Source organism: Photorhabdus australis DSM 17609 (assembly GCF_000711895.1).
GTDB lineage: Bacteria > Pseudomonadota > Gammaproteobacteria > Enterobacterales > Enterobacteriaceae > Photorhabdus > Photorhabdus australis.
Genome location: NZ_JONO01000031.1, coordinates 1 through 57,671, shown reverse-complemented (window position 1 = coordinate 57,671; position 57,671 = coordinate 1). Strand labels below are relative to the sequence as shown.

Sequence of the window (57,671 nt, the reverse complement as noted above, 5' to 3'; positions counted from 1 at the left end):
AAATTAATGAGCCGATGACGGTACCTGCAATCAAGCCCGCCATGGCACTGGAATGCCCGATGGTGTCCCCTACCCGCGCCGCTTCTGGCATCGTGTCCCCTCCCTAGAACTGGAAACTTTTCAGGCAGTCATCCAGCCACTGCCGCTGAACATCGGTAAATGACTGCCGGGATGATAACGTGAAAATCAGCGCTTTTTTCTCATCCAACAGAAATACCGCCTGATATTGATAGACTTGCTGCCCTTTTTGGGGACGATAACGGGAGAACAATGCTATACCTTGTAACAGGTTATCACCCAGAGTCGCGGGTTGTTCTGCCAGTAATTGCCAGTCACGCAGACCCTTTTTCAGCAGACCTTTCTGACGGGTGAGGTAACTGGCGAGATCTTCGCCTTCGGTCAACGAATCGCGCGAGATGTTAAGTGCGGGAGCATCCGGTGCGGTGATGATGTTTACGGTCTGTTCCTGATAGCCTGCCGGCAACATAATGCTGCCTTCAGTGAACCGACAACGTGGGTGATTATCCATATATGTCTTTTTGTCTTATTTTATTCAATCATTCAGTCATATCAATCAGGTAGAATTAACAGCAATACTGAATTAATAACTAAAGTTGAATATATTTAAGGGGGCATCTTCATAGTTATCAATAAAGATACACAATCAGTCATGCTATCCATTTAATATTCAGGCAAAAAGATATAACAAAAAGTCTGCGCTGTCTTGATTGTCAGACAAATTCATACCCCATTAATCTAATAAAATGTGATGAAAATCACGGAATAAGCGACAATTTCGCTGAAAATCCCTTTTAATTAAATTAAATAGCAAAAATCTGAATTAAGTACATTCGTCTTCTCCGGTTTATAGATCTTGTATTATTCACCAGATAAGATTAACTCTGTATTTTATCTAATATTTATAACATTGAACAAAATAAGAAATCATAGAACATCTCATCGTTTAAAAGTGGCCAGTTTAGAGGTACACAAGATTCAGACTCATTTTTAGGTTGGAATGTCTGGCAATCAATCCCGCTTAACTCTCTTGTTAAGAGAAACTCAGGTTAACTTAATTTTGATAATGGCCCCTCTTAAGGGACATCCCCAGCAGTTTTCATGATTCGATACATATTATCCACCAGTAAAAATGGTTTTGAACATCGTTGAAGCAGCTTACAGTCATAAAGTGACTATTTAAGTGGTAAATAAATATCTGTCAGCAATTCATGTACAGCGACTTCATGCACAAAGTTAAGGTAGTGAAAGTATAGTGGAAAATCGCGCAGCTCTTCCCCACTGGCGGGTAGCCAGTCACGATACAAATATCGCGCACTCTCCAGCAAAGAATCATGTGAACCATGATGACGCACAACAGCACAGCGCCCACCTGGTATAGTGCCGTTCCTCACCCCGAATAAATTATCCTCTTGAATTGGTGCTTCTACTGTTCCGCAAATGTCAAAGCGGAAATCTTCTGCCTTTGTCGTTGCCGGATCATGCGGAGCAATACCGTAGGTTTGACTGGTAGCAACAGGCGACAAGCCTGTGGTTTTGCGCCATTCGATAAAACGTGCAGCCGTCACATTGAGCAGTTCAGAGTTTGGAAAATACAGAAGCTGGCGGTCGTAGCACTCGTTACGTTATTAATCACAAAGGTTGAATCTTAGTAAATGTAGGGAAAAAGAGACATATCAAAAGCAATAAACAAGGATTAATTAGAAATCAGGAGTACCCCTTTTACCGCTCAGGGGTCATCCTTTAATTCAGACACAAAATCAATAGCGAACCATTACTGATTTCAATTCAGTATAGTGCTCAATAAAGGCGCTACCGAATTCACGGCCAATACCTGACGATTTCATGCCGCCGAATGGTAATGCGGGATCAAGGAAAGTATGCATATTGACCCAAACCATCCCCGCTTCGATACGCGGGATCATACGCATCGCTTTGCTCAGATCATTGGTCCACAAACTCGCCGCTAAACCAAATGGGGTGCTGTTCATCAATCCAATCAATTCTTCCTCCTCGTTATAACTGAGGAAAGTTCCTACCGGGCCAAATGTCTCTTCCTTCATCAATGAATCTTCAGCGCTGTTAGCACGAATAACCGTTGGCGCCACAAAGAAACCCGCTCCAGCCAAAGCATGCCCCCCATACACAATCTCATTACCTTCCTGACGAGCTTGCTCAAATAGGGATAAGATCTTGTTATAGTGCTCTTTATTAGCCAAAGGCCCCATTTCTGTTGATTCATCCAGCGGGGAACCCATTTTCATTGCTGCAAGTCTTTCAGACAACAATTTCAACACTTCATCCATATGACAGGCAGGAATGTAAAAACGCTCAGCCGCAGCACAAATCTGCCCCTGATTAAGATAACCAGCTTCCAGAACCCCATCGACTATCTTTTCAACAGACATATCCGCCAAAAACGCCGCACCGTTCTTACCTCCCAATTCCAGCGTGGTACGAGTTAACCCCTGTTCCATCGCTGACTTACCAACTGCAATGCCTGTTGGCACAGATCCGGTGAACGTCACTTTGGCACATAATGGATGGCCTATCAGTGCAGGACCAAGCACCGAGCCTGAACCATTAACCACATTAATGACACCATCAGGAATGCCCGCTTCTTTGGCTAATTCAGCCACTCTGAGCATCGTTAGTGGGGTGTATTCGCTGGGTTTCAGCACAATGGTACAGCCGCAAGTCAGTGCTGCCGCCATTTTCCAGATGGCAACCATGATAGAGAAATTCCACGGAATAATACCCACCACAACACCAACTGGCTCACGCCGGGTAAACCCCGTGTATTGCTCCCCCTTAAAAGAAGGCAAAGAAACATTCAGGGTTTCACCACTGATCTTACTTGACCATCCGGCAAAATAACGCAGGAATTGAGCAGAGGAATCAATTTCCAGCATACGGGACAATTGAATCGTTTTACCGGAACAGAGGCTTTCCAATTGCGCCAATTCTTCCCGATGTGCCAGTAACAGATCAGCCAGACGATTCAGGCAATGACCGCGCTCCATAGGTGAAGTCTGCGTCCATACACCATGAAAGGCAGTATGTGCCGCTTGCATAGCGGCATTCACTTCTGCTTCACCGCCTTGATTAACGGTTGCAACGACTTCATCAATCGCGGGGTTCACCACAGAAAACGTTTGATTCTCCCGACCACGTACTAACTGGCCATTAATATAATGGCCATGATTGCGTTGCAGAAAGGTCGTAACTTGTTGTAACAGGGTGATATCACTCATCATTTACCTCTGGTCAGACGGATGCTTTTTAACCTTTAATGCAAGACAGATAATGCTTCACAAAACGGTCGGAGGTCACTTCCCACATCACTTCAGTTCCCTTCGCAGCGAACCAAGAATCCCCCGGATGATATTCGACAGTTTCACCACTCTTCACATCAGTCAGTTTCACCGAACCTTCCGAAACAGTTGCATGCTCATCAAACGGATACACCATACTGAACTTGCCACGAGTACAGGCGAAAACTCCGCAAGTCAGGTTATCCGTCGGTTCGCCAAATACCATCGCAACACTTGCCTGTGGATCGCCTTCCAGCACAGTAGAACCCAAATTGCTTACGCTACCAATGTTCAACAGTTCAGGCAGGGGTTTATTCAGTAAAAGTGATTTAATCATGATGTTCTCGTTTCAAATAAAATAGTTTATCAATTGTTCAATGAATAATATTAATATCAATAAGTTAACGACGACCTTTCCAGTATCCTGACGTTTGATGCCAAATCTTGCCGGCAGACACCATCAAATGCCGCAACTTATCTTTGCCGAAAATATTCACATGAGGAATTGAACTCATCAGATCATAACGCTCTGATCCTTCGGCCATCCCTTCAGCCAGTACCTTACAAACGATATGGCTTGGCGTTACCCCAAAACCGGAATACCCCTGAACATAGAACACATTATTGTGCTGAGGCAGAGAACCAATTTGTGGGAACAAGTTTGCGCTGCAACACAACGGCCCTCCCCATGCCAGTTCAACCTTTACATCTTGCAGATAAGGGAAAACTTTCAGCATTAAATGGCGGTTCCAGGCTTTCAAATCAGATGGAATATGTTCAATGAAAGGAGTTGCACTACCGAACAAGAGACGGTTTTCCTTCGTCACACGGAAGTAATCAATCACCGGACGAATATCACTGTATGCACCGCGAATCGGACTGATTCTTTCAACCAAATCATCCGGCAATTTTTCTGTCATTAACTGGAAGGCATAAGTGTTAACCACCTTTTTATAAATATACGGCTCAAGGCCACTATTCAAAAAGGCGTTACAAGCCCACAGCATTTTACCAGCCCGAACAGATCCCATCGCGGTACGAACCGTTACTCTGGAACCATATTCAATATCCATTACCTGGCTATTCTCAAAGATTTTTACGCCAAAATCTGTCGCAGCTTTTGCCTCACCTAGTAACAGGTTCAGAGAGTGAACATGCCCGGCTCCCATATGTTTCAGTGCACAAGTATAAACATCAGAACCGATCACCTTTTTCACATCAGAGCCGGTGTAAAGCTCAATATCTTCATCAGGAGAAACTGCCTTAAAATCTTTCAGCCAGCTACGTAACGTCTTTTCCTGCCTATTATTCATGCCAAGATAGCTGTAACCACGGCATAGATCAGCATCAATATTATATTTAGCAATACGATCACGAATGATTCCTGCACCCAGGTTGCTGATCTGGAAGATCGTTTCCAACCCTTTCTCACCAATATGACGCTTGATTACTTCCAGATCGTGACCGATACCCGCCATAACCTGACCACCATTACGACCTGTACTTCCATAGCCAAGATAACGACCTTCCAGGATCGCAATATTAGTGATACCTTTTTCTGCCAGCTCCAGCGCAGTATTAATACCAGAAAACCCACCACCGATAATGACGACATCTACATCCAGATCTTCTCTTAATGTCGGAAAACGAAGATCATATTTCTTAGTCGCAGCGTAATAAGTTAATGAATCAACAGCATTGTTCATACGATACTCCAATTAGCATCTGACATAATCACCGGATTATCTGTAGCGTACAGCCATATCACCATGTCCCTTTAGGGACATTCGCAACACAGTATTAACATTTGTGACTCAGGCAAAATAACGGGTGGTCGGTGTCATGAACAGGTTAAAAAGCTCTGCTTGTGATCTAATTTGCAGTTTTTGATAAATATTTTTCCGATGATTTTTCACAGTCCCCGTACTGATAAAAAGTTTCTCAGCAATCTGCGGAGAACCTTTACCTTGCAATATCAATTCCACAATCTCACTCTCTCTCGGCGTCAAGGCATAACGAATCTGAGTATCCAGACAAACCATTTCAGCCGCAGGAGATTGCAGCATCATTTCATTATGTAATCGCGCCACACTGCGGATAATTTCCAACGCCATTCGCAAGCTTTTCTTATGCTGTTTTTGTATTAAAAGCAGCCGATTTTCATTACCAAAAAATAGACCGAGCTGTCTTTGAGGAGAGAGCTTCAGCAAAACGCCTGCTTCATCCTGCCAGCCAGTCTTGCTATAAAAATTAAGATAGTAATCAGTATGATAGAATCCTACTGATGCGAGTTCTCGCAGGGTAAACAGCTCCGTTTCGGCGCCATTTGTCAAGGCTTGATAGAAAGGATCTTGCAGATAAGCTCCCTGTTGATAAAGCTGGTTCACCACATCGCTGTTTTTCTTCTCAGCTTTAGTCAAACAACGCGGAGGGACACCCTGCTCGAAGGCATAGATAATGGCGTTATCAAAGGCAATAAACTGTTTCAACCAGGTAAGTAAATTAGGATAAAATTCACAGCTCGCCACTGATTCAATCACTGCCGATAATCTATCCACATGAATATCCATTCCAGCCCTCGCAATTATTAAGAGATCAACAATAAATCCGAAGCAGATACTGCCCGCCTATTCCATAGCAAAGTTATAAGAATCACACTCAAGTTGGATGTACAACTCAATTGTTGTTTATATGTTAATAAAATCACAATTATCAGACATTTTATTAAACATTTATGGGAGCGCTAACCCAAATTTAAGATTTCATCACGGAATAGATGTTTTAACTGAATTATGCTGATTTTTCGTATGGTTTTCTCTGCAAGGAGCGAAAATGACCACTAAAAAGATTATTCTTGATTGCGATCCGGGACATGACGACGCCATTGCTATTTTACTGGCGCATGGCAATCCTGATATTGAACTATTAGCAATCACAACGGTTGTCGGTAATCAGACACTGGATAAAGTCTCGCGTAATGCACTGGCGATAGCCCACATTGCTGGTATCACTGGTGTTCCCGTTGCCGCAGGCTGTCATCGCCCATTAGTACGTGACATTCAAACTGCACCGGATATTCACGGTGACTCCGGTCTGGATGGTCCAAAACTCCCGAAACATTCCCGGACTCTTGATCCTCGCCATGCGACAGATCTGATCATTGATACCATCATGTCCCATCCTCCCAAAACAGTGACACTGGTTCCTACCGGCGGTCTGACCAATATTGCCCTCGCTGTCCGCAAAGCACCGCAGATCGTTGAACGAGTAAAAGAAGTCGTCTTAATGGGAGGTGGATATCACACCGGTAACCGAAGTGCGGTTGCAGAATTCAATATCAAAATTGATCCAGAAGCAGCGCACATTGTTTTCAATGAGAAATGGCCGCTCACCATGGTTGGGCTGGATCTGACACATCAAGCGCAGGCTACACCAGAAGTTACAGAAGCAATTTCACGTATCAATAGCAAAATCTCTCGGTTTGTTATGGAAATGCTGGATGCCTATGGCGAAAACTATCGGAAAAAACGCAATTTCAACTATCCGCCAGTACATGATCCTTGTGCTGTCGCCTATGTGATTGACCCCACAGTAATGACAACGCAGAAAGTGCCAATCAATATTGAATTGAACGGTACTTTAACCGTCGGTATGACAGTTGCGGATTTCCGTTATCCACCACCAGAAGATTGTCACACTCAAGTTGCGGTAAAACTCAACCACCAGAGATTCTGGCAACTGGTTATAGATGCGTTGAAAAACATCCGTGATACCTGTAATTAAAGTGGAAAATTATCGCAAGTCAGTCCCCTAATTAAAAAGCCGTTACTTTTAATATTAAACGGCTTTCAGTGCTGCCCTAAGCCGCGGATATCGGCGAGCCAAGCGCCAACGTAATCTAAATCCACGGGCATTTTTCCAAATCATTGACCAAATACCGCGCTCAAACAATTCATAAACAATTTGCTGCTTGATAGCAGAAGATTCTATTTCATTAATTGTATGCAAAATTCCCAGTCCTTCTTTCGCTATCTGCCAATGACACGCCGGCACCCGTTTGACTTGCTGTGGATAACGCTGATTAATATTATTCAGCATTTCCAGGATTTTCATATAGTGGTGTGCGGTTCTTACCTTAATACGATCATCGGCGGGAGTATGAGATACCGAGGAGGAATGAATCAGATAGTCATAAAAGGATTCATCAATATATTGCACACGGTTTGCTGTCAACAGAAGTTCTGTCGTCCACGGAATATCCTGATGATGCAACCCCGGTTCAAACTGATAATGATGTTTTGTCAGAAAAGCCCGTTTATAAACATTCAACCAAGTGACATGTAGGAATTTGCGTGAATTCAGCGCTTGTTGCAACCATTCAGGCCCACTCAGCACCGCAGTAGAAGACAGACGATCAGAAGGAAAAATTTTTCGGGCTGGTCGACCGTCCTCATAAATATAATGACCATTGCAAGTGGCAATATCCAGATCATTATTTTTAGCAATCTCTAACAGTCGGTTATACATGCCCGGATAAATGACATCATCAATATCAGGGAAAGCGACATAATCCCCCCTTGCTCTCGCTAAACCGGTGTTACGGGCGATAGAAACTCCTTGATTATTCTGTGTGATAATTTCTGTTTCTGGAAATTTCTCAGCATATTTCATCAGAATCTGGTTACTATTATCCGTAGAACCATCATCAACTAAAACTAATTCAAAATCAGTCAGCTTTTGTCGTGATAAATTGGCAAAAAACTGTGGTAAGAATCGTTCTCCATTATAGACAGATACGATAATGCTGAGTTTTAGTGATATAGACATAAAATCAATATATTCCTTTAACACAAAGGTGTTATTTTCTTATATTAAAATCATCCTGATATTTACCAGGAAAATAATTTCCACATATAAAAATCAAATAACGATTTATTAACATCACATTACGCCTGTTACTAAAATAGTAATAATTTATCGTGGCTTTTATTTCAAATCGGTATCTTTAATCCACACTATATAACCAGATTTATCTGATCAATTGATCTTTTAATGCTACATATATTTCAATTAATTATCAAACCAATATAACTATTAATTATTTCTATCGTTCAATTTTATCGATAGCAGTCATTTGCGCCATCATCGCAGCGTAAATCCACAGTACTGTTGTCATGGCTAAACATGACTGACAAAATTTCATGTCAATCAATACAATTGTGTGATTGTTTATCTTTGGTTTTATTCAAACGTGGATAATAGTACTCTAAATACAACTAACCTGTACTGGTGACACATTCTATTCCGCGTGGTACCGCTACGCTATTTATTTCGAGTGCATCATGTATTGGGTATCCACACGACAAAAAAGGAATCTAATCTTATGAAAAAACAGGGAAAAATAACTTGCCGGGCATTTATCTCAGCAAGTCTGCTGACACTGATAGCAGGTTGTAGTCACATGGAAAAAACCCTTATGACCGAAGAAAACAAGCCGGTACTTTCTACCAAACTGAATATCCATCAACCTACAGCACTCATTGTTCCTGTCACTATCTCCGGGAAAAAATATCAATTCTGGTTGGATACTGGTGCCAGTTACACTGTCATTGATAATAAGCTGGCCAAAACGCTGACACAAATCACGCCAGAGTCAAAAATACCGGTTACATTCCATCGTATGTTGTCCGATGGAGTGACGACTACCAGCGGAACATTACACAAAGCTGACTTAACATTATGGCAACCCCTGGCTATTACTATCGGTAATTATACCGTGCCTGACTCCGATCCCTGGATTGGTCTTGATATGAATCTCTTCAGTCAATCCATTGGTCAAAAGATAGATGGCATCCTTGGAATCGACACTTTCCGTCAGTTAAGCTGGGAGATCAATAACCTGAATCATACTCTGACAGTATGGCGACATGCACCTTCAATACTAAACTATCAACAATGTGAACCTTACAGTGACAGTTACAATAGATCTCCTGCAATCCAGGTTTCCAATGTCACTTTTAATATAGATACCGGAGCCAGTCATAGCTATGCTTCTCAGGAATTTATTGAATATCTGAAAAAAGAGTATAAAGATAAGATTTCTGAAGGAATTAACGTCAAATATGCATCCGCCAGCGGGATTGATAGTAGTAAAGAATACCTGATTGATGGTTTTTATTTACAACAACTGCCGGTGGGTCGTCTGCGAGTCAGTGAAAATAAACAGGATCTATATAGCCTTGGACTGAATTTCTTCTCACGTTTTGACAACTATTTGTTTATTCCAAATAAAATGTTGCTCTGTTTTAACGCTAAAAATTTTACTCGTTATGATAATAAACTATTTCGAACTATTATGGTTCGCTATTTTAATAATAAAATAGAAGTCTTTTATAACGAACCAAAAGATATTGAGAAATTTGGCTTGAAAAATGGTGATATTGTGTTAGAAGTTAATAGTCAGAAAATCCTTCCTAAAGATATAACTTACGTTCGTAATCAGCTGTCAGAAACCCCAGCGGGTAAACTGACAATAAAAATTGAACGGAATGGTACACAGCAAATCATCAATATCTAACAGCATCATTCAGAGGGAGAAATTCATTCTCCCTCTAAGAGTTATTACAAATTCTACCAATTTAAACTTACATCCTATTTTATGTTTTCTTTAACTCTTCAGTTCAATCCTTAATACCAATAAACAATTCAAATCTGCTATCTGGTATGGTTTTTACTTTGTTTATAAGAGAGATACGTTTTAGGTAAATTTTTTTCTTTTAGTTCCTGCCAATCATGGCTAACCCATTTGCTCGATCTCATTAAGAGTTAACACCGCTATTCGCTCTAACAACAAGATCATAATTTCCCACGCTTGAGCACAAAGCTGCTGTAGCGCCAAACTCTCCTCATGAGAAATATGTTGATAAAGCTCACTGCCTAATGCTGAATGACCGTGGTCTAAAGTGGAATGTGCTGCTATATATTCTCCTGGCTCACTAATCTGTGAGCTGGCTAACAAGTGGAACATATCCGCGCATTTTTCCAAAACCAAATGGACAATAATCAACTTCTCTAAGTTATCTAGCTGAAACATTTTCAATACGAACCAATTACCATAGGAATCAATTTGTGCATCCCAACCCCATTTAGGCGGTAATAATTCATCGTGACCTAATTCATCCTTAAAATGTCCCAGAAATAAAGGATGGTATCGACCATCAACAACCATGGACTGGCGCGCATACATAATATATTGGAAAATTTCCGACCATTGCCGTAACTGACTCTTAAATATATTCAAATTACTCTCTTCCTTCATCCGACCATCCTTGAACATCTGGAAAAATAGTGTCTGTTCCGCTTTTATACTGCACTGCTCATTAAAGTTTAATAATGCCTGCTGCGGTGTTTCTGATGCAGAAAAATTAATATTAGCGTGCTTTTCACTAAAGAGTCCATCAGCGTCATATTGAATCGATAATGCATCCAGCTTTTCCCCTCTATCACAGCGAAACCCATGCTTGTTACCTGCTGGAATACATATTACATCCCCTTTTTCGACTAAAGCGGTCGTGTCGCCAATAAGTGTTGCTTTACCTGAAGTGATGATCACCATGCTGGCAACATTGTGCTGGTGCGGGTTATGCACCTCACCCGGAGCTAGCTCTGCGAAACTGATACTCAATGGTTGCTGATTTTTTACAAAATCCTGATATTGAGGATGCTGAGCCAATGGCTGTACCGCCCCAATCATATGCTCCACACCATCTTTAAATACCGAATTAATTATTGGTATAGAAGCACGCTTTATAATATTGATCATCTTTTTACCCTCAGAGAATTATTTCATAACTGGAACAACGAGCTAGCAAAGAAAGCATAAGTTTGGATCACACCATTTTTGCACCAGACCCAATGAAAAGCATGGGTTCGTGACGGTAGATAAATTGAATACTCAATTGTCAACCCACAAGTTGAGTCAACTGTTGTACCAATTTCTCAAAAATATCAATAAAACCATGTGGTTGAATTGCCACATTTGAGATCGCCGGAACACACAGAGTAGCAAACTTAAACCCCATTAAATAATCATGGAATATTTCCGTAATCCCCGCCATTAGCTGTGTGTGAAATAAATCAGATACCTTCGGAGAATATAATATCAAAAGGGTAATTTTTACTTTTCCCTAATATTAATAACCAATTAATTGAATGACCTGTCTATATTTCTAAAATCATCCAATCCCTAATTTGCAATCACGATTAAAATTCATTTCCATCATGATATTGCTACAGAAAATTTGGGAACAGAGGTAGCGGTGCGAAATGTTCACTCAAAAAGGAGAATAAAAAATTGCTGAAAGGTAATGAGTTTTAATTTTTTGATTCTGTACTGAAATCAAACAGATCCGTCAGCTCGATCTGTAAACCACTTGCAATAATATTAATGATTTCAAGCGTCGGATTTCTGATCCCTCGCTCAATTCCACTGATATATGTACGGTCAATTCCACATTTATCGGCAAAAACTTCCTGAGACATCCCAGACGATTGTCTAAGATGCCTAACTCTTTGTCCAAAAAGGGATTTTATAGAATTTGGCTTTTTCATCTAATAAGTATCGAATTATGTTACTTATCAGACCACGGACTATGAGTCACTTTTTACTGTAAGTTATGTTATTATATGTGACTTATAGTCTACTATGTAACGATTTATCTTTTCATATCAAAGTTATCCGTAACGTGGAGGAATAAGATGAAAAATCAGGACTGGCACCCAGCAGACATTATAGCCGAGCTGAAAAAACGGGGAACATCGTTAGCAGCCGTTTCAAGGAAGGCCGGGTTAGCATCATCAACCCTTGCCAACACCCTGCAACGTCGTTGGCCTAAAGGCCAACAACTTATTGCTGATGCTTTAGATCGCGATCCTGCCGAGATATGGCCTTCAAGGTATATATAAGGTAAGTGGCTATACATTATTGAAACAGCACATCACCAGGATGAGCTGTTTCAGTTTTATGCGATTCGGTAAGAAAGCGATTGCTTTGGTAGAAGAATCACATCTTCTGGAGGGAGCTAAAATCGAACAGATCTTTCAGTTCGATTTGTAAACCACTTGCGATCACATTGATAACTTCAAGTGTGGGATTCCTAACTCCACGTTCAATGCCGCTGATATAAGTACGATCAAGCCCACATCTATCAGCGAAAGCTTCCTGAGACAGACCAGCTGCCATTCTGATATATCTAACTCTTTGTCCAAAAAGGGATTTTATATTATTAGGCTTTTTCATCCGATAAGTATCGAACTATGTTACTTATCAAACCACGGACTATAAGTCACGTTTTCCTGTAAATCAGGTCACTAATATGAACTACAGCCTGTAATATCATGAACTATCTTTTAATAACGAAAAAATCTGCCACTTAGGGAAGCAGACCCAGCACAAGTAAGATGCCCGAAACACGTTTTTTGCACTCAGTGCGACTAATCCTCTGGCGAATTGATCACCAAATTCACAACATTTATACCTAATAGATTTCAAGATGCATCGCGACGGCAAGGGAGCGAATCCCCGGGAGCATGGATAACTCTGTGACCGGGGTGGGTGAGAGTGGCCAACAAAGAAGCAACTTGAAAGACAACAGGTATACATTCATTGCGCTTCAATTTGGCCCCTTGATAGATTTAATTAAAGTCGATTAAGATACTTTATTATTTTTATATTTTTTAATTTTTTTAAGCGCCATTTGCCTTTTCAGTGGTGACAAATAATCAATAAAAATTTTGCCATGCAAGTGATCAATTTCATGTTGCATCACAATAGCCAGGAAATCTTCACTTTCTACCGTTATTGCTTCTCCATGCCGGTTCAACGCTTCAACTTTTATCTTTTCGAATCGCTCTACATCAGCATAATAGCCTGGGACAGATAAACATCCTTCTTGCCCGATAACACTGCGCTCTTTTTCAACAATTTTAGGATTTACCAGAATTAGGGGTTCATCCCGAGTCGCTGAAATGTCAATGATCACAACCGCTTCTTTTCGTCCAACTTGTGGTGCGGCCAAACCGATCCCATTATCAGTGCTATACATGGTCTCGAGCATGTCATCAATAAGGCCCTGGATCGCCTCAACATTTTTAACCTCGACACATTTCTGTCTCAGTCTTTCATCCGGAATAGTCAATATTTCTAATGTTGCCATGACAAATGATTCTCTCTCTTCGGGCAGCTTGTCGTCGCTTTCAGTCGGTTTTAAACCACACTAATAGCGCTACTATCCAAGTTGCTTTGTTTTTAAATTCATGTAGTTAATCCGGTTTTCCGTACCAAATTTAGCAGTCACTATACCTTCTGCAATAGGTTTTCCATGATAGAAATTAACCGATATCATATCATCCAATACACCTTTAAAATGGCTAAATAGCACTAACGGCATATCGCTCGAATAAAGATCCTGGCTGAATTCTATTATTAACACTAATTCATTATCAAATAATGTCGCTGTGAAAACAGTATCGAATCGATAAATAACCGATTCTATCCAGCACCGCAAAATAAGACGCCTGATTCTGCATGGCTATCATTTTTAGTTGTTCAACATACGTTATGGACAGGCTGAAACGGCTCTGAATGACTAAATAGAACTGGATATTTGATCAACATCCAGAGCGGGAGAAAATACCCTGACATACGGAATGGTATAAAGAGCCTCATATTCAGCTAGTTCATGAGAAAAAAGTAAATTCAATTGTGACTCTATAACAACAAAAATAAGGGGTTACATTTTGGTACAAAAATACACTTATGTTATTATAATGTTATAAATCGTATAAAGCACATTAATATTAGTCATTTAATAACCATAATTAATTATTTCAAATTGATTTCACTTTTTTATTTTATTTTGTGATTAAAATGGCATTTTTGTCTTAATTACAGAAAAAAGTTACTTTAAAGATTAATATTTAATTTAAATCGATATTAATTGTCATACTTTACCATATAATGCCGTGGATTATTTTGAGCAAAGTGTACGCTGGGTAAGCAATATTATTGCAGGTTGAGAGATAGCCGTCAGGTAGAAGAAATTGCTCTCTACAATTGCAGAGTCTTCATAAATAGAATCAACAAATCGTTACCATGTTTCTGCAATAAATATCTATTTAACCCTTATCTCGACTACACATACGCAGGAGTGCAATCTATGGCGACACAGAAAGCCATTAATTTTGTGAAGGTTCGACGCTCATCATTAATCGCGGCCATTTTCCTGATGGCAACATCCGCAATTGGTCCCGGATTTATTACTCAGACAGCAACATTCACTGCAACTATGGGCGCATCCTTTGCGTTTGGCATTCTGGCATCTATCGTGATTGATTTTTTTGTACAACAGAACATCTGGCGTATCGTAACTTTAACCCGGATGCGGGCTGCGGATATTGCCAACACGGCCGTACCCGGTAGCGGCTATCTGCTAGCGCTCTTAGTGATATTTGGTGGCTTAGTTTTTAACATCGGCAATATCGCCGGTTCCGGCTTGGGGCTAAATGCCTTAATTGGGCTGGAACCTAAGTGGGGAGGGTTATTAAGCGCGATCATGGCTATTCTTATCTTCTCATCCCAACGTGCAGGTATTGCCATCGATCGCATCATCATTGTTCTGGGAATCGCTATGATCACCCTCACACTGTTTGTCGCTTATGTCTCCAACCCTCCGCTTGGAGAAGCATTACGGCAAACTGTTTTACCTGACAACATTAATTTTGCCACTATCACCACAATTGTTGGTGGCACAGTTGGCGGTTATATCTGCTATGCCGGGGCGCACCGTCTATTGGATAAAGGTGTTTCTGGAACTGAAAATATTCAGGCTGTTTCCCGTGCTGCAACCAACGGTATTCTAGTAGTTGGCCTGATGCGCTACATTCTTTTTCTTGCCATTCTTGGTGTAGTCGCTAGTGGCGTGGTAATCGACATCTCCAGCAAAGATGCAAATCCCGCATCACAAGCATTTCAGGCCGCAGCCGGGCAATTTGGTTTACGTATTTTCGGCTTGATCCTTTGGGCAGCAGCAATCACCAGTGTGATCGGTGCCGCTTACACTTCCATTTCCTTTATTACCGTATTTAGTCAGAAATTCACTGAACGTAAACGCAATATTGCAACCATCATATTCATTGCCATTTCTCTCCTGGTCTATCTTATATTAGGGACACCTCCCGCCGCTCTGTTGGTTTTTGCCGGTGGCTTTAATGGGCTGATCCTCCCTATCGGGCTAACCATTTTTATTTATGTCGGCTGGTGTCGAGCAGACCTGATGCAAGGCTATCACTACCCGCGTTGGTTGTTATGGCTGGGAGCAATGACCTGCGTACTGACCTGGTTCATGGGTTTTATGTCTATAGAACCTATCTTTTCATTTCTGAAAACAGCTTGAGGAAGATAACCATAATGAAAACCATCGATTTAAATAGCGATCTTGGTGAAGGCTTTGGTCAATGGAAGATGGGTGACGATAATGCGATGCTGAGTATTGTCACCAGTGCCAATGTGGCGTGTGGATTTCATGCGGGTGATCCCGCTGAAATTCTTCAAACCCTAAAAGCGGCCCATAAAAATCAGGTCGTTATTGGTGCTCATGTATCCTATCCCGATCTTGTCGGATTTGGCCGCCGTAATATGGATATTGCCAGCGATGAGCTAATCGCCGATGTCATCTATCAGATCGGCGCTCTCAAAGGACTGGCAGCCGCTGCCGGAACCCGCGTCAGTTACGTTAAACCTCATGGCGCCCTGTACAACACCATTGCTAATGATGAATATCAGGCACTTGCAGTTATTACCGCGATTCGTGAAGTGGATGACAACTTAGCACTGGTTGGACTAGCAGGAGCAAAAGTATTAGATCTGGCAAGAGAAAAAGGTTTACGTACTGTTGCTGAAGCTTTTGCCGATAGAGCTTATACCCCACAAGGCACACTGGTTTCCCGGCGAGAAAAAGGCGCAGTACTACATGACGCCAGTGTGGTCGCTCAGCGTATGTTGCAATTGGTGACTAAAGGCGGTGTTGAAGCAATTGATGGTAGCTTTGTACGTATTAAAGCCGAATCCATCTGTGTACACGGTGACAGCCCCGGTGCAGTAGAAATGGCCCGTCAGGTGAAAATGACGCTGCAACAAGCCGGAATCACCATACAGTCGTTTATTCAAACGTGTAAATAATTTGCATGGCATCACTCACCGTTTTACATACTCATTATCAACGCTGATGCATATCCAGGAGTATTCCGTGCGTTTTCTACCCGTTAATTTGAATGCCATTATTGTTGAACTTTGCAATCTGGATGAAACACTGGCTTTGTTTGATTCACTTAACGCAAGCTCAATTTCAGGAGTAGAAGAAATTATCCCGGCAGCCAAAACATTGCTGATTCGGTTTCGTCCCAATGTTATTGCCGCCAGCCAACTTGCCCGAGAAATCAACAGTCGCAACCTGAATACACGCGATAGAACAACAGGCAAACTCGTTGAAATCCCTGTGTATTACACTGGCGAAGATCTGGCTGAAGTGGCGGATCTCCTTGGGATAACCATTAAAGAAGTCATTAAACGACATACAGAAAATGAATACACCGTTGCTTTTACGGGTTTCGCTCCCGGATTTGCTTATCTAGCGGCAAATTCTGATGTTTTGCGAGTGCCTCGCCGCATGACCCCTCGAGCTCGTCTCCCTGCGGGATCAGTAGGGTTAGCAGGAGAGTTTAGTGGTATATATCCTCAGGCCAGTCCTGGCGGGTGGCAAATCATTGGCATCACACCAGAACGCATGTGGGATCTTTCTCGTAACCCACCTGCCCTGTTACAACCGGGCTTTCGGGTACGTTTCAGAAATCAGGGTAAAGGTACAACAATCACTATTACCAAGCCTGAAAGCCTGATTGCTCCCACAATAGACGTCATCTCTTCACAAGTTGATAAACGCCCATCTCTGGCAATCTTATCAACCGGGATACAAACGACTTTTCAGGATTTGGGCCGTTCCGGACAGGCTGGTTTAGGCATTTCTGCAGCTGGTGCGCTAGATAAAACAGCGCTGCGAAGTGCAAATCGTATCGTCGGTAACCCGTCTGATAGTGCATGTCTGGAGATTGTGGAAGGTGGATTAAGCTTCATCTCCCATGGCAACGTTATTATTTCGATCACTGGGGCTGATTGTCCTATTGTTATCCAAACGGCATCTGGCCAGACGTTTCAAGCAAATAGCTATCAACCTGTTGATCTAAGTGAGGGAGATCAAGTGACATTAGGAACGCCCAAAGCAGGAGTGCGTTCTTATCTGGCAGTACGTGGAGGTTTTGCCCAACAACCTATTCTTTCCAGCCGATCTTACGATACGCTGGCACACATTGGCCCCAAGCCAGTTGCTACAGGTGATCTGTTGAATATTCTTTCCGTCACGCGCAGTTCCGCGGTATCCATGGATGAAAGCCCGGCTTTTAATATGCCTTCCCCTGACGATATCGTCACACTGGATATTATTCTGGGACCTCGGACTGATTGGTTCACAGAAGAAGCGCTATTTCTGTTACAAAACCAGCTTTGGCAAGTAACACCACAATCTAATCGGGTTGGAATTCGCCTGAACGGAGACACACCATTATCACGTTTCAACCTTGAAGAGTTACCCAGTGAAGGAACTGCCGTCGGAGCCATTCAAGTTCCTGCCAATGGACAACCGGTTCTATTTCTGGCAGATCACCCCTTAACCGGCGGTTATCCTGTCATTGGCTCAGTTGCCAACTACCATCTTGATCTTGCCGGACAAATTCCTATCAATGCCCATATTCGCTTCAATCCAATTAATGAATTTCACGAAATACAGGAAGCGTTGACTGCTTATGAATCATAAGGATAACTCAATGAAGAAAGTTCTGATCGCTAACCGCGGTGAAATTGCTGTCCGTATCATCCGTGCTTGTCGGGATTATGGCTTACAATCCATTGCCGTTTATGCTGACTCGGATATCAATGCACAACATGTACAGTTGGCTGATGAAGCTTATGGTCTGGGGGGAAACAGCCCCGCTGAAACTTATCTTAATATTCCCCGACTACTGGATATTGCTAAACGTTCAGGCGCCAATATGGTGCACCCAGGATATGGATTTCTGTCCGAACGGGCTGAATTTGCTCGGGCAGTCATTGATGCAGGGTTAATCTGGATTGGTCCTGAACCCGAGACAATTGATATTCTTGGTGACAAAGTTAAAGCGCGTAAAATCGCCCAACGTGTAGGCGCACCACTGGTTTCAGGTACAGAAGAGCCGGTGAAAAACGCAGAGGAAGCCCTGACATTTGCTGAAAAGTATGGTCTGCCAATCGCGATCAAAGCGGCATATGGTGGTGGTGGGCGTGGCTTGAAAATAGCATGGCGTCTGGATGAAGTGACCGAACTCTACAATTCAGCCGTTCGTGAAGCAACCGCAGCCTTTGGCCGTGGAGAATGTTTTATTGAACAGTTTCTAGATAAACCACGCCACATTGAAGCACAAATTCTGGCTGATAAGCATGGCAATATTATTGTACTTGGCACACGTGATTGCTCGCTACAACGACGTAATCAAAAGCTGGTGGAAGAAGCACCAGCCCCATTTCTGACCGATCATCAGCGCCAGCGTATCCATCAGGCAGCACAAGATATTTGTACCTCAGCCCGCTATACCGGAGCAGGAACAGTAGAATTTCTGCTCAGTGTGGACGGGACTCTTTCCTTTTTGGAAGTCAATACTCGTTTACAAGTTGAACACCCTATCACCGAAGAAACAACGGGTATCGACATTGTGATTGAGCAATTGCGGATTGCCGAAGGTAAGCCTTTATCATTAACAACAACGCCAGTTCCTTCAGGACACTCTTTTGAATTTCGTATTAATGCAGAGGATGCGGGTAAAGGATTTTTACCCACACCAGGAACAGTGACTCTATTTTCTCCACCTTCTGGTCCCGGAATAAGATTGGATTCTGGTGTTGTAAAGGGTTCCGTGATCCCAGGCACCTTTGATTCTCTGATGGCTAAGTTGATCGTCACCGGAAAAACTCGCCAACAAGCCATTGCCCGAGCTCAGCGCGCATTACAGGAATTTAACATTGAAGGCGTCGCCTCAGTACTACCTTTTCATCAAACAATCATGCAGCACCCTGATTTTATTTCTGATGATAGATTCAAAGTGCATACACGTTGGATTGAAACTGACTTTATCAACCAGGTAAAAATATCTCCGCGTCAGGAAAATCCTTATCCAGAAAAAGTAACCCGCACTTTTATCGAAATTGATGGCCGTCGTCATCAATTGGGACTCCCCACTGAATTATTGCAAGAACTTTCATTGTCCAATCTTGGACAGCGTTTGATGACTAAAAACGCCAATAGCGCCACTGAAGAAACAATCACTACGCCTAATCAGGTCTCTGCTCCAATATCCGGCATTTTACAATCCTGGTATGTACAGGAAGGTGATGAAGTTAAACAAGGTGATGTCATTGCTGTGATGGAAGCCATGAAGATGGAAACACAACTAACCGCACATCGCTCTGGAAAAATTATTATCCATGCAAAAGAAGGATCTTATCAACAAGCAGGAAATGCGTTGGCCAGTATTAACGGGGATTAAATTCAAGAATATTAAATAAGGTTGAAATTAAAAAAACAAAAGTATTGACCTTCACACCGATGTCAAAAGTTAGGTTGATACATTTCAGGCAGGTACCCGCCATATAATGATTTTACCTGCCACAATTAATTTACTAAATTAACTTTATCTATTTGTGCACTTTATTGTATGATGCCATTTTTTATTACAATAGATATTCTTCCAAACAAAAAAAAATAAAAACCATTCAGACTATCTATTTTCCAATTTTTTATTTACCTATACCCAATAGATTTCAAGATGCATCGCGACGGCAAGGGGGAGAATCCCCGGGAGCATGGATAACTATGTGACCAGGGTGAGTAAATGCCGTCAACAAAGAGGCAACCTGAAAGATAACAGGTATATTTCAATTAAGAATTAATCAACTGATAAATATAATAATCATCAAAAGAAAACCAATAAAATTTTAACAAACACATGACACATCTTTATTATTTGCAATAAAAAATCAAACCATAACGTACCAACAAATAATTTTAAAAATATTATCCACCTAATTTAATAACATAGACACATAATATTTCAATAATATCATTGTATAAAAATCATTTATTAATTTTATAATCACTCATTAAATCAAAAAATCATTTATATATTCACAATGATTTTCCACAATAATTTTTATATAGATTGATATCACAATTTCAATATTATTCAATAAAACAACCCGGCTAAAAAATTGCAATATTTACCAAATACCATAATATTGCAGCGATAAAAATTGCTCTTTATACGCCTGGTTTGATTTTCTATGAGAAAATAACCCCAGAGGAGTGGATTAAAAAAGGGAAAAATACTAATCACTCTAAATTATGGTAATAATAGCGGGCAAAAACAAGGAGAGAAACGTGAAAACAAACGATTACGAGCTGATTACTGAGTCAAACAGCGTACCAATAAAAATCTGGACTCATGGCTTGAATACAGCAAAAATTCCTTTAATATTCAGTTTCTTGTTAATAATGCCTGATGTCCATCTCGGCAATTGAAGCGGTAATGGCCGCTCAGTCTTCACTGGTAGAAATCGTTCACACCCTGCGTCAAGTGGTTTGCGTAATAAGGATAACAACATGAAAGAAAAATGTGGCGTCAGTGACACTATGAAACAACATATACTCCAAAAATTGGCGCAACTTGAAACAGAGCAACAAATACGAATACTTTATGCCTGTGAATCCGGTAGTCGTGGCTGGGGATTTGCGTCAACAAACAGTGATTACGATGTACGTTTTATTTATGTACATTCCCCGTCATGGTATTTACGCGTTGATCCACCGCGCGATGTGATCGAATTACCGATCAACGACGAACTGGATATCTCTGGTTGGGAACTGCGCAAAACGCTGGGGCTATTGAAACGGGCCAACCCAACATTGATGGAATGGGCAGATTCACCCGTAGTTTACCGCGAAGACGTGGAATTTATGACCGCACTACGTACCCTACTGCCGGACTACTTTTCCAACAACAGAGCACGATATCACTATCTATCTATGGCGAAGAAAAACTTTCGTGGTCACCTGCAAGGTAAGGAAATTCGGCTGAAAAAATATCTTTATGTACTGCGACCATTGCTGGCGGTGCGCTGGATAGAAGCAGGTAAAGGCACTCCCCCGATGAGCTTCGATGCTTTGCTAGCCGCAACTGTCGAGGATGCAGATCTGATGCAGGAAATACAAACTCTGCTTACTATCAAACGTAACGCCGGTGAAACGGATTACGGTCCACGTTTTAAGCACATCCACAAATTCATCTGCCATGAGCTGGATCATTCATCGACTCGATGCAAGTTAAAAGATGAAAGACTCCTTTCAGACACCAAATTGGATTTACTTCTGATGCACACAGTATTCAGCAATAACACGGGAGGTATATGTTAAGAAAACGACTGAAAAAACGGCAAAAGGGTACAGTATTTCAATGACAAAAGTTGAATGCTTATAAAAAACAGAAAAATCATTGTGTTATGCTATTGTTGACTTGATAGCCAGTAATCTTAAATAAATTACTGGCTAAATTACCAGATAAAACCTATTTCTATTCACTATCTTCTCTGAATCCAGCAAGAAATAATTTAAGGTAATTTAGCTGCCTGACAGTGTAAGCCGCTAAATATTGACTTACTGATATCTAATGGGCAATTTTCCGGTATAAGTTCTTGTACTTCTTAAATAACTTTATCCTGACTTAATTTACGCTTTTTACGCTCATTACGCAGAATATGCGCTAACATTCTTGCAGATGTAATACTCATATTATCCCTTTAGAAGGATAATATAGGGTTCATCTGCTTTAGAAGATAAAATCCCATTATGATCACAACAATAAGCAAAAGGCATTATAAACTCATACAAATATCAAAATAATGATATTATTCTGTTGCATTGGTAAAGCACACCTTACCAGATGTGCTTTATACTTCAGACTATAATCTGATAGATAATTCAATATCTTTAGCAAAGGGGACAGAAACATAATTATCACTAATACGAACATAATGGCAATATTCTGGAGCCCACTCTGCATTATCGGCCACGATCAATGTTCCCGTGTGCATACGATCTTCTAGCATCATTAAAATAGGGTGATAAAGAGTTTTTGCGCCGTCTAATAGAATAAAATCAATTTTTTCTGGTAAATTCTGCCCTAATGTCTCGATAGCATCTCCCTCCCGAATTTCAACTAAATGTTCGACACCTGCCTTTTCCATATTTATACGCGCTTGTACCACCTTTTTATGTTCAAACTCGGTACTAATTACCTTTCCACCGCCATTATCTTTAACGGCTGCGGCCAAATGTAGAGTAGATATTCCAAATGAAGTACCAAATTCAATTACCGACCTGGAACTATTAGCTCGACAAAGTATATACAGTAAATTGCCTGTATCCCTTGATATTGACATATAATGATCTTTAGCTCGAGTATAAAATATTTTATAGTTCTCGCCACCCGCTTCTTTCATCAACGCTTGCTGCTCGGTTTCGGGTAGATAACCCAATGTTTGAAAAAGCCGGGCTTGAGAATTGTCAGATTCGGAGAAGAGTTTTTCTAATATTGTGCTCAATGGATGAGTGGTTAATGTATTCATCATATTTCCTCTATGTATAAATAGTTCCGCTAACTATTGAGTGATAGAATACGAGTAATTATTCACATTTAATATTCGCATATCAGGAAAAGAATTATGCAAAAGAAAAATTCCCCTGTTATTTCAATTAGAAAGGCACCTAAACAGACACGCTCTATGCATTTAGTTGCGAATATTCTGGAGGCCGCTACTCGCATTTTACTCCAGGAAGGAGTCCACTGTTTTACGACAAGTCGAATAGCAGAAAAAGCGGGCGTCAGTATTGGATCGTTATATCAGTATTTTCCCAATAAGCAGGCTATTCTTTTTTCACTGCAAGAAAACGAATGGAAACAAACACAGCAAGACCTAGCCAATATTCTATTTGATTTCACTATTCCACCACTGCAACGTCTACGTTTGGCAATAAAAAAATTTTTTCATACCGAATGTGAAGAAGCAGTATTACGCACAGCATTATCCGACGCAGCACCTTTTTTTCGTGATTCATATGAAACAACACAGCAAGAAAAAGAGACCATGTTACTTGTCCTAAGATTCATTAATGAAACTATTCCTAATATAGCCGATGAGCATCGATATTTTATCTCTAAGTTACTTTTAGAAACGATGTTATCAATAGGAGAACGACTTGCCAGTCATACAAATTCGTTTGAAGAAGTAGATAAATGGGCTGAAGCTGTAAGTGATATGTTATGTTATTATATTGAAAATAATATACTTAAGGACTCTAATAATAAATTAAGGTGAGAGTCTCTTTCTACCAGGAGAGAACTTCATCATCATTTAATCTATACTAATTTACCTACTAAGATATCCATAAGACACCATTATCAAGTCAATAAAAAATACATTAATAAATATGCTATTTAAAATAGCTTTAACAATACCCTCAGCTCATATGGTCTATGACTGGAAATATAGATAGTAAAATGACATAATATTTACACGTTATATGTAAGATAGGTTTAAAAATGGCAGCTATCGGTAGTTTTCAAATTATTTCTCCTGAAGAATGGCTTTTCCCTCTGCATGGTGATGTTATTGAAGGAAAAAGACGTGCAGATAACTGGTTTGAAACACATAGAACATACGAGGGAGCAGAGAAACATATCGAAGAGTTTGTTCGTCAATGGGCGTTAAGGCGTTTAATTGATGCTTACCAATACCCAAAAGAATGGATCGGCGAACGTATAGTTATCGAAGAATCAGTGAAAATGGGTTCGACAGAAAAACAAGCTGATATCTCAATAAAAAATACCAATCGCAGAACATTTTTGTATATTGAAGTAAAAAAAAGAGGTATTAGTGATGATGAATTTAAGGAAGCTGAACGTCAACTCGAAACATATCTTGCATCTACCCATACGGCAACAATAGGACTTGTCACAGATGGAGACAAAGTTAAAACTCTACGTAAAAAAATTGATCCCAATGATTTTGAATACATTACTGATTTACCCGCATATGGGTTAGATAGTAAAACCAAAACACAACTTATCAGAGAAATGCCGATTCAAACTAATGGGAGAAGCACTGGATTAAACGTATTAAGTAAAGACTATGAACGTGTACTTTTCGATTGTCATAGTTTTGCAAGGGACATTGATGGATTACATGCAGATGAAGCATTAGATGAGATCTGTAAGGTAATTTATACAAAAATTTATGATGAGCGTCAAACAACAAAACAACCGGTTGGCACTGCATTTAAATTCCAAACTTATGGAGCCAGTAACGCTTCAGAAGTTGCATCTAATATTCGAGTTCTATATGAAGAAGCTAAAAGGGCCGATATTGAAATTTATTCAAAAAGAATACCTGATTATGAAAGGTCACGAGGTGTCTTTAAAACACAAATAAAATTATCAGATACTGCTTTATTTAAAATAGCAGAAAAACTGCAAGAATTCTCTTTGATCGATAGTAACGCAGATATTAAAGGAAGAGCATTTCAAAAAGTACTTGGACCTGCGATCCGAGCCGGTATGGGGCAATATTTTACACCAGACCCAATAGTTGAACTCGCGGTAAGCATAATAAAACCAAAAGCCAATGAGCTTGTTCTTGATCCTTTTTGTGGGTCGGGGCATTTTTTAACCAAAACATTACAATATGTTATTCAGCATCAAGGTAAAACATTAACTTCGCATGACTTACATGAGTTTAAATTTTTCCATTTACATGGAATTGAAAAATCAGACCGCATGGTACGAATTGCGATGACAGACATGATGCTCAATGATGATGGACACACGAATATAAGAAACCAAGATGCACTATTAAGCTTTGATAACTATCCAGACATTATAGCATTGCGCGAGAACGGCTTAGAAGATCCAGCCGTATTCGATATTATACTTACTAACCCTCCATTCGGTAGCATCATGCGGCAAGAAACGATGGCTATGATGGGGCGTTTTTCACTTGGACATAAAAAAAAGTCTCTTCCTTTAGAAATATTAGGACTAGAAAGAAGCCTTCAATTTCTTCGACCTGGGGGACGGATGGCTATAGTTCTGCCAGAACATTTGATGAAAGGAAAGAGCGTCTTATTCGTTAGAGAATGGTTAGATAATGTAGCCAAGATTAAAGGTATTTTTTTCTTCCCTGAAGAAGCCTTTACCCCCTATGGAACGATGGTAAAAACATGCTTATGCATTATTCAACGATTAGGTAAAAATGAAAAACCGCTGAATAATGATAAGACCTTCCTGTGTGAGATTGAAAACCTGGGCTATGATGCTACAGGCCGTTCAAAACCAGGTTCAGAAGTACGTGATGCTATAAAACGTTTTCACGAAGAGGTAACTTGGTTGTGAATATTTTGATTAAAACTAGAGATGAATTAAAAAAAGCTAAAAGATGGGATATCGATTATCATATGCCGGCAAAGGGAATTAAATTATTCCCAAGTTCAATTATAAAAAAAGTGAGCGATGTTGCAGATATATCTAAAGACAAAGAGAGATCCTACAAAACAACCTGATAGTATTTTTCAATACTTAGATATATCAAGTATTGATGTGAGTATTGGAGCTGTAAGTACACCTCAATTGATGGAAGGGTCCGAAGCCCCCTCAAGAGCACGGAAAGTAGTAAGGGCATTCGATATTGGTATCAACGTGCAGACCAACAAGAGGTGCCATCGCTGTAGTGCCACTTGAGTTTCATGATCAAATCGCATCAACAGGTTTCTCTATAATAAGAGCACATAAAGATATTAATCCATTTTATCTACAGTATGCATTACGCTTACCAAGTACACTTGAACAATTCAGAAAATGGAGTACTGGTTCAAGTTATCCAGCTATATTGGATGAAGATGTTGCCAAAACTCTAATACCTGTTCCAGTCCGTTCTGAACAGGATAGAATTGCAACTTTAATTATAAAAGCGTTAGATGAACGTAGAAAAGAAATTCAAAAAGCTAACGAAAATTGGGAAAACACACTTAATGAAATAACTAACTATTTGAGTATAAAAAATATTTCAAAGAAAGAAGCAGAAGAATCTTTAGATAAAAATGACAATATAAAAAAACATCCTACTGTCACTGATGAATTGGAATTGTTACTCAACACATTACCACCATTAACCATAGATAATGAAAGTGGAAGAAGAAAACAAAAAGTTAACAATAAATATACCCAATAGATTTCAAGATGCATCGCGGCGGCAAGGGAGCGAATCCCCGGGAGCATAGATAACTATGTGACCAGGGTGAGTGAGTGCAGCCAACAAAGAGGTAACTTGAAAGATGACGGGTATAAATCAATTTAAAATTAGCCACATGTAACATTACATGTGGCGTCTTCTCTGATTAAATAAATATTTGTTCAGTTTGAAGTCAATCATAGATTAAAAAACAAACTCATCGGCCACAATAAAATATATTTCCATCGCACACAGCCCCACTTAAAAGAAATCATCCTGAATGGCCAGATCAATAGTCACCGCATAACGGCTAAAATGCGTCCGGGTTTCGCTGTCTTCCAGAACTAACGTATAACTATGTCGGCGGTCAAACTGTTTACCCGCCAGTTTCAACGTAACATCTCGCACACGCTGATCCATACCATGATTATCACTATCAAAATTCACCGTCTCTTTGGCTGAAACGACATGGTTTTCTGAATCAACAATATAGATAGTGAGCTGACGTGCACAATATTGTTCGTTAACCGGTTCGGTCTGAATAAAACTTACCTTGTCAATATTGCTGACTAATTTAATATTTTGGCTTTTCGCCACTACACCCACTAATCGCTGTTGACGCCTTTTCACCTGCTCTTTTTGCAAGGTTTTCACCTGTAATATGGGTACACAAATCTCTTGCAGCATCGCTCCGCCGTGAGCAAAGCGTGCTCCACCGGTAAAATGAAAACGCTGTATACCTTTAGGCAACAAGAATTCGCTGTCATCACTACTGCCTGCCGTATCAGACAATCTACCATGCCAACAGAACGCATCATCTGGCAGCTGATGGCCGATGATAAAGCGCTTCTTTGCCTCAATTGTGTTTTCAGGCTTAATCTGAAGTTTAGTTTTATCTGTTTCAGATAGCGGTTGTTGCTGGAATAAGAAACCATGATCGGCAGTAATATAAACACGGGTAGCATTCAAGCGATTAATCACGCGAGCAACCAAATCTTTCAACTCATTGATTGCTTTTCGGCAAGCTTCAAAGGTTTTTTCTTCTGTCGCTCCTTTATCACCAATCGCGTCAATGGTGTCATGCCAGATATAAACGACTTCAGCATTACGCACTTTGTCGCGGCCTTCGCTATTATTCCAATTAAATAATTCGTTGGCACTGACCGCCATGCCATTAACTTTTCGTAAAATTGCATCACGATAGGCAATACCCTGCGTTGATTGCCCATCGGCATAAACGACACCTGAGTTATCAGGCAAATAACTCAGCTCGTTGTGTGGTAATAGTGCCGCCATGCCTAATTGAGTATAACTTGGCAACACACTTGTTTGGGAACGCAACTCAGCGCTAAAACGTTTTTCGCGATTAATCAAACTCGCCAGCTCTTGAGCGACTTCATAACGTAGAGCATCAGAGATGATCACAAACACACGTTTGACCTGAGAGGTACTCAACTCACGCTTCACAACGTCACGATAGAAGTTCCGCTGTAATAGTATCCCGCTGAATTCCCAGCTATGGATTCTTTGCTCACTATCCAGTAGTCGGTTCCATTCACGACTCAACTCAGCCAAATACCAATTGGTATAAAGTGCCTCAATATGTTCGTCAAGGTCTCGCAGAATATCCGCCCCTTTGCTATGAACTAACATTGCTTGCTCATTAAAGAGGCGATAGGCTTGATCAAAGCGATAAATCTCCGTGGTATAGGCTTTCCACAGAGATGAAGCATCAGGATATTTAAAACCATCAATATGGAGATTACGTAAATTCAGCAAACGTTCCGCATGTCGCAGAGCTTGATAAATCGCATGATATTCTGGCCGAGTCTGACACCAATGGGCTGCCAGACGCTGTGACAGCAAATTTTTAAACATCACGCGATCCAATGTGGTGTTCTCTTCCAGCAACTGTGTAACCAAAGCTTTAATAATAAATTGTTCGATAGCTTCAAAGGTTTCACACTCTTGCAGAACGTAAGGAGAGCTATGACGATAATGCGCAATCAGATCAAATTTTCCGGCTAGCTGATCCGCAACAAAATCATAATCTTCACTAAAACGGCGATCGGCACGCCAGCCAACCATAAACGCCAAAGCCGAAGCTTTGCCCGCTGCCGTGGGCAATACATTATTGCTGAGCCAATCTCGATGCGCTTTGTCACCTTGTAACCAAAGATCGGTACAAAACAATTTAAGGATAAAATCATCCAGCAATGGCTTTTCACTCTGGTAGCTCATTTCTTGTTCCAGCAACCACCAAAGTACCGAAACCAATTTCAAATGCGCCATCACCGCTAACGTGTTTTCAAGCGCGTTATCTTCTTCATCCTTATGTTGGCGGACATATTGCTGTAACAGGTTAAAAAGAATTTCTTTCGTTTCGAATGATTTAGCCCCAACAACTACCGCTAGCATTTTTTTATCCAACGAGTCTTCAGATTCATCTTCCGTGATCCAGCTTTTTAACGTCTGAGTACGAGTATTCACTGAGAAGAAATCCTGACGCCGTTGAATATATTCACGTAGCCCTGATTGAGGGATCTTCAAATCACTAAGGATCATCGCTGCATGATCAGCATGGAACTCGCTGCTGTAGAGACGAATGTCCAGCAACCAATCTAACTCACGCGCGGGACGCTCATAAGCGAAATACAGTAAGAACTTTTGTTCTGGCTGATCAAGTTCGATCAGTTTTTTAGTTGCTAGCAATGAAGCACCGTGCATATTCAGCACAGAGATACCATCCAGCTCCAGCTTAGGCAGTACTTCACTAAAATGTTGCTTCGGATCGTACCAAAACACGATACGGTGATGGGTAAAGTGCTCCATGAGCCCGCGAAGTAAATCTGCATGTTGCATTACGCTACCTCCGATGGATTACCCGCAATCACTTTCACATCCGCCAGTAAGTCACCAAATTTGCCATAATTAACCTTAACTCCGTCATCCAGATCAAGGGAGATTCTCATATCAGCATAGTGGCGCAGACGATCGTCAAAATTGCGCAATTCATTAAATTTCCTGGTGAAACCTTCCTGCCTTTTCTTCAAGAGATTGGTTTCAGCAGCAGATGATGCCTCGTCACGCTGGTCTTGCAGGAGATCAATATTACGTTGATAGCGCGCCAACAATGGCACAACGTATTCGGTACGCATACGCGCCAACGTGGAATCATTATATCGATGCAGGTATACCAAACATTCAAATGCCTTCTCTTTACCAGAGCTAAACAACCAATAAATCGGGCGTTTTTTGTAAGTTTTGAGGTGATCTTTCCAGAACTGGATAGAAATATAACGACGGATGGTATCCAGTGAAGATTCACCGCGTTTCTCTTTGATAACATACAAACACAGGCTTTTGGCGATAAAATCGAGGTTTTCTTGTAGATGATCCTCGCCCCAAACTTTACAGACAAACTCACGTACCCGTACAGTGACATCACCATCAAACCAATCCGAAGCCATCAGTGGCAGAATACCATCGTTATCTGCTGGGAAAGTTTTATAGGCACCTTGTGCTACTAATTCAGCAAAACCTTGGTTACCCGCATGAGCATAAACTAAACCTTCTCGGTCGAGAGAGTAGCGACCCATTATGCAGCCAATGATATAACTTAGAAGCTCGACCAGGGTGTCAGATTGGAAACGATTTTCTAATTCTTTCTCTGTTAATTCGTTACCGTAACGATAATGTGGATTACATGTTAATGTTATCTCATTTAAAGAGATATCAATGCAGACATCTTGTTCCAATGAATTACTTTTCACAATGACAGAATTATTTCCAAACTCAAGATTTTTCATCATCTCTATATTATCTGAAAATTTAGTTTTAATTTTTTTATATGCTGATAAAAGCATACTTTCATTATTCCCCACCATTGGATTTCGTTTGAAATCCCAGGAAATCTCATAGTTATCCCAATCCTCTTTAGCAATTTTAATTAATTTAGATGAATTCTCAGAAATAACGTCAACCCAATTTCCTTGAAGACAAGGCAACTTAGCAATATGTCCGCTTAGAAAGTCCAATGTAGGTGCAATAAATTCTAATAATACTGTTGCGAGCTTTGAATTTAATAACCCAACAAAGAAATACAGTGTTCTCTTATCGTTTTCTTTTGGAAAAAAGCTCGGGCCAGTCGATTCAAAAATAAAACCATCTGCAAAATATCTAAAAGCTGTACTTGCACTAGACACCCTAGTCCATGAAATCCCTTCTCGAAAATAATTATGAACATTTCTTAAAGTAGATCCTTTGGATTTCTTTAATTTTTCACCATTATTTCCCCAATCAATAACAAATTCATTATTACCATACCACTTCCTATACGACCCACCTTTTTGACAAGGGATCCAATCTCTATTCAAATGATTAATCTCTGTCCACATCTTAAGAAATCGATCATTATTTCCTGTACTTAGCCCTGTACTTATATCCGCATAGTGTTCCATAGGTAAGTTATTTTTAAAAAGATTCATCAATCCCGTAGAGATCCAATAGGCAATCGGTACTCCTGGGATTTGTCTGAAACTATCCTGTTTAACGTTATCAAAACGGTTTTTCTTTTCTATTAAAAGACTTTTTTTCTCTTCCTCTCCTCCTTCAATCAAACGGAAAAATACCGGCAGATAACCATCAACATGATATTTACTCATTACCCAAGCCGTAGTCTGAACCACCTCCCCCGAAATCTGCCCAAATGCACGAGATCCCAGATGCGCCATAGTGACAAAAATCTTGGTATCCAGCAGCCACTCACGCAGTTTCTCGAAGCTGGATAAGAACATCCACGACTGCATATTCACTTGAGCATTAAAACCATTTACCTTCAACAAACGAAATGCATGCTGCATAAACATCGCAAATAAATCTGACTTACTATCAGGGAACTGTTTCCTGGCAAATTCTCTCAGCTCGCCATTCATTCCCTTCGTGCTCATATACGGCGGATTCGCTACCACCACATCATAGGGCTGCGCCAGCAACCATGCCTGATGGATAAAAGGAATAAGGATATGCGCCGCCTCTTTCTGATGAGTATCACCACTCGCCTCCAACTCAATGAACTGTCGTAATAACACTTTCAACGTTTCCTCATCTTGCTGCGGAACCTGAATCAATGAACCAAAGGTTTTTGCCTGCGTAAATAACGCTAACGTCCTTTCCAGCAATTGATATTCATCAGCACTTTGGCTATTAGCGCTGATATTGCTCTGAGCAAACATATCAACCGTACTACCGGTACAGCTTTGTTGATGCAAGTTAAGTTCCTGCCACAACGTTGGAATATTTAGCGAGGAGCTTTCCTGCAACGACAATACATTCAGGCGAATATCACGGGTAAAGATGCGGCTATCGTCTTGACGCGCCATCATTAACAACACAAAGCCTGAAAGCTGAACAGCGCGATCATCAATATCCAGACCAAAGATATTATTTTCCAGAATTAACTGCGGAATTTCACGGCTGCGATATCCACGCTCCTCATATATTCGCTTTAGCACGTTATAGGCTTCGATAAGGATGTGGCCGGAACCACACGCAGGATCAAGTACTTTAATACTCTCAGGTTCAATGCTATTTGGTGTCATTGTCGCTAATTGCATCTGTACTTCGGCAATCTGCTCTGCGGGTTCAATATAGTATGCCATGCATTCCTTAAGCGAAGAGTCAGGATAGGTTTGTAGCCATTGGCGACCTACGGAGTTTTGCACCAGATACTGCACGATCCAATTAGGGGTAAACAGCTGAGTGGCTGCGGGAATATCTTCGCTCTTCACAACTTTACCGATAACCTGCTCTTTTCTTTCAGAGATGTAAAACTGATACAACCAGCCGATGATCTCTACCTGTTTCCAGTCCTCTTCAGGAATACTGTCCACCAGCCCGCGTAGGATCGAGTCAGTACGTGTCAAATTATCCGGTAACAGAAGCTCAGTTTCATCATTGAGCGAATCAAACAGGAACGGCATAGCCTTATGCAGAAAATGACACTGTCCTAACAACAGTTCGCGATACAACGCTTCATCTTGATCGCCCGCTAGTTTCATCTCTACTAGCCGCTGAGGATCGCTTAACTCCAGGCTCCCAACGACTTCTGGAATATGCGCTAACACCTCAAAACCAATAGGATCTGTAGGATGAGATAGCACACGGAAGCCATGATCCAGATATCCATGTAGCTCCATGTAACGAATAGCGCACAGGCGATTAAACCAAGTGTAGGCAACATGCTCAATTAACCGGGTATAACCCTGTACATGCGCACGCTCAACTAATCGGTGACGACGCGCTAATACCGTTTTCGGGTATTCATAGCGACCAAAACGGACCCTATCGCCTATTTCAGTAACATCAGCAATCTGCAAATCACCGTTTTTATCCAGACTAATCCCTAACGATATGAGTTTTTGGGTAGTGGCATGACAGAACTGGGTTCGTGCCAGAGGAGCGTATTTTTTAATATTGGCAGTATTCATGGGCAATCCTTGCAGGCGTGATAAACGCCCGCCCGATTAAGTCACTGGAGGCGAACACGATCACCGGCTTTGAGCGCATCGAATAACGTCTTACGTAGTTGCTCAAGCGCCTTTTCCATCTGCTCGGTCGTTTCTAATACATCCCCACCAACGGCTTTTTTCATTTCGCGCGTAGCGTGGATTGCAAGCGTCTTTTTCAAAACAGGTACAGGCTGTACGGTAGGCGGGCCAGATACCGGTATCACTGGCAATCGCTGCCCATCATGGCTAATGGATTTCTCTATCATCTGACGTTTTTTCAACTGCTCATCAATCCAACCGTTCATTAACTGTTCAGCCTGTCCTTGCTGTAACTGGACCTCACTTTGCTCATGATAGATCTCAGGTATCGACTGTGTATTAACTACACGCTCACGACTTTGCTGCATTGGATACAAAGCTCGATTCAGCAATGAATCAGGTGCCTGACTCTGTTGCACCTGTTTTTTAACTTCTTCAATGCGGGTATCAATACGCTGCAAACCGTATTCACGGGCTTCGGTTAACAAACGCTGATTCACTTCCTGCACCTGTTCAATTAGCGGAACAATACAGCGGAGCTGAGAATAAGGCTTTGCCATTTGGTAAATGTGGCTTAGTTTAGTCAAAGCTTGATGAGCCTTTTCATCTTTTTCTAACGCGCTACGATTAGCCTTAAAGCTGCCATTTAGCACCGTTGCCAACTGCTGCCAAGACTGGAGCTGATTACCATAAAAATCACTGATATCATCACGTGTTTCAGCAAAGTCTGCCAACGCGTTAGATTCATCGATCACTTTCTCCACCAGCGAAAAAGCTTCTTTCTGCGACAAAAGCAACTTAATCAGCCGAAGCCCTTCCTGAATCTCTTTTTCTCCGGGGAACTGCCCTGTTTGAATGGTGATTTGATAGCCGACATACTCACGTTCCCAACGTTCCAAAGTGGTACGAATATGCTTTGCCAATCCTTGTTCTTCGCGTTCATTGAAAGACTCCTGCGCAACACTGTTCATGATATGTGCTGCCTTGCGCAGTTGTTCCTCATCATGCTGACGGACTTTCAGCAAACGTAGCTCACTATGCCGACGCGTATTCGTGAACACATCCCACGCCTGTTTCAGGCTGATTTGATTATTTTGCAGGGTAAAATTGATTTTGCCTGAACGAGCCAAACGCGCGACCAACAATTTGACCTCGTCCTCTGGCCAGCCAAAGGGACGCCGTCCAAAGTGATTAAGTACATCCCGCAGGTAAACCGGCTTATGATAATCGACACTCATGCTAATCCAGGCTTCGACTTCTCGCGTAGCTTCTGGATTACCTTCCTCAGAGCACATATCAAGATTGATTTGTGCAAAATCTTCTATGGTCAGAAGCGAATGAATTTCGCGATTGATATCACTACTTGTTGGACGCAGCAATTTAAGTTTAGCGAAACTATTTTCAATGACATATCTACAGGCTTCATCCACGATGACTATTGGTGAGGCAAATTTTTTCGGTAAACGGACACCAATAGCATAAACCGTTGCTTCAGCTAGCAGCTGTTCAATACGCACACGTAATGTTTTTTCACGACTCTGGTTTTCGCGATCCTTTTCCTTCAACAGCACATTTTGTTCTGGTCGCTGCCCAAATTGCTTGTTAAGGAAACTGTCTGTCTGCACCGTTAGTTGCAAATCTTTCCACACCAGCAATTCATCAGCCAGTCGGATCAAGATACAACCGTTACCTTCAGCAGAATAAGGAATACAGGTAATATCATCGCGATAATGGTTATAGCAAGTATCCAGCGGGGTTAATATTTTCACCACTAAATCTTCCAGATGGGCGCCGTCTAAAGGGTGTCCATTACAGAAGCGGCTTATCGGGAAATCCTGCTTATTCACCGGATAACGATATTTACGGTTTTTGAGCAAGTCATCAAAAATGAGGCTTGAGAGGCGGCGATTGATCGTGGTGTATTCTACTTCCACATTACGAATTTCATTCTCAATCTCTTTTTCTTCGTTCGTTAAGAACAAATATTCATCACCGCTACGGGCAATCAGCATTTGATTTTCAAGGCGCTGAAGGCTGGCCTCAAGCTGACGACGTAATGTGATTTTATCCGTATCAATCCGGTCGATTGTCAGAGTCACCAGATTATCTAAGGTGCTTTTTAGCAGATTAACATAGCGAATTAAGAATAGTGTCTTAAGCAGTTGGATATCCTGTTCATAGAGACCTAATCCCTCTGCTTGCTCAATAGTTCGCTTAACTGTAGGTTCCAGAAAACCCTCAATGGGTGCATAGAAACGCCAGAAAGGGATCAACGTATTTAAATCATCCGACTGAACCTGTTGTGCCGCCGACTGAAACGCCGCCAGCAAGGAGCGCTCCCCCATGGCTAAATGTTTGCCCGTTGCCCCTTTGGTACGAATAGACTCAAACACTTTTTGTACCAGCTGAAAATGCCAAGGTACAAATGGGTAGTTATCAACAAATTCAGATGATTGCGTATAGGGCTTCAGAGTCGCCTTGGTCGTTGCATCAAAACCAAGCTGATTACGTAAAATGTCACCCTTCTGGGCAAAAATGGTTTGCAATGCTTCAACCGCTGATTCGGTTTTGGTTAACAAGCGCTTTTGAATAACTTCAGCGGTGTTTGAACTGGAAAGCTGTAAACGCGTCGGGAATCGGCCCTGAATCTTAGAGAAATCCAAGCCATCACGATGCTTTATATCACCAATAGCGGCATCGATATCCGCTTGCGATGTAACAATAACCCACGCTCGGCCACTACAAATCGTGCCAAGATTCTCAGTAATCGTCTGTAACTTCAGCATCATTTGGGTATTTTTGCCAATAAACTGACCGACTTCATCGATCATAAACAAGATGTTGCCATTCCCACGGCTATCCAAGTACTCTTTCACCCACTTGCAAAAGTTAGTGATATCTAAAGGAAAATTTGCATCAAACTGCTCCGCCCATTGGCGCGATGATTCCTCACTTTGCCCGCTGGCTACACTCAATGCCTGTGCCATTTCATCACGGAAAAAATCGTAAGCATCTCGCTCAGTTTCCCACGATGAGCCACTGATAGCGGCAAAAGCATCTTTAAACGCTTGATACTGCCCACGGCGGTCAAGTTCACGCTCTAAATGCGCGATATGTGGGAAATCTGCACAGTAACCTACGCGTTCGTTAAACACTTTTAGAAAGACTTTCAGGATCGCATCCTCACGATCATCTGCATTAGCACGGGAATCAATATTGAACAAAAGCACTTCAGCCGGATACTGCACCGCTTTGCGAATATCAGCTAATAACAACGCATCTTCTACCTTGTCTTCAAAAAAAGACAACGCACTACGTCTATCACCATTGTGGATAACCTGCCGGTTGGCCAGCAAATAAGATAATATTTTGATGAAATGGGATTTACCTGAACCAAAGAAGCCAGAAACCCAAACACCAATCTTATTCTCAACCCGGCTCCGTTCTGAACCAACAGCGGGTAAATAAGCGGCAAAAAAAGCACGGAAATGACGATCAAGCTCATGCGTAATGACATATTCATCTAATTCAATGTAAGCGCTTTCATTGTCAATTTGTTCGGCTTTCACCACCCCGTTAATATTTCGGGTTAGCGGTTTGGTAAAGATTTGTTCAATATTCATCACTGTACTCTTCAATGATTATCCAGCAATACCGCAGGGCCTGTTTCAGGAACCAATCGGAATGCACGATAGTAGTTACGGGAATCAATACCCGCGAGAGGTGTCAGGTCATAGCCGCTGTAGGTTCCCGGATAAAACATCAACAAAGGCGTAAAGCCCATGACATCCTGTAAGGCACTCATCAATTCGTGACCACGCACAAAAGGCCACGCATTCCCCAAACCTGAAATAATCGCTAGTTCCTGATCTTTTAAAGAAGTGGTATTAGCAATGTGCTCCGCTATTTTTTTCTGACTGAGTAAACCGGAAAGCTGCTTCTTCATCGCTTCAGTACCCATCTGTTTTTCGCGCTCACAAACACGTTCAAATAAATTCCGCGCTTCCAACATATCAACCAATATCCTGAAGATATTTAGATGAACAAATGTGCGTTTCTTCTCCAACCGTTTAACCAGATATCGCAAGAATTCCCGCACCCGAATTTCTTTTTCAGCCGGATAATCAAAAATCCAAAAACTGATTTCATTGCCGGGGCGAGTATTACGTGGGATTCCCTCCATCTCTATGCGAGATTCAATTTGGGCTAGTCGGTATTCCAGAACCTTATCAATCACTGTCTTCCCTCCATGAGAGGAATCAAATCGCTGCGTTCAAGACGTATTAACAGATCATGAATTTCAGGTAGCAGAAACACGGTTTGCAGATGGCGACGGCAAGGAGCATCAAGATAACGGGCTTCACTTAACGCCTTTATCGCGTTATTGCCCATTTTCTTTAATGAAGACTCTGAAAAACCCGTTAGCTCAGGATGAACCCGACGTTGATCTTCAACAAAAACCTCCCATACATTAGCCGGTAAGGACTCACGAAATTGGCGTTTGGCATCATTTACCACCAATGAAATAAAAGCGGCGACTACAGGTGACTGCAACATCAACGCCACCATTAAGCACTGTTGACGTTCGCGTTCACTCCCATGTGCGACCAACTCCAACCCTTTACTGTCCAACATGGATAGACGCAAACGAAGAGTATGTGCATAGCGAATCGCGGTCCTTTCCGAAGATGCCTGTAGGATATTTTCAGTGACAAGATACCGCTGCCATTGCTCTTTGCTCGGTGATTGCAACATCACCTCAGCGATTAAACAGCTTTCTCGGCTCATTAAAGAACCACCAAGGAGATCACCAATCCAGGTTTTGTTATACTTCATATCGTTTGTAACCAGTATTAAGAAATAGCCTGCTTTTGTGATGTATTTCTGTATTTCGCAAAATTAGCGGAGGTGGCTGTATTAGCTTTGATGGATCGATACCCCCAATGAAAGAGGTGAGTTATCAACACCTCACTCGCTTGAAAAAATTTCTCATCTTTCGTGTGTTTTTCTGAAATTAAATAACCTCACCAATAGCTAAATTATTAGAAAAATAGACCTATATATTGATAACAAAACAATATATACCCAATAGATTTATAGAATATACCGCCAATTAATTAGCATATAGCGCAATCAGTTTCAAATTTTACTGGTGCAAATAATGCGATAATTAATTAAAAAACTTCCAAAAGAACTCTATAAGATAATATTGATGAAATAAGGATTTGAAAGAATCGACAGAATTAGGAATATTAATAAGCAAACAATGTTCACAATGACAGGTGATCATTCTGGTACTGCCAATACCATCCTGATCACCTGTCGTTCAACGTTAGAAAATACTTTTTATATACCTGTTATCTTTCAAGTTACCTCTTTGTTGGCTGCACTCACTCACCCCGGTCACATAGTCATCTATGCTCCCGGGGATTCGCTCCCTTGCCGTCGCGATGCATCTTGAAATCTATTGGGTATAGCATCAAATGCTGTTGGTCGTTCGCAATGTTGACCACAATGCTTTCATTGCCTTTCCTTTAGGGAAAGCAATATATTCCGGCTCAATTAACGACGGCCGCCAGCTCATTTTATATTGGCGTTGCGAAGCGGCAGGATAAACAATGCCGCCTTTTGATGACATCCATTTGGCAATTTTATGGAACATTGCCGAGTCGTTGAAGCAACTATCCTCACCGAATTCCACCAATGGCGTGAAGCCCAAATGAAGATAAGAAACTGCCCCCTCTGTCAGGAAGTCATTGATCGCCGTTTCATTAATAAACTGCATGGTTCCATCGGGTATATCTGGTTTTTTTCGAGATAGATTATGAAACCACCCCGATGTCTCCCCCCAAGTGTAACTATAAACAATATATGCCTGGATCTGTTCTCCCCGAGTTGCAATATATACTCTGTGCTCACCTGAACTCACTTCGACGGTGTTAAAATCAATCACCAGTTTTTTCAGGGCCTTTGCATGTTTTTCCTTCAACCAAAGCTGATTAATCTGTTCTAGTTGTGGTTTAAGTCGATAGTATTCCTCTTGCGAACAGATCTCCCGAATAGAAATTCCTGCTCTCCTGGATTTACTAATTTTATTTCTAAGCTGCTGGAAGCGTTTGCCTGCCATGCTATATCCATCAAGGAGCACGGAATAACTCGCTCCAAGTTGGTTGACAAAAAAGCCGTTATTCCTCAACAGCGCGAAATCACTCTCATCACCATGCAGAAACACCGGAAAAGCCCGTTTTTCTTTAGTGAAGTTGAGAAATGACTGCAAAAGTGCAGCTCGTTCTTCGCCAGGTGCCAAAATACCACCCACACACATATGTAGATTTTTGTCCTGGAAAAAACCTATAGCCCCCTTTTGATTTGTAAACCAATGTGTTTCAGTATTGAACAACAAGCTACTCAATGGGTGCTTAGAATAGCAAAGCACTTTTCTGAGATGACTATTGCCAAGAACATCCTGAGCGTTCCCAGTGGTAATAACCTGAGCAACATCAGGCAACATGCTCATAACGTTCACCTTGATCATTTCGGGTATATTGGACAGGGACGAACCCATGCTTTCTTGCGATATCCCGGATAGCTAATGCGTCATTGTAATCAATAGATTTACCGATACTTTGATGCACAGTGACTCCTTCAAGTGCAACAGCAATAGTTTCCGACAAACAGGCGAGATTTACCCCCGCAGGCACGTCGATCAAGTTGCAATCGCTGTAGATAACTTTCTCAGGCTGATGGACCAAACCGCCCTCATAAATATGACGGTTGCCATCACGAATGAAATCGAAAGGTCTGGCTGCATCAAAAACGATGGCGGAACCTTTTAAATAATGGGTATTTAAGAAAGGCTTACCTTCGCTGGTTGCTGAGACGATAAAATCAGCCTGGCTCAAGGATTGTTCATAACTTTCTATCGCTTCCAAACCAAGAGTTCCAATGACTTCAAGAAGTTGCTCATGCAAGACGCGAGCATCTGTCACACCTGGATTTTGTTTAAACAGCCATTTTTTTATCTTATCCATAACAGAGTCTGGCTGGATAACATCGTGAGTCTTTAACACCGAGGAAAGCAGCGCTTTAGTCAGTTCTGAGAGCAGTATGCGTGCTTTGTTAGGTCGGCTAACCAAGATAATTCGACCAAAGTTATGGGCCAAACCCGTCACTGACAACCTACCAACAGACCCCCTGGCACCAACCACCGCCAAAGTTTGCCGATGTGCATTTTCGGTCAGCATTGATCGGATACCTTCAACCACTGCCATCGCTGTGAGCGAGTTACCATTAGTCAATATCCGGCCCTGCCGATTATTCACCAGGCTATTACCTCCGTCAGTAATAACAGAAGTGTAAGCACCTAAACCGACAATTTCAGCGCCATTTTTCTCTGCCAAATCAAGATACTCCTTCATCAAAGCAGCCCGTTCTTTGGTTGGTAATGCCATCATATCTTCAGGACTGATAGGCGAGAATAAAAGCATGCCATTAACGTATGCCGTTGAGCTTTCGACACCAAACTCAACCGCGATATCAGGATTAAAATCAATAGCAGAAATTTGCATGATCCAATGACCAAGTTGTCTCTGCTGTTCCGGCGTATAATTTTCCTTTATTGACAGGCAATAAGAATGCGAAAATTCACTAACCGAGGTTGAATGAATCAAGAAAGCGAATTTCTTCCCCTCAACCAATTGAGGAACAGGCGCTTTCATCTGAGCAATATTGTTGTTCACTGAAATCGGATAGCTGACCGAAGGTAATGGCAGATCGGTTACCGGCATGTCTATCAAGTGGGCAAACAGAATGTCATATCGTCCATTCCGAACCAGGTTACAGACTTCATCAAAAGCCGCAAAGAATGTCTTAATATCTTCTTTGGAAACGTTAAGCGGTGGCTCAAAACGTACAGAGCAAGGACGAGACATTAACGGCATGGTGAAAATACCGTAGTGTTTCAATAAGAAACTACAAATGATATAAGCCAGACCACCACTTCTTTGGCTAAAGTTGATAAATATGTTGGAAGTCGCTTTGCTGTCCTGTATTTCAAGGCCACGCATCAACCCAGCACCTTGCCAGCAAAAATGTTCTGGATATTTAGCCGATAATTGTTCAAGGCATTCATCAACATAACCGCTAACTTCCTGAACGTGCGTTAATGCCTTGCCATCATCTTTAGTCAGATGCTGGATAACGGCAATTCCCATCGTCGCGGCCAGAACATTATTGGCAAAAGTGGAACTGTGTTTCTTATCGAATTCAGACAAATAAAGCTCATTTGAATACAACATCGCACCAATCGGTGACATACCTGCACCCAACGCCTTAGAAAACAGAATCACATCCGGTTTCAGAGAGTAAAGTGTAGCTGCACAGAATGCCCCCAACCTGCCGATACCCGTCTGAACTTCATCAAATACGGATAATGTGCCATTTTCCTTACATAATTTCAGAATACGAGACAATGTATCCGATGGAATGATTTTCATTCCACCTTCTCCTTGTACCGGTTCAACAATAAATGCGGCGAATTCTCGGCTCTCCAGCTTTCTTTTAATTTCAGCCAAATCTTCACTATCGACATGTTCATACAGTTTATCATCGTGAATGAAATCAGCTTTAAACCGATTTGATCCTGTAGCGGATAACGCCGAATAAGTTTTGCCATGAAAACTACGATGCAAACTCAAAATACTTTTTCTGCCAGTCACTAAGCGCGAAAACTTAATCGCAGCTTCTACGGTTTCAGCGCCACTATTAGTAAAAACGCAGTGGGTATATTTCTTATTATCTATTTGCTCGGCAAGCATTTCAGCCAATAATCGTACCTTTTTGTGAATATTGGGCTGAACAAAAATGGCCTCTTTATTTTTAATGAATTTGTCGATTTCAGAAATAGCGAAATCGGGATTATGCCCAAATGGTAATGCCCCATATTGAGCCAAAAAGTCTTTAACAACCCGGCCATCCGATAATGTAAGCCGGTTATCTTGAGCTGACTTGATATCCAGCTCAAGGCCCACAGAGTTTAATAAACTCTCACGATATTGATTAACAAACATAGTTCTCTCTCTTTTTTTAGGTGCACAAAGTCATGCTGTAAACAGCATGGAAAAATACTTGAGTAAAATTAAGTGATCTAAAAATTAATTAAATTTGCTGCATTATTTGGCTAACCATCTGGAACTCTCCTATGGGATGAAATTTGAATAACTGTACCGCAGAGTAGAAATTCATAATTTCTGGCGTTGTCATTACCTGAATACCACCACAACATCGGAGTATGAAACTGGCGGTTTCTTCGAGGATCTTTTCCAGGGTATAGCGCAGTGCCAGGATGTTACGAATGGCATTTTCATCCCTGTGGGCATCATGGGCTACAGTTAACATCTGACCGAGAATCGCATTAATCTTATAATCAGCTTGGGTTAAGGTATATTTAATTGATTGCTGTTCGGCTACTCTCCCAGGAATAAAACGGGCAAGCCCATTAAGAATTCCTGAATACGTATTAGCAGCAAAGTAATTAAATAATGATAAACCGTAAGAAAGTACAACCTGCTGTTCAATTCCCTTATAGTGGGAAAGGAGTTGCGGCAAAACTTCGGTATCCGAAAATTTGACTTCCTGGTTATCACTTTCAAACAAAACCTTCAACCGCCAGAAAGGAATAATATTAATATTCTGAGCCGATTTAGCAATCAGTACGACTCTCATTTCATTGTCATTATCGGTATCACTGACCGATAACACATAATAATCAGCAATAGAAGACAGAGAACAAGGTTTCTTCGAACCATTAACAAACAGCTTTCCTTCCTTAGAATGCATTTTAAGTGATGGTGAAAAAATATTTGTCCCCGGCAGACCTTCAGCAAAAGCAGAAGCGACCAGCACTTCTGAAGCCATAACTTCATTTAACAATTTATTATTATCTTCGAATATGTCAGGAAATTTAGCACAAGCCAGCACAATATGATTATGCATGGTTAAAGCAATACCGATTGAGGGCAACCATGAGGATACCTCACGGATTGTATTACCCACCTGGCAAAGTCCCTCTATATTGGATTGAGCCACCAAACGCAGGCATTGTGAAGCAGCGCCAGAACCCAGCAATAATTTCTTCAACCCTTCAGGCGTTAAGTTCTGGCATTTCTCGCTACTTTTCCTAATTTCTTCAACAATATCTGTCATTTTCAACTCTCCTCTCAACACCCAAACAACTCACTACAAACTTAATATCTACACTAAACCCATATACTCAAGGCGGGACTGCTGCATCTGCTCAACCAGGAAATGAGACAACTCAAGGCGAGATTCCACGGTAGATTCAGACAACAATACCCCTGGCGCCAGCTCATAACCTTCAATAAAGCGCAAATTACTTTGCATTCCTCGTTGATAAAACATTTCACGTTCCACAAACAGATCATCAACAGATACCTGGTTCCACAACGCCAATCCTTCTTCAATACATTCAAGGGCCGACTGTTTTAAAGAATGGTCATTTTCGATAGCTGTTTTGACCATGTTTGCACAGACGGTCAGATGTCTTAATTCATCAGCGTTAGCTCTGGCTTGTGTCTCGGCTGCCGCAATATCAAAAGGGCGCCACTTGATCTCACTGAGTTCTGATGTTGGTGCCAGCACACCTTCCAGCACGACAGTAATAATCAGCACACCTGCGATATAGTCATTTTTCAGCACCACCCATTTGTCAAAATAAGTTCTCAATGTCTCCAACATATTGGTCATTTTTCCCCGTAGGAGACTTTCCATTTTACCGGCCACATTATTGATATCTGCGAAACCTATTTTAACCAGATGTTCTCTAAATAATTTAGCATGTCTGCCTTCGTCAAATATTTGAGTCAGCATATAATCAAAATTAATGCTATCTGGGGCCTTATCCGCAAGCAATAGCAAGGCTTTAGTCGCTTCATATTCTGAAATCGATTTGAAAGAAAGCTCCCTAATCAAAGATTCCCTCAAATCACCAGGCAAATAAGTTAATTTAGGATCATTGGCGTAACTGGTCTTTTTTCTTTGTTCAACCTTTACCTGTTCAGCAAACCACTCATCTAATCCCCACTCCTTAGCCTGCATTTCTATTTCCGATGCCTGTTTAATTAAACCCATGATGTAAAACCCTCTTTAAATAACGCATCTCTCTGTAATAATTTACTTTAATGAACAGTTGGCTGTTTAAACACATTAATTGATAACTTAGGGAAATTGCCTAGTACTCCTCTGTCTAAGCAGATATGAACAAATAACGCAATAACACTGTAATTATCCTTAAATAACCATAACCAGAGCAAACTCATTATGCTAATCGTAAATAAATTGTGGCAAATATTATAAACGGTATAAAAACCCGCTGGAGGAACCTCTTTTTTATTCAGCAAACTCCAAATTCGTCCTGGGTAATAACCAATAATATCAATCAGAAAAAATAACAAAATAAATTGCCACCAGCTTATATAGTCCACAAGTTGCCAAGTCAGAAACAAACTAATAAAAAACAACCCCAGAAATTCCCAACGCAACATTTTCATTGTGTTAATCATTTTTATTCTCCAGCATTTTTATTTTCATAATTTTAATAATCTCTCCTGGCTGCTTAATCCAGGCACTATGAGGATTGCCCTTAATATCCATGGTTATTTCGCTAACTTCTGAGTGAGGTATCAACCTTGCTAATTCTTGGCTAGATTTTAACGGAGCCCAGTTATCTCCTTTGAAACATATATAAACAGCTTTGGATAAGTTATTATTCTTTTTACCTTTATAAGCACTGACATGATAATAATTTCCTGTACAGACCGTTCTGGACCAATCCCTCATCAGCCCTTTAGCTTCTCTTATGCCAAACCCAATCTTTTTTCCAGGAAGATAACCATATAACGCCGTCAGAATGTTAAAAACAACCGCTGCTGTTATTATTTGTATCTGCCCCATACCTTGCCAGTTCTTGTACCCCACATTCCCCGTCGCCACACAAAACAGAGAAAAAGATCTATCAGTTGAGCAGGCAAAAAGTGTCGCAATATGTCCACCAAGGCTGTGACCAAAAATAATAGGAATTTCTTTGGCATTTAATTCAATAGCCTTGTCCAACATTGCCGGAAGATAATCCCGTAGCAAATCGGAATAGTTATAATCATTTTCCCGGCTGGGTTTGGGTTGGCTATTTCCATAGCCTGGCATCTCAGAAGTCACAACCTGAAAACCTTCTTTTACCAACTGTTCTATTAGCGTTTCATATTTCCTAATTTCCACGCCAATCGCCGGTAACAATACGATAACCCTGCCATTACCATCTCCCTGATAAATCTCATACTTACAGAGAAATTTACCTGCCACTTTAAAACTATCACCTTTAATATTATTTTTCATATATTCGCACTCCCATTGACCTCACACTCCAGTGACTAGCATTGAAGATAAGCCCTCCCAAAAGACATTCACGCTTTGAATGCCAAATGTTAAATACTCGTCTCTTCTTTAGGGGAATCGGTGATTTTAGAACCCATAATTAATCAATATAAAATCCCCTTATACTTTCTTAGTAATAGGTCATAGATAAATCAAGAAACATATCTGATTTTACAAATTATTCGATGGAAAAATTATTTTACATGCTGCTTATGGCCTAATTTCATAAAAAAACCATTTCACATATATATTAATACATTGCGTTATGAATTAATAAGAATATAACAACCAATCTCATTAGGTCTATTTTTTGGCGGAAAAGTACTGAGTTAAAAGGTAAGAAATCATATTAAAAACTCACGCCACATCGACCAGAAAAAACGCTATCATGGGTATTTTTTTAAAATAACACTCCAAATTAACAATATAGCGCCATATATTTTAATTTTGTTATTCAAGCTATTGTAATTCACAACAAAATCACAAAATAGATATTTTAATTAAACCAAATTTTCATACTTACCTTATTACTTACAAGACTTTTAACGAAATAACAACCTGACCAATCATAAAAATAACAAAATAAATGAATTTCAAAACCAGATTATTATATGGAATGGAAAACATGATAACGAATTTAAATCTCATAAATTATATGTTCATTTATTTTCAATAAAAAACCCCAATCACCTCATATTATCAAGCAATATAAACCAGTCATTATACCTGTTATCTTTCAAGTTACCTCTTTGTTGGCTACACTCACTCACCCCGGTCACAGAGTTATCTATGCTCCCAGGGATTCGCTCCCTTGCCGTCGCGATGCATCTTGAAATCTATTGGATATATATTATTTATTTGACTGGTTTTATATTGACGTTAATGCCAATCACTAGTTTTATGGAACTAATCCGCTCTATTCCAAAAACTGGCTGTAACCAATCCTAAAAAAAGAATGAGTAGAAGAGCAAGCACACTACCCACTATATTAGCATGTAACCCGACAACAACAAGATATACAATAGGAACATAGATAATACATGTAATATAAATACAGATAATTAACAGAATCAACGCGAGACTAAATCTATTGAACTCACGCAACATTAAATCCATAAACAAAAACAACAAAACAGGTAATGTAATAAGATAAGATGCAGTAGGTACAATCAATGCTACAGCCAGGCTCAGTAATCCAGAAAATATCCTCAAAATGGTTTGTATCTTCGATACACTTTCAGATGAATGTGAAAACCATATATTTTTCACAGCTAATGATATAGAAAGTACAAATGCCAAAAACCCCGCAGAAAAGGCCACAAATGCAGGCATGATAATAAGCCCAATGTAAGGTACCGGGAAATAAACTGCATCTACACTTTCTCTGGAAAAACGTGTGACCTCTTTAATCGCAAAATGAATACCTAAATCCCGAAGCGTTCGCTGATATCGCCATAAAGTTCCAGGATTAAGATTCTCAACAGTATCACTCATACGGTGGTAATGCTCGTCACCCAGAATCGTAGCAAAATTCATCCCGGTAAACCCCATATCCAGGAAGACACTAAAATCTGTGTCATTCTTCAACATTTGATACACGATAGGACTAAATGAGAAAGCAACCGGTTTATAGGCACTACGATTCCATTCTGAGACAAGAGCAAAATTTTTCTCTGACGTCTCAAACAAAAGAGGTACGCCATTATTCCCACGAGCATCAAAGTTAAGAACAAGGTCTATTGATTGAGATGTTATTTCATCAATATTCTTAACAAAATGGCGTACTCCAAGTAACCCCAATTCTTCAGCATCCGAGAATAAAAATATCACATTATTTTTTATATCCGTTCTTTGGGAAAGATCCCGCATTAATTGAAGTACTGAGGCAATGGCCATTCCATTATCACTGGCTCCTTGCGCTGTTCTTACGCTATCATAATGCGAAATAATCAACATAGTTCCTTTTGGAGAAGGAACCTTCAGCTTTGCAATAAGATTCGTCCCACTTAATTCAGAGTGAGTAGATATTTCGTCTTCAACATTACCCTGTTCGTCTCTCACAAACTTTAATCCCAAATCATTCGCTGTGTAGTGAAATTTCTGTTCAGTGACTTTGTACCCCATCTCATTCATCTCTTTAATCAGGTAGGCCCGAACTAACTCTTGCCGTTTTGAAGCAGCAGGATGAGGTTCTGCTGCAATGACACCAAGTGTCCTCATTACATTCTTAAATCCGTTTTCTCTAAAAGATTCAACTGAAACTTTATCAGGAAGTACCAAACCGATACCCTGAATAATTGCGACAATTAAAGCAGCCAAAAAACATATAATCAGAAAAATTCGCTTCATTAAACTCTCCCATTCTAATAATAGAGGTCTATCTCCTAAAATATATATTTGAAAATTCAACCATTAATCACGACTTATTATTTTTCACATAATCAATAATACTCCACATTGTTTTTTATCATTAAAAATAAATCAATCCAAATAATTGGAATTAATTAAAAATAATATAAAACACTGCCATTAATAAGGATAGACTCCCTTTTGTAATCATACAAACAAAAAATGTTTAGGTAAAAAATTTATATTTACCCCTTCCGTTAAATCCCCAATGGAGTTATTTAAAACCCACTATTCAGATATATTATTTATACATTCTCATCACTAGAATATGATCAATATTGCGAGACAATACCTAAAAAGAGTTCTAATTCCCTTACTCCTGAAAAATCACCTAAATAAAGTAAAGCCAATGTACATGCAGAAAACGGTGGTGAATTCAAGTCACCTGAGTCGCACTGAACACATCCATACATCCACCAGTTTTTCCACACATCGGATGAGTGTTTTTCCGGTTTATCGTCCATAATAATAAATGAAAATGAATTCCATCTTATCATTCAGAGGGTATTTCGATGAGCACTGCCGTTACCATTAAAAAAACAAAAAGGATTAGAATTACAGCGAATAATGCTGCTGCTAACGGGCAGGTACAGTCATTAAGTCGCGGACTGACTCTTTTGGAATATATTTCCGAGTCACCAGGAGGTATCGCACTGACTGATTTAGCACAACAAGCCGGGTTACCAAACTCCACCACTCACCGCCTTCTAACCACTCTACAGCAACACGGTTTTGTCCGCCAAATTGGCGATTTAGGGTTGTGGGTTATCGGTTCACATACTTTTATTGTCGGCAGCAGTTTCTTACAAAGCCGAAATTTATTGGCACTTATTCACCCTATCCTCCGCCGCCTAATGGAAGATTCCGGTGAAACCGTGAATTTAGCTATTCTTGATCACAGTGAATATGAAGCGGTTATTGTCGATCAAGTACAGTGTAATGCGCTGATGAGAATGTCTGCGCCAATCGGCGGTAAGTTACCTATGCATGCTTCCGGTGCCGGCAAAGCACTCCTTTCAACACTACCAGACAATAAATTGGTTCAATTACTGCATAAGAAAGGGCTTCATTCTTACACACAATATACCAGGACCACTCCCTCCGCTTTAAAAGAAAATCTGGAGCAAACACGTAAACAAGGGTATTCATTCGACGATGAAGAACATGCTTTGGGCCTACGCTGCATTGCCGCCTGTATTTATGATGAACACCACCAAGCCTTTGCAGCTATTTCTATTTCCGGTCCAGTATCACGGATCACCGATGATCGCATCACTGAACTTGGTGCATTAGTTATCCGAGCAGCAAAAGAGATCAGTAAAGAATACGGCGGGATTCGTTAATTTTTTTTCCTTATAATCCTATTTTTCACAGGACATTGATTTTATCGTGTCCTGTATTTTCAGACCAATAAATTCAACTTAATTTATTCTCCCTCTGAAAATATCATCCACAATATAGTAGAATGATAACGAAATTATTTAGCCAGTTTGAAAACAACATAATGAAAAATAAGATAAAGAATCCGAAAAGCAATTATATTTCCGGACTCTTACATATATAGAAGAACTAGTTAATGGAACACTAATTGATGAGAGTCATCTTGATTAAATCGCTTTTGATAAATTCCAAGTTCCTGTTCCGTTACCTCGATTAGAAAGACGTGAAGTATATACATTATATACTGCACCAGAAGCAGTAGCATTGAAACAAGTATCGAGGAATCCTCCACGTACGCTATTATAACCATTCAGAAAACGGATAATATCGCCTTCACGAACTTTGCCATCATATCCATTAGTTGTATCTGAAAAAATATACCATGTCAGAGTATCAACTGGACGTGCAGCTTTATCCGCCGTATAAACATTGTAGAGTTCAGGTGACGGCGCATGACCATTAGTGCCGAGATATCCCCCATTATTTTGGTAAAGATTGAAAAGAAACACAGTATCACCACTGTAAACCTCTGTCCCTATGCCTTTTCCGCTCGCAGACAAAATTTGCCATGTCCCCGTACCTGTACCCGGAGCGCGATTCGGCGAAGCTGCCGTGTATACGTTATATTTTGCGCCTTGCGCGGTTGCATAACCATTAGTGTCCAGATACCCACCATTTCCATTGTTATAATTGTTTTTAATATGAATTTTATCACCGTATAAAATTACACTAGCCATGATTATATCCTTAAATACTTTCGCGAAGTTATATGTGTGTTATATGAGAATTTTCATGTATTTAATTTAGAGTTAAAAATATCAATTCTTTTTACAACCGCTAGCCGTGGATAAAAATCCTTGATTCCCAAACTCTATAAAATTATAGAATCACCAAAAATAAGTGGATCTATTTTTATTTCTTAAAGAAATAATTAAATATATGTTTTTAACTCACATTCCAATTATGCCTTCCTAATAAGAAATATATTTCATATTGAACCACAAGTTTATTTTTATTAGGAATATTCATACCCCGCACAAGAAAAAATAGGAATTACTTTATATTCAATTTAGAGAAATAATTTAATGAGGATAATAGTTATTAGCTATTGGTGAAAATGGCGATTGCTAACAGCAAACGCCAATCCCCAATAAAATCAGGCTGAAACTTTGGCAATAGAGTAAGTTTCTATCTCAGCACGCTGACTGAACCGCTGCTTACGACGATAGGCAAACACATCTTCCACATGACCACTTTTAATCCGCTCCTGTAGCGCTCGCCAGTAGTCTGCTTTAAATAAATCACCATGCATCTCTTCAAAATAGCGGCGAATACGATTATCAGTGCAAAGAAAATGTCGGAATTCTTCAGGAAAAATATCATTTGGCGCCACGCTGTACCACGGTTCACTGGCTAGTTCATCTTCCGGGTAACGCGGCGGAGGTATATCCCGGAAGTTAACTTCCGTCATATAACAGATTTCGTCATAGTCGTAGAACACCACACGTCCATGCCGTGTCACACCAAAGTTTTTGAACAACATATCTCCAGGGAAAATATTCGCTGCAGCAAGTTGTTTAATGGCATTACCATACTCTTCAATAGCATCTTTCAGTTTCTGTTCATCCACCTGCTCCATGTAGATATTCAGCGGTGTCATCCGACGCTCCATATACAGATGCTTGAGAAGGATCTTGCTCCCAAGATCTTCCAGTTTTTCTGGTACTTCTTTCTGCAGCTCTTCCATCAGTTCAGGGCTGATGCGAGCTTTATCAATAACGAAATTTTCGAATTCTTGTGTATCCGCCATTCGCCCAACACGGTCATGTTCTTTGACCAGACGGTAACACTCCTGCACCCGCTCCTGAGTGACTTCTTTCTGCGGAGCAAACCTGTCTTTAATAACTTTAAAAACTCTATCGAGTGAAGGTGAAGTAAATACCAGCATCACCATCCCCTTAACACCTGGAGCAATCATAAATTGCTCTTTAGAGAAGGTAATAAACGCCAGATATTCCCGGTAATACTCAGTCTTACCATGCTTCTGACAGCCAATTGCCATATAAAGCTCAGCCGTTGATTTGGCAGGCAATATTTCTCTTAACCACTCAACTAACGCAGCAGGCAAGGGGGCATAAACCATAAAATAGGAACGAGCGAAACCAAATACAATACTGGCATCAGCATGATCAGTTAGACAGGTATCAATAAAAATCCCGCCGGATTCGTTATGATGGATCGGCAACAAGAAAGGATAAACTTTATTTTCAATTCGAATTTTACCTACCAACCAGGCCGCTTTATTACGATAGAACAGTTCATTAGCTATCTGAAAAGTCGCCTGTAATATTTCTCCATCTGCAAATGTTCTTTGTAAATAATCCGTGACATAACAAACATCTCTTTCCAGATCTTCCCAGGGCAGACGCAGCGGCAAATCATTAAGCATTGTTCGTAACATTGACGCAAGATTGCCATCAGGGAAAAAGTCACGCGATAGCGGACGAGGAATATCCCGAAATCTGCGAACAGGCTGAGAAGTAAAAATATATAACTTATCTGGCGTCAAGTTACGGTGTTCAAACAGACGACAATAAACAGAATTAAAAAAGCTCTCTGCAATTTCAAACCGGGGATAATCTGGTAATAAACTAGTATAAACAATCTTTACTTTGGCAATATAGTCTTCATCATATCCCAAATCACCATGTATACATTTAAGCTGTTCAACAACCAGACCAACATGATGATCATAAAGATTAATACGCTTCTTCATGGCCTGCTGAACAGCGTGCCAGTCAGCCTGTTCAAAGCGCTGCTGTGCGCCTGAAGTTACTTCCAGAAAGCGACCATATTGTGCATCGAATCCCTGTAAAATAGTCTGCGCTATCAGATGTGCTAAATCTATCCCCATCGCAACTCCTCAATATATTCAGCCTGCAATAGGCAGGCTGAATAGAAACAATCAGAACTGCTGTTCTTCCGTGGAACCAGTCAATGCGGTGACTGACGAGATACCACCCTGAATAATTGTTGTGACTTTATCGAAATAACCCGTGCCAACTTCCTGTTGATGAGAAGAGAAGGTATAACCACGCTCAATGGATTCAAACTCTCTTTCCTGTACTTTCTCCACATAATGTCTCATGCCTTCACCCTGCGCATAAGCATGTGCCAGGTCAAACATGTTAAACCACATGCTATGAATACCCGCCAAAGTAATAAACTGGAATTTATAGCCCATTGCCGACAGTTCATCCTGGAAACGCGCAATAGTTTTATCATCCAAATTCTTTTTCCAGTTGAATGATGGAGAACAGTTGTAAGCCAGCAACTTACCGGGATATTCAGCATGAATCGCCTCAGCAAAATGACGCGCCATTTCGATATCAGGTGTTGATGTTTCACACCACACCAAGTCAGCATACGGTGCATAAGCCAAACCACGACTGATCGCCTGATCGATGCCTGCTCTGGTACGGAAAAATCCTTCAGTAGTCCGCTCGCCAGTAATAAATTCACGATCATAAGTATCACTATCAGAAGTCAGTAGATCAGCCGCATCAGCATCTGTACGGGCAATTAACAGCGTTGGTACGCCAGCAACATCCGCCGCCAGACGCGCAGCAACTAATTTCTGAATAGCCTCTTGTGTCGGAACCAAAACTTTACCACCCATATGGCCACATTTTTTCACCGCAGCCAGTTGGTCTTCAAAATGAACCGCCGCCGCACCAGCCTCAATCATCGCTTTCATCAATTCAAAAGCATTTAAAACACCACCAAATCCTGCTTCCGCATCTGCCACAATTGGCAGGAAATAATCGATATATTCCTGACTATCAGTACCATTTGCCCATTGAATCTGATCTGCGCGACGGAAACTGTTGTTAATACGTTTTACCACCGCCGGAACCGAATCCACCGGATAAAGAGACTGATCCGGGTACATGCTGGATGCAGTATTAGCGTCAGCCGCAACCTGCCAGCCAGAAAGATAAATCGCCTCAATCCCCGCTTTTGCCTGCTGTAATGCCTGTCCACCGGTCAATGCACCCAATGAGTTCACATAACCTTTCTTTGCCTTACCATGCAGCAATTCCCACAGTTTTTTGGCCCCCAGTTGTGCCAATGTATGCTCAGGATTAACCGAACCACGCAATTTCACCACATCTTCCGCGCTGTACGGGCGGATAATCCCTTTCCAACGGTCACTTTTCCATTCCTGTTCCAGTTGAGCGATTTGTTGAGTTCTGGAGATTGTCATGACTTCTACTTCCTATCTTTATTAAATTAATCGGATAAATGGTGTTTTGTTATTATTCGTTGCTTAGTCAAGCAATTGATATCCCGGTAAGGTCAGGAAATCTATCAGCTCGTCCTGAGTGGTAATGCGTTCCATCAACTTAGCCGCATCACCAAATCGCCCTTGGCTGAAACGTGTTTCTCCAACCTCTTGCTTAATGACTTCCATTTCCTCTGCCAACATTTGTCTGAACAAGCTTTTTGTAATCTTTTTACCGTTGGATAATGATTTTTCATGATGAATCCACTGCCAAATGGAAGTCCGGGAAATTTCTGCTGTCGCCGCATCTTCCATCAAGCCATAGATAGGTACACATCCATTGCCTGAAATCCAAGCCTCAATATATTGAACCGCTACGCGGATATTGGCTCGCATACCTTCCTCAGTACGATCCCCGGGGCAAGGTTCCAGTAATTGATCCGCTGTAATTGATGCATCTTCTTCACGGAAGATATCTAGCTGATTTTGTCGTTCTGCCAGGACCTTATTGAAAATTTCCATCACTGTGTCGGCAAGACCTGGATGGGCAATCCATGTACCATCATGGCCATTACGTGCTTCCAGCTCTTTATCCGCCCGAACTTTATCTAGTACCCAGTTGTTGCGTTCAATATCTTTACTGGGAATAAAAGCAGCCATTCCGCCCATCGCAAATGCTCCGCGCTTATGGCAAGTTTTGATCAGTAAGCGGGAATAAGCACTGAGGAAAGGTTGATCCATCGTGACTGATTGACGATCAGGCAAAACCCGATCACTATGATTTTTCAGCGTCTTAATGTAGCTGAAAATGTAATCCCAACGACCACAGTTGAGACCCACAATGTGATGACGGAGGTGGTAAAGAATCTCATCCATCTGGAATACAGCAGGCAGAGTTTCAATCAACACCGTTGCTTTGATTGTACCTCTCGGCAGATCAAAACGATCTTCTGTAAAACTAAACACATCACTCCACCACTGTGCTTCGCAGTAAGACTGAATTTTTGGTAAGTAGAAATAGGGGCCACTGCCTTTTGCCAGCAATTGTTTATAGTTGTGATAAAAATAAAGAGCAAAATCAAATAATCCACCGGCAATTGGTTCTGACTGATAGAGAACATGTTTTTCTGGTAAATGAAGCCCTCTTACTCGTGCGATCAAAACAGCAGGATCTGATCGCAACTGGTATCGTTTACCTTGATCATTAACGTAAGAAATTGTTCCATTAACAGCATCACGTAGATTTATTTGTCCTTCAATAACCTTATCCCAAGCCGGTGCTAAGGAATCCTCGAAATCAGCCATGAAAACTTTTACATTAGCATTCAAAGCATTGATAACCATTTTCCGTTCTACCGGCCCAGTGATTTCTACTCTGCGGTCACGGAGATCTGTTGGAATATTTTGAATTTTCCACTCACCATCACGAATGGAACTGGTTTCCGAAATAAAATCAGGCAATTCACCATCATCAATTTTCTTCTGCCAAATATCCCGATCGGCTAACAATTTTCTCCGTGTATCAGAAAACTGAATAATCAAGTCTGTCAGGAAATCCAACGCTTCAGATGTCAAAATCTCCTGCTCTGCTGCCCCAAATTGTTTAACAAACGATAATTCAGTCACTAAAATTTTCTGCATCATCTATCCACCCTCATTTTAAAGCGCACTTGAATAAGAGTAATAGATATTTAAAATAAATCAAAAACGATTTCCATTTTTTTGAAATTTTATTTTTATAATATTAAAAACAATTAGTTATAAAGAGAAATAACTATTTTAAATTAGAGAAATTGATTCCATAAATAACGGAATTACTTTGTTAAGTTTTTGTTATGTAAGATAAACTATAAAAATTGCGCTGTCTTAGCAGAGATGAGAAAAAATCGGGATAGTAAAGTGGCTGAGATTCAGCCACCCAGAAGGTATTAATCCAGCGTTGGATTCATATAGGTGAGATCATATGGAGTGATCTGATACACATAATAATTTAGCCAGTTGGAAAATAGTAAATGCCCATGGCTACGCCATGATGCCAGTGGTTTTCTTTCTGGATTATTATCTGGGAAATAATTCATTGGGATTTTAGGATCTAAACCTGCCGCTAAATCACGTAAATATTCACTCGCCAATGTTTCACTATCATACTCAGGATGACCGGTGACAAATACCATACGTTTATCTTTACTGGCCAACAAGTACGCTCCTGCCTCTTCAGAGCTGGAAAGAACATCCAAATCAGTATGTTCACGAATAATATGCTCAGGAAAGTCTGCATAGCGGGAATGAGGGGCAAAAAAAGATTCATCAAAACCACGAGTCAATAATGCCAGAGGGTCCAGAGTAGAGTGAGAATAAACACCGGATAATTTCACTTCTCTGGTAAATTTGGGCAAACCATACAAAATATTCAACGCAGCTTGTACCGCCCAACAAATAAACAGAGTAGAAGTCACATGCTCCTTTGCCCAACTAATGATTCTTTCGATCTGTCCCCAATATGCTACATCTTCGAATTCAACTAATCCCAACGGAGCACCGGTGACAATTAAACCATCAAAATTTTGGTGTTTTATCCGTTCAAAATCACAATAAAAATTATCCAAATGCTCAGCGGGTGTATTCCTACACTTACGGTTATCCACTCTGAGCAGTTGAATATCTACCTGTAAAGGCGAGTTGGATAGCAACCGTAAAAATTGATTTTCAGTCTCAATTTTCTTTGGCATCAAGTTAAGCAGCAATACCTTTAACGGACGTATATTTTGAATATTTGCACGAGTAGATGTCATCACGAACACATTCTCATTTCGTAAAAAATTCACTGCGGGTAGTTCATCCGGTATACAAATTGGCATGCTATGACCTCAATTTTTTTATCCATTTACACATTTAGACTTCTAGATAGCCAAATCTAACTAAGTATTAACCGAATGTCGAGGCTTTACAAGTAAGCTGAAATTATTTCATTTTTGGTCATAAATAGCTTTCCAAAATAGCGCTACACCTTACACACGCTACATAACATATAACTCTATGTATAACAATTGGTTGAAGAAAGCCACGTGTAGCAGAATTATGAAACCTTATTTATTATGACGTTCAACATGATAATAGTTAAAAAATTTTTGATATTTAAGATTAAAAATAATTTACAATTTATTCTTTAAATAAAAAAACCATAAGGTAGATTGATTCAATTACAAGATAAAATATCCTAAGATCCCATGATATTTTTAGTAAAAACAAGCGAATAATCCGACTAATAAATACAACTTTTTAGAAAAGCATTCAGTTGATATAGATAGTATCTTTATCATCACTATTTTATTAATACAGTCATAAAAACAACCAAATAAAATAAATAATAGATAATATAGTTAATTTGGCAGGATTTAAGTTATAAACAATTGATGATTATATGAAGAGGTATAAAGGGGTGTATTTCATTATGAAAGCATCTATAAATTGATTTATAAAAACAAAATGAAAAGAGAGTAATTTATAGCACCTTTGCAGGATTGCCAGGAAACCATATCTCAGACAATATGATTGTTATGAAAGAAAAGGAAAGGACTGTAATTTGAAAACAAATCATTATCAATGAGATAGAATAACCATTTGATAAAAAATTCTTATCAAAGAAAGTGATAAAATGATTGAAAAGGATAAAAAAACGTATATTTTTAATGTAGATTAAACACAAAATACTATCTATACCGAATGAACTTCAA

47 protein-coding genes and 1 pseudogene (1 of these 48 running past the window's edge) are annotated in these 57,671 nt (G+C 40.5%); 15 read left to right on the top strand and 33 right to left on the bottom strand.

Annotated elements, in window-relative coordinates; all coding sequences use genetic code 11:
* From BO26_RS10510 to BO26_RS10480, 7 genes and pseudogenes are all read right to left on the bottom strand, one after another.
* Window positions 1–91 carry the 5' portion of an RHS repeat-associated core domain-containing protein gene (locus tag BO26_RS10510; protein ID WP_036771230.1) on the bottom strand. It extends 4,214 nt beyond the left edge of the window, so 91 of the gene's 4,305 nt are visible here — the first part of the coding sequence; the start codon lies at window positions 89–91; its stop codon lies off the left edge, out of view.
* Window positions 92–103: 12 nt separating this feature from the next.
* On the bottom strand, window positions 104–529 hold the full coding sequence (locus BO26_RS10505) for a DcrB-related protein (protein ID WP_036771229.1): 426 nt from the start codon (window positions 527–529) through the stop codon (window positions 104–106).
* Between the two features lie 664 nt (window positions 530–1,193).
* Window positions 1,194–1,598, bottom strand: a pseudogene (locus BO26_RS10500) (AraC family transcriptional regulator); the annotation flags it as partial.
* Window positions 1,599–1,778: 180 nt separating this feature from the next.
* Window positions 1,779–3,272, bottom strand: coding sequence for an aldehyde dehydrogenase family protein (locus BO26_RS10495; protein ID WP_036771228.1), 1,494 nt, complete (start codon window positions 3,270–3,272; stop codon window positions 1,779–1,781).
* A gap of 28 nt (window positions 3,273–3,300) precedes the next feature.
* The gene (locus tag BO26_RS10490) at window positions 3,301–3,669 is read right to left on the bottom strand and encodes a cupin domain-containing protein (RefSeq protein ID WP_036771227.1); all 369 of its coding nucleotides are present in this window, start codon (window positions 3,667–3,669) and stop codon (window positions 3,301–3,303) included.
* Between the two features lie 64 nt (window positions 3,670–3,733).
* On the bottom strand, window positions 3,734–5,038 hold the full coding sequence (locus BO26_RS10485; RefSeq protein ID WP_036771226.1) for an NAD(P)/FAD-dependent oxidoreductase: 1,305 nt from the start codon (window positions 5,036–5,038) through the stop codon (window positions 3,734–3,736).
* A 108-nt stretch (window positions 5,039–5,146) separates the two neighbouring features.
* The gene (locus BO26_RS10480; RefSeq protein ID WP_036771225.1) at window positions 5,147–5,902 is read right to left on the bottom strand and encodes a response regulator transcription factor; all 756 of its coding nucleotides are present in this window, start codon (window positions 5,900–5,902) and stop codon (window positions 5,147–5,149) included.
* Window positions 5,903–6,164: 262 nt separating this feature from the next.
* Between BO26_RS10480 and uriH the strand changes: the two genes are divergently transcribed.
* The gene (gene uriH, locus BO26_RS10475) at window positions 6,165–7,115 is read left to right on the top strand and encodes a uridine-preferring nucleoside hydrolase UriH (RefSeq protein WP_036771224.1); all 951 of its coding nucleotides are present in this window, start codon (window positions 6,165–6,167) and stop codon (window positions 7,113–7,115) included.
* 54 nt (window positions 7,116–7,169) lie between these two features.
* Here uriH and BO26_RS10470 read toward each other — a convergent pair whose 3' ends face one another.
* Complete coding sequence (locus BO26_RS10470) at window positions 7,170–8,159, bottom strand: glycosyltransferase (RefSeq protein WP_036771223.1); 990 nt, start codon at window positions 8,157–8,159, stop codon at window positions 7,170–7,172.
* A 556-nt stretch (window positions 8,160–8,715) separates the two neighbouring features.
* On the opposite strand from BO26_RS10470, the gene BO26_RS10465 reads away from it, so the two are divergent.
* On the top strand, window positions 8,716–9,909 hold the full coding sequence (locus tag BO26_RS10465; protein ID WP_036771222.1) for an aspartyl protease family protein: 1,194 nt from the start codon (window positions 8,716–8,718) through the stop codon (window positions 9,907–9,909).
* A 219-nt stretch (window positions 9,910–10,128) separates the two neighbouring features.
* On the opposite strand, the gene BO26_RS10460 is transcribed toward BO26_RS10465, so the two are convergent.
* The 3 genes from BO26_RS10460 to BO26_RS10455 form a co-directional block, all read right to left on the bottom strand.
* Window positions 10,129–11,154: a cupin domain-containing protein gene (locus BO26_RS10460; protein ID WP_036771221.1), complete on the bottom strand. Its 1,026-nt coding sequence runs from the start codon at window positions 11,152–11,154 to the stop codon at window positions 10,129–10,131.
* A 139-nt stretch (window positions 11,155–11,293) separates the two neighbouring features.
* Window positions 11,294–11,449: a hypothetical protein gene (locus BO26_RS24865; protein WP_477707021.1), complete on the bottom strand. Its 156-nt coding sequence runs from the start codon at window positions 11,447–11,449 to the stop codon at window positions 11,294–11,296.
* 256 nt (window positions 11,450–11,705) lie between these two features.
* Window positions 11,706–11,942, bottom strand: a complete 237-nt coding sequence (locus BO26_RS10455) for a helix-turn-helix domain-containing protein (RefSeq protein ID WP_072023241.1) — start codon at window positions 11,940–11,942, stop codon at window positions 11,706–11,708.
* A gap of 147 nt (window positions 11,943–12,089) precedes the next feature.
* Here BO26_RS10455 and xreR2 point away from each other — a divergent pair, with 147 nt between their 5' ends.
* Window positions 12,090–12,296 carry a cell morphology transcriptional regulator XreR2 gene (gene xreR2 / locus BO26_RS10450; RefSeq protein ID WP_036771219.1) on the top strand — a complete coding sequence of 69 codons (207 nt, stop codon included), beginning with the start codon at window positions 12,090–12,092 and terminating at the stop codon, window positions 12,294–12,296.
* Between the two features lie 97 nt (window positions 12,297–12,393).
* Here xreR2 and xreR1 read toward each other — a convergent pair whose 3' ends face one another.
* The 3 genes from xreR1 to BO26_RS10435 all read right to left on the bottom strand — a co-directional run bounded on the left by xreR1 (window position 12,394) and on the right by BO26_RS10435 (window position 13,897).
* Window positions 12,394–12,630 carry a cell morphology transcriptional regulator XreR1 gene (gene xreR1 / locus BO26_RS10445; RefSeq protein ID WP_072023240.1) on the bottom strand — a complete coding sequence of 79 codons (237 nt, stop codon included), beginning with the start codon at window positions 12,628–12,630 and terminating at the stop codon, window positions 12,394–12,396.
* 409 nt (window positions 12,631–13,039) lie between these two features.
* A complete protein-coding gene (gene def / locus BO26_RS10440; RefSeq protein WP_036771218.1) occupies window positions 13,040–13,546 on the bottom strand; it encodes a peptide deformylase in 507 nt (168 codons plus the stop codon).
* 72 nt (window positions 13,547–13,618) lie between these two features.
* Window positions 13,619–13,897: a hypothetical protein gene (locus BO26_RS10435; protein ID WP_036771217.1), complete on the bottom strand. Its 279-nt coding sequence runs from the start codon at window positions 13,895–13,897 to the stop codon at window positions 13,619–13,621.
* Window positions 13,898–14,548: 651 nt separating this feature from the next.
* Here BO26_RS10435 and BO26_RS10430 point away from each other — a divergent pair.
* The 6 genes from BO26_RS10430 to BO26_RS10405 all read left to right on the top strand — a co-directional run bounded on the left by BO26_RS10430 (window position 14,549) and on the right by BO26_RS10405 (window position 21,940).
* Window positions 14,549–15,784 (top strand): NRAMP family divalent metal transporter, encoded by a 1,236-nt coding sequence (locus BO26_RS10430; protein WP_036771216.1) that lies wholly within the window; start codon window positions 14,549–14,551, stop codon window positions 15,782–15,784.
* Between the two features lie 11 nt (window positions 15,785–15,795).
* Window positions 15,796–16,569, top strand: a complete 774-nt coding sequence (locus BO26_RS10425; protein WP_036771237.1) for a LamB/YcsF family protein — start codon at window positions 15,796–15,798, stop codon at window positions 16,567–16,569.
* Between the two features lie 67 nt (window positions 16,570–16,636).
* Entirely contained in the window at window positions 16,637–18,256 is a 1,620-nt protein-coding gene (locus BO26_RS10420) for a 5-oxoprolinase subunit B/C family protein (protein WP_036771215.1), read from the top strand.
* A gap of 10 nt (window positions 18,257–18,266) precedes the next feature.
* Window positions 18,267–20,018, top strand: coding sequence for an acetyl/propionyl/methylcrotonyl-CoA carboxylase subunit alpha (locus BO26_RS10415; protein WP_110882730.1), 1,752 nt, complete (start codon window positions 18,267–18,269; stop codon window positions 20,016–20,018).
* An 890-nt stretch (window positions 20,019–20,908) separates the two neighbouring features.
* Window positions 20,909–21,049 carry a hypothetical protein gene (locus tag BO26_RS23110; RefSeq protein WP_420864698.1) on the top strand — a complete coding sequence of 47 codons (141 nt, stop codon included), beginning with the start codon at window positions 20,909–20,911 and terminating at the stop codon, window positions 21,047–21,049.
* Between the two features lie 81 nt (window positions 21,050–21,130).
* On the top strand, window positions 21,131–21,940 hold the full coding sequence (locus BO26_RS10405) for a nucleotidyltransferase domain-containing protein (RefSeq protein ID WP_036771236.1): 810 nt from the start codon (window positions 21,131–21,133) through the stop codon (window positions 21,938–21,940).
* 545 nt (window positions 21,941–22,485) lie between these two features.
* Here the strand turns inward: BO26_RS10405 and BO26_RS10400 are convergent.
* Window positions 22,486–23,154 carry an O-methyltransferase gene (locus tag BO26_RS10400; RefSeq protein ID WP_236637426.1) on the bottom strand — a complete coding sequence of 223 codons (669 nt, stop codon included), beginning with the start codon at window positions 23,152–23,154 and terminating at the stop codon, window positions 22,486–22,488.
* A 93-nt stretch (window positions 23,155–23,247) separates the two neighbouring features.
* On the opposite strand from BO26_RS10400, the gene BO26_RS10395 reads away from it, so the two are divergent.
* The 4 genes from BO26_RS10395 to BO26_RS10385 all read left to right on the top strand — a co-directional run bounded on the left by BO26_RS10395 (window position 23,248) and on the right by BO26_RS10385 (window position 26,808).
* On the top strand, window positions 23,248–23,901 hold the full coding sequence (locus BO26_RS10395) for a TetR/AcrR family transcriptional regulator (protein ID WP_036771212.1): 654 nt from the start codon (window positions 23,248–23,250) through the stop codon (window positions 23,899–23,901).
* A 224-nt stretch (window positions 23,902–24,125) separates the two neighbouring features.
* Window positions 24,126–25,973, top strand: coding sequence for a type I restriction-modification system subunit M (locus BO26_RS10390; RefSeq protein WP_036771211.1), 1,848 nt, complete (start codon window positions 24,126–24,128; stop codon window positions 25,971–25,973).
* Window positions 25,970–26,140 (top strand): hypothetical protein, encoded by a 171-nt coding sequence (locus BO26_RS23470; RefSeq protein ID WP_157835545.1) that lies wholly within the window; start codon window positions 25,970–25,972, stop codon window positions 26,138–26,140. The genes BO26_RS10390 and BO26_RS23470 overlap by 4 nt, the downstream gene beginning before the upstream one ends.
* Window positions 26,141–26,307: 167 nt before the next feature.
* Window positions 26,308–26,808: a restriction endonuclease subunit S domain-containing protein gene (locus BO26_RS10385; protein WP_036771210.1), complete on the top strand. Its 501-nt coding sequence runs from the start codon at window positions 26,308–26,310 to the stop codon at window positions 26,806–26,808.
* Between the two features lie 261 nt (window positions 26,809–27,069).
* Here the strand turns inward: BO26_RS10385 and pglZ are convergent, their stop codons facing one another.
* From pglZ to BO26_RS10360, 5 genes are read right to left on the bottom strand one after another with little or no spacing between them, the layout of a single operon-like run.
* Entirely contained in the window at window positions 27,070–29,670 is a 2,601-nt protein-coding gene (gene pglZ, locus BO26_RS10380; RefSeq protein ID WP_036771209.1) for a BREX-1 system phosphatase PglZ type A, read from the bottom strand.
* Window positions 29,670–33,296, bottom strand: a complete 3,627-nt coding sequence (gene pglX / locus BO26_RS10375; RefSeq protein ID WP_036771208.1) for a BREX-1 system adenine-specific DNA-methyltransferase PglX — start codon at window positions 33,294–33,296, stop codon at window positions 29,670–29,672. The genes pglZ and pglX overlap by 1 nt, the downstream gene beginning before the upstream one ends.
* Window positions 33,297–33,337: 41 nt before the next feature.
* The gene (gene brxC, locus BO26_RS10370) at window positions 33,338–36,979 is read right to left on the bottom strand and encodes a BREX system P-loop protein BrxC (RefSeq protein ID WP_036771207.1); all 3,642 of its coding nucleotides are present in this window, start codon (window positions 36,977–36,979) and stop codon (window positions 33,338–33,340) included.
* An 11-nt stretch (window positions 36,980–36,990) separates the two neighbouring features.
* A complete protein-coding gene (locus tag BO26_RS10365) occupies window positions 36,991–37,593 on the bottom strand; it encodes a DUF1788 domain-containing protein (protein WP_036771206.1) in 603 nt (200 codons plus the stop codon).
* Window positions 37,590–38,192, bottom strand: a complete 603-nt coding sequence (locus BO26_RS10360; protein WP_036771205.1) for a DUF1819 family protein — start codon at window positions 38,190–38,192, stop codon at window positions 37,590–37,592. Before BO26_RS10360 ends, BO26_RS10365 begins: the two co-directional genes overlap by 4 nt.
* Window positions 38,193–38,622: 430 nt before the next feature.
* On the opposite strand from BO26_RS10360, the gene BO26_RS10355 reads away from it, so the two are divergent.
* On the top strand, window positions 38,623–38,817 hold the full coding sequence (locus BO26_RS10355) for a hypothetical protein (protein WP_074439152.1): 195 nt from the start codon (window positions 38,623–38,625) through the stop codon (window positions 38,815–38,817).
* Window positions 38,818–38,835: 18 nt separating this feature from the next.
* Here the strand turns inward: BO26_RS10355 and BO26_RS10350 are convergent, their stop codons facing one another.
* From BO26_RS10350 to BO26_RS24860, 8 genes are all read right to left on the bottom strand, one after another.
* The gene (locus tag BO26_RS10350) at window positions 38,836–39,873 is read right to left on the bottom strand and encodes a DUF2156 domain-containing protein (RefSeq protein WP_036771203.1); all 1,038 of its coding nucleotides are present in this window, start codon (window positions 39,871–39,873) and stop codon (window positions 38,836–38,838) included.
* Window positions 39,857–42,424, bottom strand: coding sequence for an aminotransferase class III-fold pyridoxal phosphate-dependent enzyme (locus BO26_RS10345; protein WP_036771202.1), 2,568 nt, complete (start codon window positions 42,422–42,424; stop codon window positions 39,857–39,859). Before BO26_RS10345 ends, BO26_RS10350 begins: the two co-directional genes overlap by 17 nt.
* 88 nt (window positions 42,425–42,512) lie before the next feature.
* On the bottom strand, window positions 42,513–43,559 hold the full coding sequence (locus BO26_RS10340) for an acyl-CoA/acyl-ACP dehydrogenase (protein ID WP_051690944.1): 1,047 nt from the start codon (window positions 43,557–43,559) through the stop codon (window positions 42,513–42,515).
* A gap of 48 nt (window positions 43,560–43,607) precedes the next feature.
* A complete protein-coding gene (locus tag BO26_RS10335) occupies window positions 43,608–44,504 on the bottom strand; it encodes a hypothetical protein (RefSeq protein ID WP_036771200.1) in 897 nt (298 codons plus the stop codon).
* A gap of 47 nt (window positions 44,505–44,551) precedes the next feature.
* Entirely contained in the window at window positions 44,552–44,923 is a 372-nt protein-coding gene (locus BO26_RS10330; protein WP_236637425.1) for a hypothetical protein, read from the bottom strand.
* Window positions 44,924–44,927: 4 nt separating this feature from the next.
* Complete coding sequence (locus BO26_RS10325) at window positions 44,928–45,764, bottom strand: alpha/beta fold hydrolase (RefSeq protein WP_036771198.1); 837 nt, start codon at window positions 45,762–45,764, stop codon at window positions 44,928–44,930.
* 945 nt (window positions 45,765–46,709) lie between these two features.
* Window positions 46,710–48,152, bottom strand: a complete 1,443-nt coding sequence (locus BO26_RS10320; RefSeq protein ID WP_051690943.1) for a M28 family metallopeptidase — start codon at window positions 48,150–48,152, stop codon at window positions 46,710–46,712.
* Between the two features lie 332 nt (window positions 48,153–48,484).
* Entirely contained in the window at window positions 48,485–48,676 is a 192-nt protein-coding gene (locus BO26_RS24860; RefSeq protein WP_477707020.1) for a hypothetical protein, read from the bottom strand.
* A 48-nt stretch (window positions 48,677–48,724) separates the two neighbouring features.
* Here BO26_RS24860 and iclR point away from each other — a divergent pair, with 48 nt between their 5' ends.
* Window positions 48,725–49,555 (top strand): glyoxylate bypass operon transcriptional repressor IclR, encoded by an 831-nt coding sequence (iclR, locus tag BO26_RS10315; RefSeq protein WP_012776611.1) that lies wholly within the window; start codon window positions 48,725–48,727, stop codon window positions 49,553–49,555.
* Window positions 49,556–49,819: 264 nt separating this feature from the next.
* Here the strand turns inward: iclR and BO26_RS10310 are convergent, their stop codons facing one another.
* From BO26_RS10310 to metA, 5 genes are all read right to left on the bottom strand, one after another.
* Entirely contained in the window at window positions 49,820–50,389 is a 570-nt protein-coding gene (locus BO26_RS10310) for a hypothetical protein (RefSeq protein WP_036771197.1), read from the bottom strand.
* A 419-nt stretch (window positions 50,390–50,808) separates the two neighbouring features.
* Window positions 50,809–52,566: a bifunctional isocitrate dehydrogenase kinase/phosphatase gene (aceK, locus tag BO26_RS10305; RefSeq protein ID WP_036771196.1), complete on the bottom strand. Its 1,758-nt coding sequence runs from the start codon at window positions 52,564–52,566 to the stop codon at window positions 50,809–50,811.
* A 51-nt stretch (window positions 52,567–52,617) separates the two neighbouring features.
* Window positions 52,618–53,919 carry an isocitrate lyase gene (gene aceA, locus BO26_RS10300; protein ID WP_036771195.1) on the bottom strand — a complete coding sequence of 434 codons (1,302 nt, stop codon included), beginning with the start codon at window positions 53,917–53,919 and terminating at the stop codon, window positions 52,618–52,620.
* A gap of 63 nt (window positions 53,920–53,982) precedes the next feature.
* Entirely contained in the window at window positions 53,983–55,581 is a 1,599-nt protein-coding gene (gene aceB / locus BO26_RS10295; protein WP_036771194.1) for a malate synthase A, read from the bottom strand.
* Between the two features lie 284 nt (window positions 55,582–55,865).
* Window positions 55,866–56,795 (bottom strand): homoserine O-acetyltransferase MetA, encoded by a 930-nt coding sequence (metA, locus tag BO26_RS10290; RefSeq protein ID WP_036771193.1) that lies wholly within the window; start codon window positions 56,793–56,795, stop codon window positions 55,866–55,868.
* Between the last annotated feature and the right edge of the window lie 876 nt (window positions 56,796–57,671).

Coding starts and splice junctions, on each gene's coding strand:
- BO26_RS10470 (WP_036771223.1), bottom strand. CDS start 8,159: ATGTCTATATCACTAAAACTCAGCATTATCGTATCTGTCTATAATGGA.
- pglX (WP_036771208.1), bottom strand. CDS start 33,296: ATGAATACTGCCAATATTAAAAAATACGCTCCTCTGGCACGAACCCAG.
- BO26_RS10405 (WP_036771236.1), top strand. CDS start 21,131: ATGAAAGAAAAATGTGGCGTCAGTGACACTATGAAACAACATATACTC.
- BO26_RS10325 (WP_036771198.1), bottom strand. CDS start 45,764: ATGAAAAATAATATTAAAGGTGATAGTTTTAAAGTGGCAGGTAAATTT.
- aceB (WP_036771194.1), bottom strand. CDS start 55,581: ATGATGCAGAAAATTTTAGTGACTGAATTATCGTTTGTTAAACAATTT.
- BO26_RS10335 (WP_036771200.1), bottom strand. CDS start 44,504: ATGGGTTTAATTAAACAGGCATCGGAAATAGAAATGCAGGCTAAGGAG.
- BO26_RS10330 (WP_236637425.1), bottom strand. CDS start 44,923: ATGAAAATGTTGCGTTGGGAATTTCTGGGGTTGTTTTTTATTAGTTTG.
- BO26_RS24865 (WP_477707021.1), bottom strand. CDS start 11,449: ATGGCGGGGATTACGGAAATATTCCATGATTATTTAATGGGGTTTAAG.
- BO26_RS10390 (WP_036771211.1), top strand. CDS start 24,126: ATGGCAGCTATCGGTAGTTTTCAAATTATTTCTCCTGAAGAATGGCTT.
- BO26_RS10395 (WP_036771212.1), top strand. CDS start 23,248: ATGCAAAAGAAAAATTCCCCTGTTATTTCAATTAGAAAGGCACCTAAA.
- metA (WP_036771193.1), bottom strand. CDS start 56,795: ATGCCAATTTGTATACCGGATGAACTACCCGCAGTGAATTTTTTACGA.
- BO26_RS10355 (WP_074439152.1), top strand. CDS start 38,623: ATGTTCACAATGACAGGTGATCATTCTGGTACTGCCAATACCATCCTG.
- BO26_RS10455 (WP_072023241.1), bottom strand. CDS start 11,942: ATGAAAAAGCCAAATTCTATAAAATCCCTTTTTGGACAAAGAGTTAGG.
- BO26_RS10400 (WP_236637426.1), bottom strand. CDS start 23,154: ATGATGAATACATTAACCACTCATCCATTGAGCACAATATTAGAAAAA.
- BO26_RS10465 (WP_036771222.1), top strand. CDS start 8,716: ATGAAAAAACAGGGAAAAATAACTTGCCGGGCATTTATCTCAGCAAGT.
- BO26_RS10495 (WP_036771228.1), bottom strand. CDS start 3,272: ATGAGTGATATCACCCTGTTACAACAAGTTACGACCTTTCTGCAACGC.
- BO26_RS10485 (WP_036771226.1), bottom strand. CDS start 5,038: ATGAACAATGCTGTTGATTCATTAACTTATTACGCTGCGACTAAGAAA.
- xreR1 (WP_072023240.1), bottom strand. CDS start 12,630: ATGAAAAAGCCTAATAATATAAAATCCCTTTTTGGACAAAGAGTTAGA.
- pglZ (WP_036771209.1), bottom strand. CDS start 29,670: ATGCAACATGCAGATTTACTTCGCGGGCTCATGGAGCACTTTACCCAT.
- BO26_RS10505 (WP_036771229.1), bottom strand. CDS start 529: ATGGATAATCACCCACGTTGTCGGTTCACTGAAGGCAGCATTATGTTG.
- uriH (WP_036771224.1), top strand. CDS start 6,165: ATGACCACTAAAAAGATTATTCTTGATTGCGATCCGGGACATGACGAC.
- BO26_RS10340 (WP_051690944.1), bottom strand. CDS start 43,559: ATGACAGATATTGTTGAAGAAATTAGGAAAAGTAGCGAGAAATGCCAG.
- brxC (WP_036771207.1), bottom strand. CDS start 36,979: ATGAATATTGAACAAATCTTTACCAAACCGCTAACCCGAAATATTAAC.
- iclR (WP_012776611.1), top strand. CDS start 48,725: ATGAGCACTGCCGTTACCATTAAAAAAACAAAAAGGATTAGAATTACA.
- BO26_RS10490 (WP_036771227.1), bottom strand. CDS start 3,669: ATGATTAAATCACTTTTACTGAATAAACCCCTGCCTGAACTGTTGAAC.
- BO26_RS10430 (WP_036771216.1), top strand. CDS start 14,549: ATGGCGACACAGAAAGCCATTAATTTTGTGAAGGTTCGACGCTCATCA.
- BO26_RS10345 (WP_036771202.1), bottom strand. CDS start 42,424: ATGTTTGTTAATCAATATCGTGAGAGTTTATTAAACTCTGTGGGCCTT.
- BO26_RS10320 (WP_051690943.1), bottom strand. CDS start 48,152: ATGAAGCGAATTTTTCTGATTATATGTTTTTTGGCTGCTTTAATTGTC.
- BO26_RS10350 (WP_036771203.1), bottom strand. CDS start 39,873: ATGAGCATGTTGCCTGATGTTGCTCAGGTTATTACCACTGGGAACGCT.
- def (WP_036771218.1), bottom strand. CDS start 13,546: ATGGCAACATTAGAAATATTGACTATTCCGGATGAAAGACTGAGACAG.
- BO26_RS10310 (WP_036771197.1), bottom strand. CDS start 50,389: ATGGCTAGTGTAATTTTATACGGTGATAAAATTCATATTAAAAACAAT.
- BO26_RS10360 (WP_036771205.1), bottom strand. CDS start 38,192: ATGAAGTATAACAAAACCTGGATTGGTGATCTCCTTGGTGGTTCTTTA.
- xreR2 (WP_036771219.1), top strand. CDS start 12,090: ATGAAAAATCAGGACTGGCACCCAGCAGACATTATAGCCGAGCTGAAA.
- BO26_RS10415 (WP_110882730.1), top strand. CDS start 18,267: ATGAAGAAAGTTCTGATCGCTAACCGCGGTGAAATTGCTGTCCGTATC.
- BO26_RS10460 (WP_036771221.1), bottom strand. CDS start 11,154: ATGATCAATATTATAAAGCGTGCTTCTATACCAATAATTAATTCGGTA.
- BO26_RS24860 (WP_477707020.1), bottom strand. CDS start 48,676: ATGGACGATAAACCGGAAAAACACTCATCCGATGTGTGGAAAAACTGG.
- aceA (WP_036771195.1), bottom strand. CDS start 53,919: ATGACAATCTCCAGAACTCAACAAATCGCTCAACTGGAACAGGAATGG.
- BO26_RS10480 (WP_036771225.1), bottom strand. CDS start 5,902: ATGGATATTCATGTGGATAGATTATCGGCAGTGATTGAATCAGTGGCG.
- aceK (WP_036771196.1), bottom strand. CDS start 52,566: ATGGGGATAGATTTAGCACATCTGATAGCGCAGACTATTTTACAGGGA.